Below are 57,671 nucleotides of genomic sequence, written 5' to 3' on the forward strand. Positions count from 1 at the left end.
CCTCGACGAACCGCGGCACACAGAAGTACGGCATCCGGTCCGCGCAGAAATCGAGCAGCTCCGCGCAATCCAGGGCGGCCCCGGGACGCAACGTCACGACCAACAGGATGTCGTCTTCACCCAACTCGCTGGGCACCCCGACGGCCGCGGCTTCGGCCACGGCGGGGTGGCGCATGACGACGGTCTCCACCTCGACCGAGGAGACGTTTTCGCCGCGCCGGCGCAACGAGTCTTTGACGCGGTCCACATAGGTCAGGTTCTGATCGGCATCGAGACGACCCAGATCGCCGGTGCGGAACCACTCCGGGTGCGGATCTACCCGCAGACCCTGACTCACATAGCCTTCGCTCATCACGTGCGGCGACGTGGGCCGGCAGGCGATCTCCCCGACGGTGCCGGCCGGCAGCGGATTGCCACCCTCGTCGAGGATGCGCACGTCGAAATCGGGATTCGGCCGGCCGGAGGTCCCGGGTACGCCCTCGTCGGCCACGGCCTTGAGGGCGATCGGGAATGCCTCGGTCAACCCGTACATCGTGACGATGCGGCAGCCGTAGCGCTTTTCGATGTCGCGGTAGGAGCCCGCGTCGATGGGCGCGGCGGAGATGAACCGCAGCGGCAGCTGCGCGTCACGGGGATCCGCGGGCAGGTTCTGCAACATCGACACCATCGCGCCGGCGCCGGCGAAACCGACGGCCCCGTGGGCGCGGATCTCATCCCACACCTGGCCGGGGTGAAAGGCCTTCGCCAACACGGTGGTTCCACCGACCAGCATCGGCGCCAGCACGCTAGGCGCGGCGCTCAAATGGAAGAGCGGCATCGCCGTCCACAGCACCTCCCCCGGGCCGAAGCCCCACGCCGAAGAGGCGGTGGCGGCCACCGTGAACAGATAATGCCATGTGGTGGCGACCGCTTTCGACGGGCCGGTCGTGCCCGATGTGTAGAACAGCACCCCCACGTCCGCCACCCCGGCGGGGCTATCGCTCACCGGGTGGTCGGGAGTGCTGCACAACACTTCGGCGAGTGAATCATCCTGCACCACAATGTCGGTCACCGTGTCCAGTCGGCCGACGACCTCGTCGACGCGGTGCCGCCGCTCGGCATCGGTGAGGATCACCTTGGCCCGCGACAGCCGAAGCGTGTGCAGCAGGAACTCACCCTTGTTCGCGGCATTGATCGCGGCGCTCACCGCGCCGATGCGCGCCGCGCCCAGCCAGAGGTAGACCCATTCCGGACAGGTGGCGGTGAACAACGCCACGCAATCACCGCGGCCGACGCCCAAGCCGGCCAACATGTTTGCCGCCGCGCGGGACCGTCGCCGCATCTGCTCGAAGGTCACGTCCACACCCGCGATCGACATCATCACCCGGTCGGGATACTGCTCGGCCCGCCGATCCAGCACGGCCGGCACGGTGAAACTGTCGACACCGAATTCGGCGGGCCCGGGCATCAGGCTTTCGCGGCCGCCGGGTCGGGCGCGCCGTCGGCGGTGTAGCCGAAATCGGACGGCGACGGCTGCGTCCCGGGATAGAAGCGGTGCGCCCAGCGGCGAAGGGCCGCGTAATCATGCGCCTCTTCGGGAGCCAGATTCGGCTTCTCCAAATACTTCATGTTCTCCCACGTGAAGAAGTCCTGCTTGATGACTTCTTGCTGAAGCCCGAGGAACCGGGCGGCGCGTCCGGTGGGCACGTCACCGGTGTCGCCCGGTTCACGCACGGAAGCCTGGGTGTAGAAGTAGTCGGTGTAGTCCTCGTCGACCGGTGTCTGGCCGGTGACCTGAACGGTGGCCACCAGTTCGCTGGGGAATCGCACCACGCCCAGCCCCAACGAGTAGTTGTCGTAGATGATCTTGGCGTCGACCGGTCCGTTCGGGGTCAGCCACGTCTGCGCCCGGCCCCCGCCGAAATGGGCGTTGACCGTCGCGTGCAGGTGATAGCCGGCCACCTCGAACGACGCGGTGGTGGCCGGATTGGCGGCCTTGTGCACGTACTGAACGTGGTACGGGTCAGCGGCGTTCTCGATGATCATCTGCGGGTGCACCTTGACCCGGTTGAGCATCTGGGTGTGCGGATGCAGGGGGTAGTACTCGTCGGTCTCCAGTTCGGGCAGCACCGGCGGCTGCCAGTAGGGCGCCCGCCCGTGCCGCTCGTGCCAGGCCAGGACGAACCCGTACCACTCCATGCTGGGATAGGTCCGGATGCGGACGTTGTTTTTGCACCCGATCTTGCTGTAGGGAATCAGCGCGTTGCTGCCGTCGCCGCGCCAGTGCCAACCGTGCCAGGGGCAGACGATGTTCTCGCCCTCCACGGTGCCGCCGACGGCGAGGTTGGCACCGAGGTGCTGGCAGTAGGCGTCCATCACGTGGACCTGGCCGGACTCGGTGCGGAACAGCACCAACTCCTCACCGAAGTAGTGCGCGCGTTTGACCTGCCCGGGAGCCAGGTCGGAGCCGAACGCAACGATGAACCAGCCCGTCGGGAAACGGTAGGTCGACAACGCGATGCCGCCCTGCCCGAACTCTCGTTCCGAGGGATCCTCGGCCGACTCCGGGGCCGAGTCCGAAATTGTATCCGTCACCAGCACTCCCGAGGGTTCGACGACTAGCTCTATTTTTACTATCTTAAGCATAGAACGTCAACGCGGCGCTCGCCGCCTTATGGTGTGTGTCCGACAGAACGGGGTTCGGTGATGACGGCTACGGCAGTCGACTTGTCCGATTTATCCTTGTGGTGCAACGGCTTTCCCGACGACCTGTTCGCCGAGCTGCGACGCAGCAGGCCGCTCTTCCGGCACGACCTGACGCCGGGCGTCGCCAGGCTGTTTTCCGGGGGTGCGCCGCGCGAATTCTGGGTGGCAACCAAACACCGGCACACGGTCCGCCTGCATCGCGATACCGAGTCGTTCACCGCGGCCGACGGCCCACTCATTCAGCCGGTCGCCATGTTCTCGTCATTCCCGACGATCATCACGTTGGACCCGCCGGACCTGAATAAGCGCCGAAAACTGATCTCCAACGCCTTCAATCCGCGCGCGATCGCCAAGCTGGAGAACGGTATCCGGGCGCGTGCGGCGCGGATGATCGACGGCCTGCTCGCGCAGGGTGGCGGGGACTGGATCGATGATGTCGCCGACGCGTTGCCGATGTCGGTCATCGGCGACATCATCGGCATCCCGGAGGAGGACCGGCCACGAATATTCGACATCTTCGACCGCATCCTGAAGGCGCTTGCGCCCGAGGCGGGCCCGAGCGGTCAGGTGGAACTCGAGCTCTTTGGCTCGGTCTTCGAATACGCGATGAAGCTCACCGCCGAAAAGCGGCGCAATCCCACAGAAGACATCTGGAGCACGCTCGCGACGGCGGTGATCACCGGCGACGACGGCGAGCAGTTCAGCCTGCCCGAAAACGAACTCGAGTTCTTCTTCTTCGTGCTGGCGTTTGCCGGCAGCGACACCACCAAGAACGCACTGGCCATCGGGTTACAGGCGTTCGTCGCCAATCCCGAGCAGATCGAGCGGTATCGCGAGCGGGAGGACCTGCGGGCCGGCGCCGTCGAGGAGGTGTTGCGCTGGGCGTCGCCGGTGGCGTATTGGACGCGCACTGCAAAGGTGGACGTCGAGATGGATGGCCTGCACATCGCCAAGGGCGAACGCGTGGTGTCGACCCTTCGCTCGGCCAACCGCGACGAGGAGGTCTTCGAGTCACCGTTTACTTTTGACATCGCCCGACAGCCCAACCCCCACGTGGCGTTCGGGGGCGGCGGACCGCATCATTGCCTCGGCGCGATGCTGGCCCGGGCGGAACTGCGCGCTGTGCTCGACGAACTGCTGCTGCGCTGCGATGACATCGAGGTCGGCCCGGCCAAGGTGGCCCATCCCAATCTGACCACCAACATGTCGATCTACGACGAGCTGGCCATAAAGCTGACCGAGCGGCGCTCGGTCTGATTCGCGACAGCGCCCGTGTCAGTCGACCAGCCGCAGCGCGGCCTTGGGGCACTGGTCCACCGCGGCGCGCACATCGATTTCCAGGCGGGGCGGCACCGGGCCGTCCGCGATCTGCACCACGTCCTCGTCGCCCAACTCGAATACTTCCGGCGCCAGCGATTCGCAGAAGCCGTTGGCCTCACACAGGTTTTCGTCGACCGTCACTCGCATCGGATGCCCTCCACTTCTCTAGAGACCCTTGGGCCGGGTCCCGATCACCCCGCTGGTCGCAAGGCGTGTCAGTTCTTCGTCGGTCAGCCCGCACCGATCGCGCAGGATCTCTTCATTGTGCTCGCCCAGCTTCGGTGGCGGCCGCAGCAGCCAGTGGTCCTGACCGGCGAGGAGGGCGAACGGCGGGCACGGGTAGAGGCCGAGTCCGGTACTCGCATGATGCAGCGCTTCGAAAAACCCGCGCTCGCGCAGTTGCGGATTGTCGGTGACCAGCGACGGTGACACCACCGGCGCCGCGGGAATTCCCGCGCCGGCCAGGAGTTCCACCGTCGATTCACGTGGCTGCGAGACGAACCAGTCCGCCAGCCGGGCATCGATGTCGTCGGCTCGTTTCTGACGCCCGGCGACGGTGGACAGCGCCTCGTCCTCGCCCCACGCGGGCCGGCCCATCAGGTCGAGCAGCGCGCGCCATTGCGCGTCGTCACGAACGGTCACCGCGATCCAGTCGTCGTCCTTGTCGCCGTGGGCGGCGCAGCGGTAGATGTTCTGGATCGCCGACCCGTGACCGCGGTTGCCCCGACGGCTCAGCGTGACGCCGAAGACTTCGGACTCGATCGCCTGGATCGCGGTGGCGTTGAGCACCGTTTCGAGCATCGGCAGTTCGACCAGCTGACCGCGCCCGGTGCGTTCGGCGAAGTTCAGCGCGGCCAGCACGGCGAACGCGGCGTGCACGCCGGCCAGCGGATCGCAGGCTCCGCGTGGGGTCACCGGCGGCGCGTCCGGCAGTCCGGTCACCCAGGCCAGGCCGGCGATCTGCTCCATGGTGGGGGCGAACCCGACCCGATCGCGCCAGGGACCCTCGACGCCGAATGCGGGCATCCTGGCGAACACCAGTTTGGGGTTGACCCCGAGCAGCACATCGGCGGTGAGGCCGAAGTGGTCCATCACCCGCGGCGAGAAGTTTTCGATCACGACGTCGGCGCCGGCGACCAGTTCGGTGAACAGGCGGCGGCCCTGCTCGGAGCCCAAATCCAGAGTGACCGAACGCTTGTTGGTGTTCATCGCGTGGAACACCCAGCCGTACTCCCACCAGTCGTCCACGTCGTTGCGCATGCCGCCCGAATAGCGGATGCCGTCGGGGCGCTGGATCGATTCGATCTTGACGACGTCGGCGCCGAACGCCGCCAGCAGATGGGTTGCGGCGGGCCCGGCCCAGAAGGCGGTCAGGTCGATGATGCGGACACCGGCCAGCGGTAACCCGTCGCGCGCCGGTTCGGCTTCGGATTCCTCACGGCTCCACGGGGATTCGTCATCGGCCTCACCGAGGACCGGCGTTTCGCGCACGCGTGCGGGCGCGCAGGCCGACATCAGCCAGGGCGGACGGGGCTGGTGGAAACCGGCCGGGTTGTGGGCGAAGACCTCGCGCTGGCGCACGTATTCCAGCTCCCGGATGGTGGAGCCGTTGCCCAGCGCGGCGATCGGCAGCCGGAAAAGTTGCCCGAGCTCGACGATTTCGGCGACGGTCCGTTCGGCCAGCCAGGGATGGATCTGTTCGCGGATCAAATCGCGGTATTGCCATCGGCCGATTTGAAACCGCAGCTGTTCGATCTCCTCCAATTGCGGGCATCCGACCATCGCGACGAAGTCGAGCCACTGCTGACCGGTGACCATGGTGATCCCGACGTAGCCGTCCTTGACGGGTTCGATCGATGGCACCTCGGTGGTGCGGCGGATCGGCGGAACGCGCAGCAGCTGCGAATGCAACCATTCGCTGCTCTGCATCGTGGTGAGCGCTTCCAGCATGGACAGGTCAAGGTGCTCGCCGGGTCCGCCATGCTCGACGCGGCGGCGCACGGCCAACGCCCCGAACGCCGCGAACACGCCGCCCATGTACTCGCCCAGATCGCCGCCGATGGAAATCGGCGGGCCGGCGGGATCGCCCCGGAAGCCGGGTGAGCCCGCCCACGCCTGCAGGGTGAACTCGCTGGCCGCCCGGTCCGCGTAGGGTCCGGTCCAGCCGAAATCGGAGATCGTGACGACGACCGCCCGCGGCGAGTGCTCCAGCAGTTGCCGCGGGTCGATGCCCAGCCGCGCGGCCTGCGCCGGGCCGGCGGTGACGACGACGACGTCGGCGGCGGCCAGCGTGGCGTGAAATCGCGCCGAACCTTGGGCGCCGGGGGCGATCGTCATGCTGCGCTTGCCCGCGTTGAGGTAACTGAAAAACGGCGCGCTGTCGCTTTCGGCAACCGGCGAACCACTGGCGGAATATCGCCGCAGCCAATCCCCTTGCGGTGGTTCGATTTTGCACACCTGCGCGCCGGCGTCGAGCAGCAGCTTCCCGCAGTAGCTGCCCGCTATCCGGTCACTGATCTCGACGACACGCAAATCGTGTAGCGGTGTCGGCCGGCTTTCGGACCGCTCGCTCAATTGCACCCGTCCTTCCGATCGACACGCGATCAGAGAAGCTATTTATATCATTACTGCTAAAATAGCTAAGCCAGCGAGTTGCATGTGTTTCGAGGATCGGATGACCGCCTTGGGAATTGGCCCCGACGCCCGGCGCCGGTTGTCGGCGCCGCGGATCGCCGAAATCGTAGCCGACGAGTTGCGCCGTCAGATCATCGACGGCGACCTCGCCGATGGTGATCTCCTGCCGCGCCAAGAGGTGCTCGTCGAACAGTTCAACGTGAGTTTGGTGTCGCTGCGCGAGGCCTTGCGGATCCTGGAAACCGAGGGGCTGGTTTCGGTGCGGCGGGGCAACCGCGGTGGTGCCGTCGTTCACGCCCCGGCGAAGACCAGCGCCGCCTACATGCTCGGCCTGTTGCTGCAGAGCGAGTCCGTTGAGCTTGTCGATCTCGGCATGGCGCTGCAGGAACTCGAGCCCGCCTGCGCCGCCTTGGCCGCCCGCCGCCCGGACCGGGCGAGCACCCTGGTGCCCGAGCTCACGCGGATCAACGAGTCGATGGCCGAACACCTCGAAGACGGCCGCCGGTGCACCGAAATCGGTCGGGAATTCCACGATCTCGTTGTCCGCGGGTGCGGCAATCACACGATCATCGCGGTGGTGGGCAGCTTGGAGACGCTGTGGACCAGTCACGAACGGCAGTGGGCCGACGAGAGCGCGTCGCGTGGCACCTACCCCTCGCTTGCTCAGCGCCGCGCGGTGCTCAACACGCACATCAAGCTGACCGAGACCATCGCGGAGGGCAACGTCGACCGCGCCCGTCGTATCGCCGGCCGTCATCTCGCCGACACGCAGACCTACGTCCTGTCCGGTCAGCACGATCAACGCATCTATGCGCTGTCCCCGCAGGCCTTTTCGCGGCCGCGGGATATTCGGCACTCCTGAAGGGCGGCCTGCAACGGTCATGCGAACCGCATTGGTCACCGGTGGCAGCGGCGGGATCGGAAAAGGGTGCGCCCGCAAGCTGGTTGAGCGTGGTTACGACGTGGTGCTCTCCGCGCGCCGCGAAGACCCGTTGCGCGCCGCCGCCGAGGAGATCGGCGCGCGGCACCTGGTGGCCGACGCCTCCGATCCGGCCGGATTCCCCGCCGCGATAAGCGCATTGGAGACGATCGACCTCGTCGTCCACGCGGCGGGGGCACTCGGCGGAACCTACGCTCGCAAGCAGACGTTCGAGCAGTGGCGGGCCATCATGTCGGCCAACCTGGATTCGTGCTTCGTGGTGACATCCGCTGTGCTGCCCAGGATGAAGGCGGGCTCGCGGCTGGTGTTCATCTCCTCCTCGGCAGCACACGAGCCGATGCCCGCCCGCACCGCCTACTCCGCCTCGAAGGCCGGCATGAACGCGTTCGCGCGGGCCCTGGCGCTCGAAGTCGATCGCGACGGCATCAGCGTGCATATCGTCACGCCGGGCCCGGTGGCCACCGAGATGCTGCAGGACGTTCCCTTTGAGATGTACGCGATCGCGGTATCCGATGTCGCCGAGGCGGTCGTGTGGCTGGATACCGTTGACCCATCGGTCGACTTGCCGGAGATCCGCTTGTCCGCGGTGGAGCGGGGGCCGTTCGCACGACCGCCGGTCGTGCCCACCGAGGCCCGCCGCCGCGCGCAACGGGATTGACGCCTACGGTGCCGGGAACGGCTTGATCACCGATTCGCCGAACTCGCGCAGGGAGTCCGGCGCGGCGAAGTCGGCGAACCAGACGTAGAACCGCTCGACCCCCTGGCCGGCCAGTCCGGTGAAGTGCCCGACCAGCTCGTCGGCATCCCCGCAGATCAGTCCCGATCCCAGGTTGCCGAATCGACGCATGCTCACCTCGCGCACGGTGTCGGGATCGCTGCCCGACCGAACAAAGCCCACCATCTGCTGGATCGACAATCGGGCCGCCCCCGCGGCCCCGGTCAGCGTCGGCAGCTTGTCGAGCTGATGCGCCGGCAGGTTCCACCAATCCGCGTACCTGCGAACGAGTTCCATCATCCGGGGCCCGCTCCCACCCAAAACCAGCGGTATCGGGTGCGAGCGTCGCGGAGCTTGCGGCGCCGACTCGGCGTGCTCGGCCTCCCCCGTCCCATCGCCCCAGTACTGCCTGAGCAGTTTCAGGTGGCGGCCGAGCTGATCGACCCTGGCTTTCGGATCCTGCTGGCCGACATCGAATCTGGCGAATTCCGAGGGCCAGGATCCCGCCCCGAGCCCCAGCTCGAATCTGCCGCCGGACGCCTCCGACAGGGTGACGGCCTGTTTGGCGAGCACCGCGGGATGCCGGAACGCGTCGCAGAGCACCAGGTGCCCGATCCGCAGCCGCTCCGTCTTGGCGGCTACCCAAGTGGCAATCCCCATTGCCTCCCAGATGCTTTCGTCGGGCAGTCCGGGCGCCTCAAGGTGATCGATGAACGCGATGCCGTCGAAACCACTGGCCTCGGCATGGCGCGCCCGCTCCGCGATGTCGGCCGCCGACAGCCGGACCTGCGGCAGGAACAGATACCACTCGACCATGCGCCACCTAAGCGTGTGATTCGGCGCGATTGCACCGGCGGGGCTAGTTTATTATCTTTACTATGTTAGAGGTCTTATGGGTGTAGGGCTGAACTCGGAACAATTGTCGCTGCGCGACGCCGTACGCGACATATTACGTGCGGAGTGCCCGCCTGGGGCCGCCCGTCAAGCGATCACGGATCCGGAGCGCTGGCGTGCCCTGTGGAAGACCGTCGTCGATCTCGGCTGGACCGAGCTCGCCGCCCCCTTGCAGGACGGGGCCGGCGACTACGGGCCGGTCGAGCTTGCCGTGGTCCTCGAGGAATGCGGCGCCGTCATCGCGCCAATCCCGTTGCTGAGCAGCGTCGGTCTGGCCGCGGGGGTGCTGCGCGGCACCGGGCTCGATTCGGTCCTCACCGACATTGCCGGTGGAGCCGTCGCCACCCTGGCCGTCCACGCGCCCGGGTCGCGACTGCCCGGGGCGCCGATGACCCTGCGTGACGGACGCCTGCGCGGCCGGGCCGTCGCGGTCCCCAACCTGTCGCGCGCCGAGCTGGTCGTCACGCTGGCCCGCACCGACGACGGGGACACCGTGGCGGCGGTCGCGCATTGCGGCGACGGGGTGGCGGTGCTGCCGGCGGCGGAATCCACCGACCCGGCGCAGCCGGTGGCCGGCATCGATGTCGATGCCGAGCCGGTGGCCGTCGCCAGCATCGACATCGAATCGGCATTCGCGGCGCCGTGGATAGCGTGCGCCGCTGACCTGGTGGGCGTGGCGCGCGCCGCGTTGCACCGCTCCGTCGAGCACGCGAAGTCGCGGCGCCAGTTCGGTCAACCGATCGGCGCCTTCCAGGGAATCAAGCACGCGCTGGCCGACAACTACGTCAGCCTGGAACGCGCCCGCAGCCTCACCTATGCGGCGGCGGCCGCGCTCGCCGATCCGGCGGCCTCACCTGGCGACGCCTGGAACTCCGCCGCCCTCGCCAAAGCGGCGGCCGGTGACGCGGCCGCCGGTTGTGCGCGCACCGCGGTCCAGGTGCACGGCGCGCTCGGACAGACCTGGGAGCACGACGTGCACCTCTATGTCCGGCGCGCCTGGCAGGGCGCCGCGCTGCTGGGCGACAGTCGCGCGCTCTACCACGAGGTCGCCCGCCGATTCTGCGGGGGCGCAGCGTGAGCCGCACCGGCGACGATGCAGAGCGCAGCGATCAGGAGGTGCGGTGCCGGTGACCGCAGTCGTTGAGGAGTTCGGTGCGTGGTTGGTGCAGTTTTTGCCCGACGACTACTACGAGAAGTATCGGCAGTACCGGTGGGACCTGGGTCTGCGGCGCGATTACCAGCGGGCCGCCTTCGAGGCCGGGTGGATCCAGCCGACGTGGCCCCGCGAGCACGGCGGCCGGTCCCTGGGTTTGCGCGACGCCATGGAGGTCCGGCTCGAGGCCGCGCTGCGCTCGGCGCCCAAGCTGCCCAATATCGCCGGCCCCAACGTCGCCGCGCCGGGCATTCGTCAGTTCGGCACCGCCGCCCAAATCGAGCGCCTGCTCGTTCCACTGCTCCGCGGTGACGAGTGGTGGGCGCTGGGGATGTCCGAACCCGAAGCCGGGTCGGATTTCGCGGGGCTGCGCACGCGCGCCGAACGTGATGGGGACGTGTACCGGGTCAACGGCCACAAGACCTGGACCACCCAGGCCCACGAGTCGCGATGGTGCACCCTGTACGCCCGCACGGATCCCGATGCGCCGAAACACCGCGGCATCTCATGCCTGATTCTGGATCTGCACGCGCCCGGGGTCAGGATCGAGCCCATCCGCATGGCGTCGATCTCCGACGAGACGTTCTGTGAGGTCTTCCTCGACGACGTCGAGGTGCCGGCCGACAACCTGCTGGGGCCGCTCAACGGCGGGTGGCATGTCGCCTTGTCGTCGCTGCAGCATGAACGCCAGATGATCTGGATCATGAACTGGGTCGAGATCAAACGCGGACTCGACGCGGTGCGCGCCGCCGGCGCCGGCGTCTCGGGAGACGACGTCTACACCGAGCTCGGCTCGCTGCTCGCCGACGCCGAAGCGTTGCGGGCCACCGGATACCGCGCGCTGGGCAACGAGCTGGCGGGGCGGCCCAGCCCGGAAGCCGACATCATGAAGCTGCTCGGATCGCTTACGTTGCAGCGTGTTTGGGAACTCGGTGCGGCCGCGGCGGGCCCGGAGTCGGCCGCGGATCCGGATCTGCTGTTCGAACGTCAGGACGCGCTGGCCTCGACCATCTACGGCGGCACGTCGGAAGTGCAGCGCAACATCATCGCCGAGCGGCTGCTCGGACTGCCGAAGGGATGAGCACGATGGATTACGACCTCGGCGACGACGCCGGACAACTGCGAAGCCACCTGCGCGAGCTGGTGGCCAACCACATCCCCGCCGACTTCCTCGGCGCCTGCACCGAAAACCCGCAGGACCTCGCCACCACCGAGACGTTCTGCAAACTGCTGGCCACCGAGGGGCTGCTGGCGCTGGCATGGCCGAAAGAGCATGGCGGCGGCGGGGGTTCGGTCTGGCAGCAGACGGTGCTGCGCGAGGAGATGTGGGCCCAACACGAGCCGCGCGGCCCGCAGTACATGGGGATCAACTGGGTCGGGCCGGCGCTGATGCGCTACGGGACCGAGGAACAGAAGGCCAAGCACCTGGCGGCCATCGCCGCGGGGGATGTGATCTGGTGCCAGGGCTTTTCGGAGCCGGAGGCGGGAACGGACCTGGTGTCGTTGCGTACCCGCGCCGTTGCCGACGGTGACGGATGGCGCATCACCGGGCAGAAGGTGTGGACGTCGTATGCGCTGATGGCGTCCTGGTGCGTCCTGGCGGCGTGCACCGACCCCGACGCCCCAAAACACAAGCGGCTCACCCTGTTTCTGATCCCGATGGACCGCCCCGGCTTCACCGTCCGGCCCATCCCGTCAATGCTGGGACCGCACCACCTCAACGAGATGTTCCTGGACGACGTGCAGGCGATTCCCGGCGATGTGCTCGGCGAGGTCGGCGACGGATGGCGAGTGATGCGCGAAGCGCTGGCTTTCGAGCGGGTGGGCATCGCTCGGTACGCGCGGTGCGAGTCGCTGCTCGAACGCATGCGCAGCCAGCTCGGCGACGAGTGGGATGAGCTGCCCGAAACGATTCGCACCCGGTGGGTGCGGGCGCTCGTCGACCTACGCGTCGCCCGGCTGCTGGCCTATCGCGCCGTGTCACTACAGGACGATGCGGCGGCGGGCGCGGCCGCCAGCGCCGCCCGCATCGTCACGACGACCCTCGATCAACAGGTCGCCGAGCTGCTGTTCGACGTGCTGGGCCCCACGGCGCTGGACAGTGGCAGTTCCGCACCGCTGCACGGGGCGATCGAAGACCATTGGCGTTACGCACAGGCAGCCACCGTGGCATCGGGCACCATCGAAGTGCAGAAGATGCTGGTGGCCCGAGACGTGTTAGGAGCAAGCCGGTGAAAACCGATCTGCCGCAAGACATCAGCGAATTCGCCGCTGTCGCCACCAAGCGGCTGAGCAAATTGGGTGGGCCGCCGGCCGCGCTGCGCGCCGAGTCCGACGACACCGTCCGCGACGCGGCCCGTACCGCGTTGAACGAGGTGGGGGCGTTCGAACTCGACGTGCGCTCGGCGCCCGATGATCTGCTGGCCGCCGCGGTGCTGTGCCAGGCCGCCGGCGCCACCGTGCTGCCCTATCCACTGGTGGAGGAGCTACTGGCGATCGACGGCGCCCGCCTGGCCCTGGTGGATCCGAAAGCCCCGCGCATCGACCACGGCGACTTGGCCGGTGACTGGATCGCCGCGGACCTGGATGGCAATCGGTACCGGCCGCGGCCGGGGGCGCGGACCGGAGCCAAGCTGGGGCCGTTCCTGGTTCCGGCCGCCCTGAGCGCACCCGAGGGCAGCGTCGGAGCCGCCGACGTTAACCTTCATCTTGTGCTGGGATCATGGCGGATTCTGGGAGCGGTGCAGCAGTCGTTGCGCATCGTGACCGACCATGTGCGCGCCCGGATTCAGTTCGGTAAGCCCCTCGCGGACTTCCAGGCCGTCAGGTTCGCCGTCGCGGATGCCGCCGTCGCGGTCCGCGGACTCCATGAACTCGCGAAATACACGATCTGCCGACCGGAATCACTGCCGGCGCAGATCCATTCGGCGGACGCCCTGGTGCTTCGGCTCAAGGCCACCGACACCGCACGGCAGGTGATGCGCACCTCCCACCAGTTACTGGGAGCCCTGGGTTTCTGCGACGAGTCCGACGTCAGCGTGCTCGACCGGCACACCCAACCGCTGATCCGGCTGCCGCTGGGCACCGAGGAACTCGCCCTGCGCCTGATCCCCAGCGTGTCGGACGGGTCGCTGGAAACGCTGTTCAGCGAGCCGGTATCGGTATGAGCCGTCCCGGTGATGAGGAGGAGCGGCGCAGGTGAGTACCGAACCCGTCTCGGCCGACGCGCCCGCGAACCCCTTCGCGGACGGGGTTCCGTTCGGAACCAAGCTGCAAGAGCTCGCCGCGCAACGTGGGGACGATACCGCCGTCACGATCGTGACGCTCGACGGCACCGTCCAGTCGCTGACGTTCGGTGAACTCGACGCCCGCGCCAACCAGTGGGGCCGCGCACTTGCCGCCAACGGCGCCACCACCGGCGCCCCTGTAGCGCTTGCCATTCCAAACTCCCAGCATCTGACGCTGGCGACGCTGGGCTGTTGGAAGATCGGCGCGGTCCCGGTGCCCATGCACTGGGATCTTCCCGAGTGGGAGCGCGACCGGGTGCGCGAGGTGATCGACCCAGCCGTCGTCGTCGACGAAGCGAATCGCTGGGAGCTCGACGCCCGCGCGGCCGGCGAGTCCGACGGCCCGCTGCCGGTCGCGGTCTCCCCCACCGCCCACGGGATTTGCAGCAGCGGTTCCACCGGCGTGCCCAAGGTGATCCTCAACCTGGCGCCGTCGCTGTGGATCCCCCAGCAGGGTGAACCGTTCCTGTCGAACTGGACACCGGTGACGCAGCCGCAGACCATCATGGTCCCGGCACCGATGTATCACACCAACGGCTTCGCCACCCTTCTCATGCTGCTGGCCGGCGACCATCTGGTGATACTCGAGAAGTTCGATGCCGCATTGGTTCTCGACGTGATCGAGCGTTTCCGGATTACCAACTTCACGGCCACGCCCACCATGCTGGCGCGCATCGCGGCCCGGCCCGACGTCCGGCAGCGCGATCTGTCCAGCATCGTCTTCATCCTGCAGGGCGCCGCGGTGATGCCGCCGTCGCTGCTGCACACCTGGTTCGACCTGCTCAGCCCCGAGCAGATCGTGACGGCATACGGCATGACCGAAAACCTGGGGCTCACCGCGCTGCGCGGCGACGAGTGGCTCGCTCACCCGGGCAGCGTGGGCCGCGGATTCCGGGACACCGAGATCCGGATCCTGGACGCCGAGAAACGGCCGCTGGGCCCCGGCGAGGACGGTGACGTGTATCTGCGGGCGCCGATGAGCGCGGGATACCGCTACCTGGGTGGTTCGCCTCCGCTGCCGTCGACCGAGGACGGCTTCCGCTCCGCCGGGGACATAGGCCATCTCGACGAGGACGGCTTTCTCTACATCGTGGACCGCCGCGTCGACATGATCGTCAGTGGCGGCGCCAATGTCTTTCCGGCCGAAGTCGAGTCCGCGCTCGCCGGGCACCCCGGCATCGCCGACGTCGTCGTGATCGGGCTGGCCGACCCGCAATGGGGGCGCCGCGTGCACGCGGTGATCCAGCGCGCCGACACCGACGGCGCCGAACCCCTCACCGAACAGCACGTGATCGAGTACGCGAAGCTTCGCCTCGCCCCGTACAAGGCGCCCAAGACAGTCGAATTCGTCGACGCGATACCGCGCACCGCGGCGACCAAGGTCAACCGCTCGGCGATGATCGAGGCCCGGGGCGGCTGAGCGCCCCTGCCGCGACGGCGAGTGTTTCTCAGCGGTGCGGGCTCGGCTGGCGACCATCGGTGAGCGGCGGCTGCCCATCGGTGACCGGCGGCTGCCCGTTGGTGCTTGGTGCTTGCGCGTTGGTCGGCAACAGCAGGGAGCGAACCAGGGTACGGCTTCCCGCCCGGTCGAACAGCTCACTGGCCGGGCGGGGGCGCACCCGTTGCGGCCACCAGAACCAGCGCCCGAGCAGCACGGCGATCGACGGTGTCAGGAACGAACGCACGACGAGCGTGTCGAACAACAGGCCGATGCCGATGGTGGTCCCCACCTGTCCCAGAATCCGCAAGTCGCTGAACACGAATGACGACATGGTCGCCGCGAACACCAGGCCGGCGGAGGTCACCACCCCTCCCGTCCCGGCCATCGCCCGGATGATTCCCGTCTTCAGGCCGGCCCCGATTTCCTCCCGGAACCGCGAGACCAGCAGCAGGTTGTAGTCCGACCCCACGGCCAACAGCAGGATTATCGACATCGCGAGCACCATCCAGTGCAGTTCGATGCGGAAGATGTGCTGCCAGACAAGCACGGACAGCCCGAACGAGGTGGCCAACGAAAGGAGCACGGTGCCAACGATCACCAGGGCGGCGACCGCACTTCGGGTGATGATCAACATGATGATGAAGATCAGGCTGGTCGCGGCTACTCCGGCGATCAGCAGGTCGTACTTGGAGCCGTCGCGCATATCCTTGTAGAGCGCGGCGAGGCCGCCCACATAGATCTTGGCGCCCTCCAGGGGGGTCCCCTTGATAGCCTCCTTCGCGGCCCCCCGGATGGCGTCGACACGTGAGATGCCTTCCGGCGTAGCGGGATTGCCCTCGTGGGAGATGATGAAGCGGGCCGCCTTGCCGTCCGGAGACACGAACAGCTTGAGAATCCGCTTGAAGTCGGGATTTCCGAAAGCCTCGGGCGGCAGGTAGAACGAGTCGTCGTTTTTCGCGGCGTCGAACGCCTGCCCCATAGCGGTGGAGTTCTCGCCCATGATTTCGGTCTGGTCGTAGAAGGACGACATGGTGCTGTGCATGCTCAACATCATGTTCTTCATGTTCTTCATCACCGCGATCTGCGGCGGTAGCTGCGTGAGCATCTGGCGCACCAGCGAAGCCGTGATGTCCATGTCCGCGGTGATCTGCCCCAGCTTGTCCGCCTCCTGGTCCACACCGTCGAATGATTCGAACATGGATCTCAGCGACCAGCAGATGGGGACATCGAAACAGTGCCGCTCCCAATAGAAATAGCTGCGGATCGGCCGCAGGAAGTCATCGATGTTCACGATATGATCCCGCAGTTCATCGATGATCGCCAGCATGTCATGCATGTCGCTGTCGGTGCGGTCGGTGGTGGCGGACATCTTCTGCATGATCTGGTACATGCGTTCCAGCGTGTCGATCGATTCTTGCATCGTGTCCGCCTGCGTCAGCATGTCAGCCGCACGGTCTTTGAGATACTTCAAGTTCTCCATTCGGACGGCGCTTTGCACACTGATCAGAAACGGTATCGATGTATGTTCGATGGGGGTGCCCAGCGGTCGCGTAATCGCTTGCACCCGTGCAACACCCGGCACGTGAAAGACCGCCCTGGCCACCCGGTTCAGCACCAGCATGCCGCTCGGATTGCGCAGATCGTGGTCGGTCTCGACCAGCAGCAGTTCGGGGTTCATCCGCGACTGGGAAAAGTGTCGGTCGGCGGCCTGATATCCGACATTGGCGGGCATATCGGCGGGCATGTAACGCCGGTTGTCGTAATTGGTGTTGTAGCCGGGCAGGGCGAGCAGGCCGATCAGGGAGACGGCGATGGTCACCGCCAGGATCGGGCCCGGCCACCGCACGATGGCGGTCCCCAGCCGGCGCCATCCCCGGGTGCGCATGAGTCGCTTGGGTTCGAAGAGCCCAAAGGAGCTGCCGGCGACCAAGATGGCCGGACCCAGCGTCAGCGCGCCGAACACCGTGACGAGCATTCCGATCGCGCAGGGCGGGCCCAGGGTCTGGAAATACGGCAGCCGGGTCAAGCTGAGGCAATACATCGCACCGGCAACGGTCAGGCCCGAGCCCAGAACGACGTGGGCCGTCCCGCGGAACATGGTGTAGAACGCGGCCGTCCGATGCTCGCCGGCGTGGCGCGCTTCCTGATAACGCCCGACGACAAAGATGGCGTAGTCGGTTCCCGCCGCCATGGCCATCACCACGAGCAGGTTGACCGCATACGTCGAGAGCCCGAAAGCGTTGTGGGAGGCCAGTATTGCGACGGTCCCCCGAGCCACGACCAGTTCGATCCCCACCGTGACGACGATCAGGATCATCGTGGCGACCGAGCGGTAGATGAACAGCAGCATCACCAGGATCACCGCGCCGGTGATCGCGGTGATCTTGGCGATGCCCCTGTCGCCGACATCGACGCCATCGGCGGTCACCGCCGCCCCGCCGGCCACGTAGGCGCGCACGCCGGACGGCGGCGCCGTGGTGGCCACGATGTGCCGCACCGCGGCGACCGACTGGTTGGCCAGATTTTCGCCCTGGTTACCGACGAGGTGCGCCTGCACGTAGGCGGCCTTGCCGTCCAAGCTTTGCGAGCCGGCCGCCGTCAGGGGATCTCCCCACAAGTCCTGCACGTGCTCGACGTGCTTGTCCTGGGAGAGCCTGCGGACCAGCTCGGCGTAGTACCGGTGGGCGTCGTCGCCGAGCGGGTGATCGCCCTCGATCACGATCATGACGGCGGTGTCGGTGTCGAATTCGCCGAACACCTGGCCGATGCGGCTCATCGCCTGGATCGACGGCGCGGCGGCGGGAACCATCGACACCATGTGCGTCCTGCCGACCTTTTCCAATTGCGGCACCACGGTATTCACGAGGACCGCGAGCCCGAGCCAAAAGAAAATGATCAGCACCGGCGACCCGTGGATCATTCGCGCCAGCAAAGAGGGAACCGAATGCGATCCAGGTTCGTCCTTCGTCATGCCGCCGAAAAGACACACAGCTATATCGCTCCAATTGAATGCAGGTGACACGATGAGGTAGCGAGGCGGCGCCAAAGTCGCGCGGATCCGGCGACGGCCACACGAGTACCCATCACGGTGAGGTTCGGGCCCACCTCCGCACATGGTCGGCATATTCGATTGCGCTCAAAATTTTATTGACCGAAAATAAAATTCTAGTCAGCAACACACCGTGAAAATGCCGGTATGGCTCTTCGATTTCGGCATGATGCGACGGGGCCCGCGGCGCCCGCGGGAGACACCGCGCCGGTTCGGACTTCGCGCATATGTCACCGAGCGCGGTAACCTCATTCTCGGAGCGCACGGAAGCGCGACGGAAGGGACACAGCGCCGATGACCGCCCCCAGTGACGAAGCCGAAGTGACGCGCGGCGACCGCTTCATCAAGACCGCCGTCGCGATTCTGGGCGAAACGGGACGCACCGACTTCACCGTGCAGGAGGTCGTCGCCCGCTCCAAGACCTCACTGCGTGCCTTCTACCAACACTTCACCAGCAAGGACGAACTGCTGCTGGCGCTGTTCGACAGAACCATCGCCCAATCGGTGCAGACCTGGCGCGCCGAAACCAGGGGGCTGGACGGCACCTCGGCACTGAAGTTGCTGATCGACCGGCTCAGCCAGCAACCGGCATCGAGCACCCAGGACAGCCTCAATCGGGCGCTGACCCTCTACAACCAGCACTTGGCCGAGACCCGTCCCCGCGAATACGCCCGGGTGCTCTCTCCCCTGCATCGGCTGATTCGCGACATCGTCGGTCAGGGCATCAGCGAGGGAATCTTCAACCCCGGATTGGACGTCGGTGCGGCCGCCGCCATCGTCATGCAGACGGTGATGGGTGCGCAGCGATTGCATTGGCTGGGTTCGGAATTGAATGGCGCACCGGTCGACAACGGCCAGCTCTACGACTTCTGCAGCCGCGCCCTCGGTATCCGCGAGACCGACGGAGAGTCGACGGCCCCGTCGCTGGCCGAGCTGTTCGCCCAGATCGGCATGCGCCCGGGCAGCCGCAACGGCGAGTTCGCCATGACCATGCCGGTCAGCCCGCAGGTGGTCAACACCTCCGGCGCGCTTCAGGGCGGCCTGATCGCCACGCTGGTGGACGTGGCGGGCGGGCAATTCGGGCTGGATTACCTGGAGCAGGGCACCACGATGACGACCTCGGATTTGTTTGTCCGCTACCTGCGACCGGTCCGGCAGGGTTCGGCTTTCGCGGTGCCCAAGGTGTTGCGATCCGGACGACGGGCGATGGTGATGCAGGTGGATATCTTCGGCGACGGCGACGAACTCCTCGCCACGGCCACCGTGAATTTCGCCATCATCAACGGCACGACGCCGACGAACGGCCTACGGGCTGACGGGTAGGGCCGTGTTACACGCTGTTGCGCAGAAGTGGTAACGTCATTACCAGGCAGTGAGAATTTCAGACTTTGCAAGGAGATCGCCATGCCATCTCGCGAGCTTCCCTTCCCCGTTTTCGACGCGGACAACCACATGTACGAGCCGCAGGAAGCGCTGACCAAGTTCCTGCCGGAGAAGCGCAAGAACGTCATCGACTACGTCCAGGTCCGCGGCCGCACCAAGATCGTGGTGCGCGGCCACATCAGCGAGTACATCCCGAACCCCACCTTCGAGAAGGTGGCCAGGCCGGGCGCGCAGGAGGACTACTTCCGCAACGGCGCACAGGGCAAGACCTACCGCGAGATCCTCGGCGAGCCGATGGCGGCGATCCCCGCCTTCCGCGAACCGGGTGCGCGCCTCGAGGTCATGGACGAGCTCGGCATCGACTACGCGCTGATGTTCCCGACGTTGGCCAGCCTGGTCGAAGAGCGCATGAAGGACGACCCGGAGATGACCCACGACGTCATCCACGCGCTCAACGAGTGGATGCACGAACAGTGGACGTTCAATTACCAGGACCGCATCTTCGCCACTCCGGTGATCACCCTGCCGATCGTCGATCGCGCACTCGAAGAACTCGAGTGGTGCCTGGAGCGCGGCGCCCGCACCGTGCTGGTCCGCCCGGCGCCGGTGCCCGGATACAAGGGCAGCCGGTCGTTCGGCCTGGAGGAATTCGACCCGTTCTGGCAGGCCTGCATCAAGGCCGGCATCCCGGTCTCGATGCACGCGTCGGACAGCGGTTACTCCGAGTTCGCCAATGTGTGGGAACCCGGCGACGAATTCCTGCCGTTCAAGCCGACGGCCTTCCGGAGCTTTGCGATGGGTCACCGCCCGATCCTGGACGCGATGGGTGCGCTGGTCTGCCACGGCGCCTTGTCCCGCAACCCCGAGCTGCGGATCCTGTCCATCGAAAACGGGGCCGACTGGGTGCCCGACCTGTTCAAAGGCCTCAAAGGTGTCTACAAGAAGATGCCGCAGGCTTTCACCGAGGACCCGGTCGAGGCGTTCAAGCGTTGCGTCTACATCACCCCGTTCTGGGAGGACCGGTTCACCGAGATCGTCAACATGGTCGGGACTGACCGGGTGATGTTCGGCTCCGACTGGCCGCACCCCGAGGGCCTCAAGGACCCGATCAGCTTCGTCGACGAGCTCACCGATTTCAGCGACGAAGACAAGGCAAAGATCATGGGCGGCAACCTGATGAAGCTCATGAAGGTTTCCGCGCCGGCGTCGAAGAAGCCCGTCTCGGCCTGATCGCTTGCCGGACGCAGTCCGGGGGTGGCCGAAATAAACCGTGCGCCACACCTTTTCGATCCACGTCGCAACGGTGCCCGGTTGCCGCAAACAAGCCGTCGCGGCCCCGCGACGGCTATCGATTTGCGGGAGCGTCAACTTCGCCTGCCGGCGAATTGATCGACGAAACACGCCGGTATCAGACCATTGCGATATGCAACCAATACCATTGCTAATCTGAACATCTACACGTGCACAATAGGTCAACACATTTGACCCGGTTTTACGACTCTGCATTACTGGCAGGCCCGTCGAAAACTGCTAGGAGGAACGGCCAGATGGTGGCCGAAAAGGATTGGGACGGAATCGTCGGTGCGGCCGACGACGTACGGCGGGTATTCAACAATGTCCCCGCGCTGTTGGTCGGGCTCGAGGGACCCGACCACCGGTTTATCGCGGTCAACGCGGCTTACCGCTCACTCAGTCCGCCCATTGATCCCATTGGGATGCTGGCGCGGGAGGTCTATCCCGAGTTGGAAAGCCAGCAGATCTTCCAGATGTTCGACGAGGTCTACCAAACGGGCGAACCACAGTCGGGAACAGAGTGGCGGGTGCAGGCCGACTTCGAGGCCTCGGGGCGAGCCCAGGAACACTTCTTCGACTTCGTCGTCAGCCCGCGGCGCGGTGCGGACGGCTCGATCGAGGGTGTGCAGCTCGCCTTCACCGACGTGACAGACCGGGTGCAGACGCGGATGGCCGCCGAAGTGCGCCTTGAGGAGCTGTCCAAGCGGTACCGCAACGCCCGCGATTCCGCCACCGTCATGCAGCAGGCGTTACTGGCACCGTCGGTGCCCGTCATTTCCGGCGCGGACGTGACCGCGCAGTATCTCGTCGCCGCAGAGGACACCGGGGCCGGTGGCGACTGGTTCGATGCGATACCCCTGGGCGACGGGCTGGTTCTCGTCGTCGGTGACGTCGTCGGCCATGGCGTCGAAGCGGCTGCGGTGATGTCGCAACTGCGTACCGCGCTGCGGATGCAGGTCGTGGCGGGATATCCGATCGCCGAAGCGCTCGAGGCCGTTGACCGGTTCCGCAAGCACGTGCCCGGGTCGAACTCGGCCACGATTTGCGTCGGCGCGCTCGACTTCGCCACAGGCGAATTCCGGTACTGCACCGCAGGACACCCGCCGCCGCTGCTGGTGACATCGGATGGGACGTCACGCTATGTCGAGCCTTCCGGAGCGGGTCCGCTCGGCAGCGGCACGGGCTTTCCGGTACGCACCGAATTCCTTGGCGTGGGTGACTCGATCCTGCTCTACACCGACGGCCTGATCGAACGGCCCGGCCGGCCGTTAGGCGCCAGCACCGCCGAATTCGCCGAGCTGGCTGCGAATATCGCGGGAGGCCAACGCGGCTTCGTCATCGAATCATCGGTGCGACCGATCGACCGTATCTGTTCGGAGACACTGGAATTACTGCTTCGCCCGACCGGTTACAGCGACGACGTGACACTCCTTGCGGTGCAACGCCGGACACCGCCCGCACCGCTGAACATGACTCTGGATGCGACGATTCACGCCGCCCGCACGGTGCGCACCCGGCTGCGGCAATGGCTGTCGGAGATCGGCGCAGACGCAGACGACATCTCCGATGTCGTGCACGCGATCTCAGAATTCGTCGAGAACGCGGTCGAGCACGGGTACGGCACCGAGGTCTCCGACGGTGTCGTCATCGAAGCGACACTGTCCGGCGATGGCGATCTGCACGCCTCGGTGATCGACCGCGGACGGTGGAAGGATCACCGCGAAGGCGAGACGGGCCGCGGCCGCGGCCTGGCCATGGCCGAGGCCTTGGTGTCGGAGGCGCACATCAGTCACGGCGCCGACGGGACGACCGCCAGTGTGACGCACCGATTGTCGCGGGAGGCGAACTTCGTCACCGACTCTCTGGTGAGCCGCACGACCGGTCGGCGGACGGTCAACTCCGAATTCGTCTCCGCGGTCACCGAACCGGGCCGCATCGCGGTCAGCGGCGACGTCGACTCCAACACCGCGTCCACCCTGGACCGCCAGATCGCAGTCGAAAGCCGCTCCGGTGTCGCGCCGTTGACGATCGATCTCAGCGCCGTCACCCACCTCGGATCGGCGGGTGTCAGCGCTCTTGCCGCCGCCCGGGGGCGGGCGAACCGCCAGGGCGGTGAGTTTGTGCTGGTGGCCCCGCCGGGAAGCCCGGCCCACCACGTCTTGTCACTGGTGCAGATTCCAGTTGTCAGTGGCCTCGCCGAGAACGTCGTCGCCGAAGGCTAAGACCGTTCCGACCGTTCGCCGTGCCGCACCTGGTTGAACGGCACCCCGCGGTCGGCGGCATATTCCCGGGGGAAGCCCAGCACCCGTTCGCCTATGACGTTGCGGGCCATTTCCGTTGTGCCGCCGCCGATGGCGACGTTCTGCCGGGACAAGTAACGCAATCCTGCCTCCAGCCCGGCGCCCTGCTCGCCGACCACACCGGCACTTCCCGCGATCTCCAACGCGGTGTCGACATCCGTGGTCACGGTCTCGGAGTGAAACAGCCTGATGAGCGTTCCGGCCGCCGGCGGCAGGATGCCGTCTCTGACACTGCGGTACACATGGCCGATCAACTGCTCGGCCACCGCGCGGTGCACCAGGACACGGCCGGCCTTCTCCTGCACGCGCCGGTTGTCGGCTTGTCCGGTCTTCTCCGCGAGGCTCACGTAATCGACCGGGATCGTGTTGCCTCCCTCGCTGCCGCTGCCGCTGGCGAACTCGGAGCCCTGCCCCACCGCCCGGCGTTCGTGGTACAGCTGGCGTGAGGCCACCGCCCAGCCGCCGTTGATTTCCCCGACGACCGCGTCGTCTCCGATGTCGACTCCGTCGAAGAATTCCTCGCAGAACTCGGTGGACCCGCTCAGCATGGTGATGTGCCGCAACGTGATTCCCGGGTGAGCGATGGGCACCAGGAACATGGTCAGGCCTTCGTGCTTGGGTACATCCCAATTCGTGCGGGCCAGACACAGGCCGTAGTCGGCCGCGAACGCGCTCGTGCTCCAGGTCTTGGCGCCGTTGATTATCCAACGGTCGCCGTGGCGTTCGGCTCGGGTGAGGACACCGGCCAGGTCCGATCCGCCGCTGGGTTCGCTCAACAACTGCACCAGCACCTCCTCGCCGCGCAGCGCCGCGGCGATGTGCTGCTTCTTCTGGTGTTCGCTGCCGGTGTCGAGCAGCGTGGCGCAGCAGATGGTGAACGTGGGGGTGTTGAGGATCAACGGCATTTCGTAGTCGAGGCTTTCGGCGTCGAACGCCTGCTGGTATTCGTAGTCCAGCCCCAGGCCGCCGTACTCGCGGGGAAAACAGATGCCGGCAAATCCGCCGTCGTACAAACGTTTTTGCAGTTCTCGGGCCCTCAGCCACGCCTGTTCATCGTCACGCGGGGCCGGTGGTGGGGACTCGCGGTCGATGGCGGGCATGTTGTCCGCCAGCCATGCCCTGGCCCGCTCAGCGAACTCTGCGACAGATTCGTCTTGTGTCATCTGTCCGAACGACCCGTTTTTTCGAACTCGTACACCCGCAGATTGTGTTCCTCGGGCGTCCCAAACATGCCGCGGTACAACGTAACCCGGCGAAGGTACAGGTGCAGGTCGTGTTCCCAGGTGACACCGATGCCGCCGTGCATCTGTACACAAGCCTGGACGATCTGGCCGGCCATCTCCCCCACGTAGGATTTCGCGATGCTGGCCGACAGGCCCGCTTGCGGCGCGCGGGTGGCCACGTCGGTGACCGCCGCCCAGGTGGTGGCCCGGCAGGCTTCCAGCCAGAGCTTCATGTCGGCGAACTTGTGTTTGAGGGCTTGGTATGACGCCAATGGACGACCGAACGTGTGCCGGTCCAGCGCCCATTGGGTGGTGAAGTCGAAGACCGTCTGCAGGACGCCGATTACCTCCGCGCATTGCAGCACCTGAGCGATCTGGCTTTGTCGATCGACCAGGGCGGGGGTCTCGCCGGCGGTGCCGACGGCCGCCGCCCGGGGTACGACGACACCGTCGAAACCCACTCGGGCGTATTGCTTGACCAGGTCCACCGACTGCTGGGGCTCAATGCTGACGCCCGGCGCGTCCGTCGGGACCAGAAACTGGCGAATCTCAGTGGCATTCGGGCCGCAGCGGGCCACCACCAGCAGCGCCGCGCTCTGGGCGCCCGCCTCCACGCGGTCCTTGACGCCGTCGATGCGGTAACCGGCCTCGGTTTCGGTGGCCGTCAGCGAGGGATCCAATGGCGCCCAGCCCTGGCCGGGCTCACAAACCGCCCACGACGCCACGGTCTCACCCGATATCAGCGCCTCGATGGCGTCGGTGTGCGCTTCGGAGTTCGTGCACTCGGCCAGCGCCGACAGCACGGTGCTGACCGGATACAGCGGTCCGGGCGCCACCGTCTTTCCGAGTTGTTCGGCGACCATCGCCAGATCGGCAAAGCCGCTCTCCGAAACGCTTCCGCCGCCCAGCTCCTCCGGAACGAGCAGACCGGTCCAGCCGAGATCCGCGGCCCGCCGCCACCACGCGGGGTCGAACGATGCGCCTTCGGCATGTAACTCCCGCACCCGGCGCAGCGGCACTTCCTTTTCGAGAAAGGCTTGGGTGGTCGAGGTGAAAAGGATCTTTTCGGGAGAGTCGAGGGTGGTCATGGTGCCGAGGGGGTCCTTCTTGACATTCGATCGCTGCGGGTGCAACGGAAACGGTTTGAGTGTTTGATCATCCGCCCGATCGGTCCTCGGTTGGTTGCGTTTCCGATGTTAGCAACGTGCAATACGGTAAGAGATACCGGAGTTCAGTCGGTAAACGTGGTGACGAGTGTCCGCCTCACGGAAATCGCCGAAGCCGCCACGGTCACCCGGTTCGCGCCTCTCCTACATGGCGAACACACGGCGCACCGCCTGCGCGTGCAACGCCCGGTTCTCCTGGGAAACAATCCAATCCGGCACCATCGAGTCGAAGCCATTGAAGGTCGCTGCAATCACATGCAATTCGGTGTGGACGTAGGCGTGCAGGAGTCGGTTGGCATAGTCGATGGCCTCGTCGCGGCAGGGATCGATCTCGGAGCAGCTGACGAACGTGGGTGGCAGGCCCTCGAGGTTCGCCCGGTGCGCGGGGACGTGTTGCCCATCGGCGCTGGCGTGGCCGAGGTAGTGGTTCCATGCCCGGCTCACGGCCGGGCCGTTGAGGCCGGGAGTGCGCTGGAACTCACGACGCGACGGCGTGGCGTCGGAGTCGAGCATCGGCTGGTGCAGGATCTGCATCAGGATGGGTGGACCTTCCTGGTCGAACATGCGCTGCGTCAGACCGGCGACCAGCGCCGCGCCGGCGTCGCGGCCCATCACCGCGATGCGGCTCGCGTCGGCGTCCCACTCCGCACCGTTCTCGACCGCGTAACGGAAGGCCGCTTCGACATCGTCCAGCGCGGAGGGGCACGGATTCTCGGGCGCCAGCCGGTAGTCGACCGAAACCACCAGACAGGCGCCGTCGCGGGCCAACTCCACGCAGTGCGCGTGGTCTGTCTCCAGGTTCCCGGTGACGAACCCACCGCCGTGGGCGTACACCACCACGGGCGCGGCCGATTCGGTGCGACCGCGGTACAAACGAAGGCCCAGCTGCTGGCCGTCCGGCCCGGCGATGGATCGGGAATCGATCCGGACGCCGCTGGTGTCGGCCGCCGCGGCGCGCTGGCCGGCCAGCAGGTTGGCATGCTCCCGCTCGGCGGCGAGTGTCTCGGTGCGGAACTCGAAGGCGCCTAACTCGACGGCGGCCTCACGCAGCACCGGATCGATGCGGGCGAGGCCGTGGGGCCGGGCCAGGTTCGTCTGTGTCATACCTACTCATTCTCCGGCTGGTCATGCGGGATCATCGACGGTCCCGGCTGGGAGACGCGCCGGACACCACCTTCAAGGTAGACCTGCGCTTTTAGGTGGCGATAGACGAGGTATGTATCGCCGGGGACGAGCCCCGCCGCCATCGCGGTCGCGGCTACCGAATGGAATACGTTGCGCGCACGTCAAAATCGGCCACGGCCCGCGCGTGACGACAGTACGCAAGCCGTTGGGCTTCGTTGCTATTTATACTATGATAGCTAAATTCGGCACGGTACAAACCCGCCGTGGACTCGTGGGCGGTCGTTGATCGGTTCCCGCGAACGGCCCTACTCGGTTGTTTCCAGGAGGAAGCGCTGATGACGCTCAGCACTGACCCGCACGGTCAGCCCGTGGTCCCCCCGCTCGACTTCACCGGCGAAACCAGCCCGTATCCGTTTTTTGAATACATGCGGCACACCGACCCGGTCTGGCATGGCTCCCTGAGCGATAACAGCCAGTTGCCGGAGGAATTGCGGCCTGACGACGAGTGGGTCCTGTTCGATTACGACGGCCTGTCTCAGGCCTTCCGTGACGACCGGATCTTCACGTCGGCCGGCTATGACAAGACGATCGGGTTGGTGATGGGGCATACCATTTTGGCGATGGGCGGCAAGGAGCACCATGACCATCGCAATCTGGTGGCCAAGGCCTTCCGCGCGACCGCGCTGGCGCGTTGGGAGCCGTCGGTGATCGGGCCGGTGTGCGATCAGCTCGTCGAAGAAATCAAAAACGAAGGCCAGGCGGACCTGGTGAAGGCAGTGACGTTCGAGTTCCCGACGCGGATCATCTCCACACTGCTCGGTCTCCCCGCCGAAGATCTCGACCTGTTCCGTCGCCTGTCGCTCGACCTCATCTCGATCCCGACCGACATCGTGGCGGGATTGAACGCCGCCACGGAGCTCTACGACTACTTCCTCAAGCAGGTCGAGCAGCGCAGGCGCAAGCTCACCGATGACATCATCGGCGACCTGGTTGCCGCAGAGATCGACGGCGAGAAGCTCACCGACGAGGCGATCATCGCCTTCTTGCGACTGCTGCTTCCCGCCGGACTGGAGACCACCTACCGTTCGTCGGGCAATCTGCTGTACCTGCTGTTGACCCACCCCGACCAGCTGGCGATGGTCCGCCAGGACCGGTCGTTGCTGCCGATGGCGATCGAGGAGGGCCTACGCTTCGAAACGCCACTGACCATGGTCATGCGGACCACGACCGAAGAGGTCGAAATCGGCGGTAAGACAATCCCGGCCGACGCCCAGATCGACATGTGTATGGGTTCGGCCAATCGCGACGAGAGCCGCTGGACCGACCCCAACACGTTCGACATCCGCCGCCCGCGCCAGGCCCACATCGCCTTCGCGGGCGGCATTCACATGTGTCTTGGCATGCACCTGGCACGGCTGGAAACGCGGGTCATGCTGAACAGCCTGTTCGACCGGGTCGAGGATTTGGCGTTCGCGCCCGACGACGGAACCGGCGAGGAGTCCAAGATCGTCGGGCTCACGTTCCGATCGCCCAACAAACTTCCCGTCACGTTCGTCCCCGCCGCATGAAAAGCCGGGCAGCGATTCTGCACGACGTCGGCGGCCCGTGGTCGGTCGAGGAATTCGAGCTGGACCCGCCCCGCGCCGGGGAAGTGCTGGTGCAGATGGCCGCCGCCGGCTTGTGCCACTCCGACGACCACATCCTCAAGGGCGACATGTCGGCGCCCAACGAGGTGATGCGATCGCTCGGGCTGCCCACCATGTTCCCGACGATCGGTGGCCATGAAGGCTCCGGCATCGTGCGCGAGGTCGGCCCCGGGGTCACCGATTTCACACCGGGTGACCACGTGGTGATGTCGTTCGTCGCGGTCTGCGGCCAATGCCGCTGGTGCGCAAGCGGAATCGAGTACCTGTGTGACGTCGGGATCGGCACCATGGTTCCGGGAATGCCCACCGACGGCACCTTCCGCCACCACACCGCCGACGGCAGAAATCTGGGCCACATCGCCAAGGTCGGTGCGTTCGCCGAACACACTGTGGTATCGACGAATTCGCTCGTGAAGATCGAGCAACACCTGCCGCTGGTGCCGAGCGCGCTGCTGTCCTGTGCCATTCCGACCGGCTACGGCTCGGCCGCGAACCGATCCAACATGAAGGCCGGCGATACCGTCGTGGTGATCGGCGCGGGTGGGATCGGCACGGGCGCCATCCAGGGCGCCCGGATCAACGGTGCCGCACAGATCGTGGCCGTTGACCCGGTGGAGTTCAAACAGAAATCGGCGCTGCAGTTCGGCGCGACGCACAGTACGGCGACGATCGCCGAGGCGCTGGACCTGGTACGGGATTTGACCTACGGCGTGATGGCCGACGCCGTGGTGGTCTCACCGTCGTTGATCACCGCCGACGACGTCCGTGACGCATTGAAGCTCACCCGCAAGGGCGGCACCTGTGTGCTCACCGGGATGACCTCACAGTTGACCCGATCGGTCAACATCGAGCTGCAGGATTTCATCCTGATGAACAAGACGTTGGCGGGCACCATATTCGGCTCGTGCAACCCGAAGGCGGACATCTCCCGGCTGGCCAGGCTGTATCAGACCGGTCAGCTCCAGCTCGACGAGATGATCACCAAGCGTTATCGCCTCGACGAGGTCAACGACGCGTACGACGACCTGCTCAACGGCAAAATCGTCCGGGGCATCATCGATTTCGGGATCGGCTGACCCGGCAGGCCCCGGGGGCCACCCCTAAACGATCTTGGCCAGGGTGTGTTCCCATAATTCGCGCGCAAGAACGGGGTCGCCGGCCGCGCGATTGGCTTTCGCGACTTTGCCTTTCACGTAGTATTCGCCGGCGGTCCAGTCGACACCGGGCGAGCTGGTCGCCAGCCAGACCAGCTGGTCGGCGCCCTCGTCGGCGCTGGCGATGATCCGGCTGACCGGCGTGCGTTGCATGGTCGTCAGAAAGCGCGAGCCGGACGAACGACCGATGTTGGTGTTCACAAAGCCGGGGTGAACCACCGCAACCGAAAGGCCATCGGCGGAAAAGCGCCGATGTAATTCCCTGGTGAACAAGATGTTTGCCAGCTTCGCCAGCGCATAGGCGGTGCTGGGCCGGCGCCGCTCCGTCGTCTCGAAATCGGCCAGCGTGACGTTGCGCAACAGCCGCTGTGACGAGCTGGACGTATTGACGATCGTGGCATGCGAGCCGATGAGCACGTCCAGCAGCAGGGTGGTGAGCAAGAACGGCGCCAGGTAGTTGACCTGAAGGGTGATCTCATGGCCGTCGCCCGTCCGCTGCAGCTTCGAGAACACTCCCCCGGCGTTGTTGCCCAGGACGTCGATGCGCGGGCACGCCGACCGGATTTTGCCCGCCAAGGCCCGAACCTGGGACAGGTCAGCGAAGTCGGCCAGGAAATAGTCGGCGCTCAGCTCCGCGGCCACGGCCGCGGTCTTGCTGTCCGACCGTCCCACCAACACGACGTTGTCCCCGCCACGGCTGATCCGGCGGGCCGCCGCCGCGCCGATGCCGTCGCTGGCGCCCGTGATGACGACCGTCTTTGACGTCACGCCAGAAGTGTATCGATCACCGCCGCATCGTCAGCGCCGGTGGCCGCCCTCAGGCCAGTGAGTAACGAACCGGCAGGTGCTTGAGTCCACCGACGAAGGTGGTGGCGACCAGTTCCGGGTCACCGGTCAGCTCAATGGATTCCAGGCGTGGCAGCAACTCTGAGAAGAAGCTGCTGACCTCCATGCGGGCCAGCGCCGCGCCCATACAGAAGTGGACGCCATAGCCGAAGGCCAAATGCTTGTTGGGGTCGCGGCCGACGTCGAAGCGGAACGGTTCGTCGAAGACGTCCTCGTCGCGGTTTGCCGATACGTACGACAGCAGCACGGATTCGCCTGCGGCGATGGGTACTCCGTGCACGACGGTGTCCTCGGCGGCGGTGCGCATGAACTCCTTGACCGGGGTGACCCAGCGGATCATCTCGTCGGTGGCCAGTGGCATCAGGTCGAGGTTGTCGCGCAGGCGGTGGCGCTGGTCGGGATTCTCGATGAGGGCCTGCAGGCCACCGGAGATGGTGGCGCTGGTGGTGTCGTGGCCCGCGGTGGCGACGATCAGATAGTAGGACACAGTGTCGATGTCCGACAGCGGTTCGCCATCGACGCGGGCGTTGGCGATCGCCGAGGCGAGATCCTCGGTGGGATGCTCGCGACGTGACGCCGTCACACCGTTGAAGTATTGGAACATGTCGAACAACGCCGGCAGCTGATCCTCGTTGGAGGCACCGCGCTTGAACTCGGAATCATCGCTGCCGAACAATTCCTGGGTCAGCTTGAGCATGCGGGGAAAGTCGGCCTCGGGCAGGCCCAGCAGCGACATGATCACGTAAAGCGGGTAATTGACGGCGACTTCCTGAACGAAGTCGCATTCGGGACCCGCGGCCATCATCTTGTCTACATAGATCTTGGCCAGTTCGTCGACGCGAACCTTCAGGGCCCGCATCGCCTTTGGGCGAAACCAGTCGGAGCCGATCGCGCGCACCACCCGGTGCTGTGGGTCGTCCATGTGGATCAGGGTGCGCACACCGGCGACGGCCTGCATCTCGTCGCCTTCCTCGGTCGTCAACACCGGTCGCGGCCAGTTGGTGAAGAGCATGTTTTCGCGCTCGATGTCCATGATGTCGGCGTGTTTGGTGATCGCCCAGAACGGCCGGTAGTTCGGGACCTCCACCCACGACACCGGAGCGTTGGCGCGCAGGTAAGTCAGTGCCGCATGCAGCCCCTGCTCGTCGGTGTACGCCAACGGGTCCGCCAGCAAGTTGGCGGCCCCGTCCATCGTGGTTGTGCTCACTGGTGAAACTCCTCGATTCGGGGTGCCCCGCCGACGAAAGACGGACCTTGAGGCGGGGGATGTCAGGTATGCGGGTAACTTTACAGTAAGCGATCCAGTATGTGACCCTGCAAATACGTGGCGATCGCCGGCGCGGCGTAGCCGGGCGCAGCGGGTCGCCACCATAGGACTGGTCGCGCGACGAATCCTCCATGAGGTAGGACATAGGCATGCCGAAAGCCCAGGATTGGGGAGAAACGCTCGAGGATCTCGAGCGTCGTCGTCAGCACGCGTTCGAAATGGGCGGGCCGGAGCGGCTCGACAAGCACCACAACAAGGGCAAGCTCGACGCCCGCGCGCGGATCGAGCACCTCCTCGACCCGGGCACGTTCCGCGAGCTCGGCACCCTGGTCGGTGGTGAGATCGCGGCCGACGGCCTCGTCGTCGGCTCCGGCTCGATCCACGGCTCACCGGTGATGTTGGGCGCCGAGGACTTCACCACCATGGCCGGCAGCATCGGGCCCGGCGGCAACTCCAAGCGGTACCGCATCGCCGAACTGGCGCTGCGCGACAAGATTCCACTGGTGATGCTCCTCGAAGGCGCCGGCTTCCGCCCCACCGGCGGGCACTACGGGCGCACCCCAACGGACCTGCTCGCCCAGGCGCAATGCTCGGGCCGCGTGCCGACCGTCGCCGCCGTGCTCGGCCCCTCGGCCGGACACGGTGCGCTGGTGGCCCCGGTCTGCGACTTCCGGATCATGAGCGCAGACGGCGCCATCTTCACCGCCGGCCCGCCCGTCGTCAAAGAGTCCACCGGAGAAGATATTTCGAAAGAAGACCTCGGCGGGCCGGACGTCGCTTTGCCCAGCGGCGTGATCCACAATGTCGCCGAAAATGACGAAGCGGTGCTCGACGACGTCCGCCGCTACCTGTCGTACTTCCCGCCGAGCGCATGGTCGTACCCGTCGCCGCTACCCGCGGGTGAGGCCTGCGGGCCGCGACCGACACCGGAGCTGCTCGACATCGTCTCCCGGGACAACCGCCGCGTTTATGACATGCGCGCCGTGCTCGATGTGGTCTTCGACAGCCCCGACTGGTTCGAGGTCCAGCCCCAGTTCGGCAAGGCGATCATCTGCGCGCTCGCCCACCTCGGCGGCCACCCGGTCGCGGTGGTGGCCAACCAGCCCCAGGTGCTCGCCGGTTCCATCGACGCCGACGCCGCCGACAAGGCGGCCCACTTCATCTTGGTGGCCGACTCCTTCCACCTGCCGATCGTCTTCCTCGCCGATAACCCCGGCATGCTGCCCGGCAGCCGATCCGAGCGCACCGGCGTGCTGCGGGCCGGCGCGCGGATGTTCGCCGCGCAGACGGCTGCCACCACGTTGAAGCTGCACCTCACCCTGCGCAAGGCGTACGGGTTCGGGTCGATGGTCATGTCGCTGTTGGGCTTCGACCATCAGGTCGCGACGTTCGCCTATCCCGGTGCGACGATGGGCGCCATGAGCGCCGCGGCGCTCAGCCGCGCCTCGCACGCCGGTGAGGACCTGTCGGAAAAGCTGCGCAATGCCGAGTTGCAAGCGTCGTACAGGTCGGCCGAAGGCATGGGCTTCGACGAACTCATCGATCCCCGTGAGACGCGTGACGCCCTGCTCGCTTCGCTCAAGCGCGGCCTGTCCAGCAGACAGGCCGCCGCCGAACCGGTGACCCGCACCGTCATCCTGCCTTAGGACCGCTCCTGCCTCAGGACCGCCGCGAAACTGTAATTGGCGACGCGTTTACCGACTCAAAGTCAAGTGGTGGATGCAACATTTAGGCGGCTTGGCTGATCAGGGCGGTGAGGCGTTGTGCGGGTGTGTCGAGGTCGAGGGTGGGTCGGGGTCGGCTGTTGAGCTTGTCCTGAACTCGTTTGAGGTCGGCCTTGGAGTAACCCGATAGGTCGGTGCCCTTTTCGAACCAGAACCGCAGTAGCCGGTTGGTGTTCTCGTTACTGCCACGCTGCCAGGGTGAATGGGGATCGCAGAAATAGACGGGGGCCTGCAGCTGCAGGCTGATGTCGTGCCAGGTGGCCATTTCACTGCCGCGGTCCCAGGTGACGGTACGACGCAGATGAGCCGGCAGCTCATTCATCGCCTCGATCATCGCGGTGGCCACCGAATCGGCGGTGTGGTCGTTGGGTAGGTGCAACAAGATGGTGAATCGGGTGCTGCGTTCAACCAGGGTGCCGATCGCACTGGTGCACCCGGCGCCCAGGATCAGATCACCTTCCCAATGTCCCGGCACCGCACGGTCATCCACCTCGGCGGGACGCTGGCTGATGGTGATCACATCACTGAACTTTCCGCGGTGCTCGGTGTGGTCACGGGGCTTGCGGGCCCCTCGTTTGGTCGACAAGCATTTGTTGAGATCGGCGCGCAGTTGGCCGCGGCTTTGGACGTAGAGGCACTTGTAGATGGTCTCGTGGCTCACCCGTGCCAGCCTGTCATTGGGATGATCACGGGCCAACATCTCGGCGATCAGCTTCGGGCTCCACCCGTCGTCCATCCACCTTTCGATGGCAGCGCACAACCGGGTGTCGTTGAGCTTGAATTCCTTGGGCCGCTGGGCGTTCTGAGATGCCCGGGCATGCGCCAGCAAGGCGTGGTAATCGCCGTCGGGGTTGCAGTTACGCCGAATTTCGCGGTAGATCGTCGTGCGGTCGCGGCCGAGTCGCTCAGCGATCTCAGTGTTGCTCAGGCCGGCGTCACGGCCACGCATGATCTCGACGCGTTCCTTGACGCTGATCCGATGACCCGCGCCGCCAGGCAAGGACATGTTGCCCGGTTCGAGCAAACCCAGTCGGCCCCGTCGGCCCATCTGCAACTTCATTGCCCCAGCTTTGCCCCACCACGCTTGACCGACGTTGCGCGACACACCCAGCCGCCGCTCGGCCTCAGACATCGACGTGCCCGAGCACACCAGATCAAACAACCGCCAGCGCAGCGCCCGCGCAGCCGGATACCCAGTCGGCATTGCAACCTCCAAAATCAGGAAATGTTGCACTGACCGTATGAATCCGCCCGAGTGACGCCGTCGCTAGTTACAGTCTCGCGGCGCGGCAAAGACATCATCGCCAGCTGGGCAGCCAGATCTCCATATTCCACGTCTGCTGCGAAATCGGCATACCGGTGAGCACCGGGAACAGCCAGGCGAAGTTGGTCACCACCAACGCCACGTAGGCGCAGACGGCGATCAGGCCCAGCGTGCGTCGTTCCGAGTTCACCCCGAGCCCGCGGGCGGGGGCGCCAGGGGTGTAAAGGACGTCGCCGCAAATCAGCGCGATGGCCATCACCAGGAACGGCGCCATCGTCGCCGCGTAGAAGAAGTACATCTGCCGATCGATGTCGGCGAACCACGGCAGCCATCCGGCGCAATAGCCAACCAGCACAGCGGCGTAACGCCAGTCGCGGCGCACCAGCATGCGCCACAACGCGAAGACCAAGACCGGCACCGCCAGCCACCACATCGCCGGCGTGCCCACCAGCATCTGGGCCTTGACGCAGGATTGCGCGCCGCACCCGGGCACGTTCTGCTGGTCGATGGCGTAGAGCACCGGCCGCAGCGACATCGGCCAGCTCCACGGCTTCGATTCCCACGGGTGGTAATTGCCGGCCGAATTCGTCAAGCTGGCGTGGAATTGGAAAGCCTTGGCGGAGTAGTGCCACAGCGATCGGATGGCGTCGGGCAGCGGGATCACCGAATGCGGGCCGATCGTCTGGCCCACCTCGTGCCGATCGATCGCGGTCTCGGAGGCGAACCACGGCGCGTAACTGGCCAGGTACACCAACACCGGGATCAGGCCCAGCGCATAACCGGTGGGGACGAAATCGCGCCGCAGGGTGCCCAGCCAGGGCCGGTCGACCTGGTACTGGCGGCGCGCGGCCACGTCGAACGCCAGCGACATCGCGCCGAAAAAGATCACGAAGTACAGGCCGGACCATTTTGTGCCGCAAGCCAATCCGAGCAGGACCCCGGCGCCGAGGCGCCACCACCGCACGCCCAGCCGTGGGCCCCATACCGTATCCGCGTTGCGGCCCTGCAGTAGCGCGACGTGCATTCGTTGCCGAACCTGGTCGCGGTCGACGATCAGCGCGCCGAACGCGGCGACCACGAAGAACGTGAGGATGCCGTCGAGCAGCGCGGTCCGCGACGCGACGAAGCTGACGCCGTCGCAGATGACCAGCACCCCGGCGACCGCGCCGACCAGCGTCGACCGGCTGATCCGGCGGACGATCCGCATCACCAGCGCCACCATGACCACGCCGAGCAACGCGCCGGTGAACCGCCAGCCGATACCGCTGTAGCCGAAGATCGCCTCGCCGACCGCGATGAGCTGCTTGCCCACCGGCGGGTGCACCACAAGGCCGAACCCCGGATTGTCTTCCACCCCGTGGTTGTGCAGCGCCTGCCAGGCCTGCGGCGCGTAATGCTTTTCGTCGAAGACCGGGGTGCCCACATCGGTGGGTGAGCCCAGATTCAGGAATCGGGTCACCGCGGCCACCAGGGTGATCACGCCGGTCACCACCCAGCCGCGGACGTGATCGGTCGGCCCGAAATCGGCCACCGGAACCCGCGGACCGGGACTCACGACGGGGACCACGCGCTCCTTTTCGGCGCCCTCGATGGTCAAGGGGGATTCGCGGGGCGGGGCAGTCATCGGTGTCGATCGTAGGCTGTCGCTCATGACCACCGGCCGCCTGTTGCTGGGCGCGACCCCCTTGGGCCAGCCGTCGGATGCCTCGCCTCGTCTCCTGGACGCGCTGGCCCGAGCCGACGTGGTGGCCGCCGAGGACACCCGTCGGGTGCGGACGCTGGCCAACGCCCTGGAGGTGAAAATCACCGGCCGGGTGATCAGCATGTTCGACCGCGTCGAGGCCATCCGCGTGGATTCGGTGATCGAGGCGATCCGGGCGGGCGCGACCGTGCTGGTGGTCAGCGACGCCGGGATGCCGGTGATCAGCGACCCCGGCTTCCGGCTGGTAACGGCGTGTGTGGAGGCCGGCCTGCCGGTGCACTGCCTGCCGGGGCCCTCGGCGGTGACCACCGCGCTGGCCCTGTCCGGCCTGCCGGCGGAGAAGTTCTGCTTCGAGGGGTTCGCGCCCCGCAAAAAGGCGGCGCGACGGACCTGGCTGGACTCGCTGGCCGACGAGCGACGCACCTGCGTCTTCTTCGAATCACCGCGCCGGTTGTCCGCGTGTTTGCATGACGCGGTCGAGCGGCTCGGCGGCGCACGCCGCGCCGCGATCTGCCGGGAATTGACCAAGGTGCACGAGGAAGTGGTGCGCGGATCGCTCGACGAGCTGGCGGCGTGGGCGGCCGACGGTGTGCTCGGGGAGATCACCGTGGTGCTGGCCGGCGCCACCCCGCGCGCCGACCTGCCGTCGCTGGTGGCCGAGGTCGAGGCGCTGGTCGCGGGCGGTGCCCGCGTCAAGGACGCGTGCGGGGAGGTGGCGGGCGCCCACCCCGGGGTGCGGTCGCGCCAGCTTTACGACGCGGTCCTGCAGTCCCGCCGCTCCGGATAGCTCAGCCGGCCTGGCTGGCCATCGCGATGGACGCCAGGCCGACGACGGGCGACGCCTTGTGCAGGCATTCGGCCCACTCGGCGTCCGGGTCGGAATCGGCGGTGATCCCGCCGCCGACGCCCAGCACCGCACCACCCGCGGCGTCGAATTCGACGGTGCGGATCGCGACATTGAGTTCGCATCCGGCCACCGGAGAGGCCAAGCCGATGGTGCCGCAATATATTCCGCGACGACGCGGTTCCCACTGCGAGAGCAGTTGGCGGGCACGGTGTTTGGGTGTCCCGGTGACCGAGGCCGGCGGGAAGGTGGCGTCCAGCAGCGCCGACGTCGGCAGCTCGACGGGGACCTGGGCCGCCACCGTGGACACCAGGTGCCACACGCCTGGTGCGCGCCGCACCACCAACAGTTCCGGGACGGTCACCGAGCCGACGATCGCCACCCGGCCGAGATCGTTGCGGACCAGGTCGACGATCATGATGTTTTCGGCCACCTCTTTGGCCGAGGCGCGTAGCGCTGACGGCCAGGCGTCCAGTGGCAAGGTGCCCTTGATCGGGCTGGAAATGACGTCCGTCCCGCGACGCCGCAGGAAAAGTTCCGGGGACAGGGACGCCACCGCGCCCCACGGGCCCGCGACGTAGGCGGCCCGGGCCGGAGAGGTGCGCGCGACGCCGTCGATGAAGAAGTCCAGCGAGGAACCGCCGGCCGTGCCGGTGAATTGGGTGCACACGCACGCCTGGTAGACCTCGCCGGCGCGGATGGCTTCCAGGCAGGCAAGCACCCCGTCGCGGTGCGCCGCCCGGTCGGCGATGCCCCAGTCGATCCGGCAGTCGCGCGCGGGTGTGGTCGGCGCGGCCAGCGCGGTGGTGAGCCAACCGGGCATCGGGGCGCCGGAGAGGCTCTCGTACCACCAGTGCCCGTCGCGGTCGCGGCGCAGCACGCAGTCCGTCCAGCCGCCGGCGGCCTCGGGAATCCGATTCGGCCGGGCGTCGGCACCCCGATCGGGATAAGACAGGTAGCCGATCCACCCGCCGCCCACCGCGTGCGGCTCGAGCTTCCGCGATCCCAGCTGGACAGCGAACACGTCGTCGGCATCCACCGGCCGCACCGACAGGCTCGGCGCGATCAGCGCCAGGGCGCCGAACCACTCGCCGGTCAGCGCGGCCGGCGGCGGAAGACCGAGCCGGGTCGTGGCGTCACCCACGGCGCGCAGCACCTGGGGTGCGGCGCCAAGATCGCCGAGCCGGTCGATGCGCACTGCCTTAGCTTGACAGAGCGGCGGATTTCCGCACCCCCGGTATCGGCCACTGGTCGGATGGTGGCGATCCGCTGCACCCGGCTACGCCGCGTTTGCGATCGCCACGCTCAGCCGCGGCTGATGTCGCGGGCGCTGGCCAGCGCGGCCAGTTTCCGCGGGTTGCGCATGACGTAGAAGTTGGTGATCTTCCCGTCGGCGATCTCCAGCGTGATCACGCCTTCGAGTTGTTCGCCGAGGTACAGCAACACCGCCGGGGCGCTGTTGCAGGTCACCATGTCCACCCGCAGCGTGGCCATCTCCGCGGCCCTGCGCATCAGCCCGGCGATCGCCCGGGCCACCCGCTCCGCGCCGACCACCGGCCGGCGGGCGGCGCTCACCACGCCGCCGCTGTCGGCCGTCCAGGTGGCGTCCGGGGCGAGCATCGTCATCAGCGTCTCCACGTCGCCGCTGGCCGCCGAGGCCAGGAACTGCGCCGTGATCTCGGCGTTGCGCTCCGGGTCCGCCGCATCGAACCGCTTCCGCCGGGCCCGCACATGTTCGCGGGCCCGGTGCGCGACCTGTCGCACGGTGGGGGCCGGTTTGCCCACCGCCTGGGCGATCTCGCCGTAATCGAAGCCGAACACCTCGCGCAGCACGAACACGGCTCGCTCGTCGGGGCTCAGCGTCTCCAACAAGACCAGCATCGCCATCGAAATCGACTCTGCGAGAACGACATCAGCGGAAGGGTCCTGCTCGTCGAGGAGCAACGGCTCGGGCAGCCAGGGGCCCACGTACTCCTCGCGGCGCCGGGCGTCGGCCCGCAGTGCGTTGAGCGCCTGGCGGGTGACCAGCTGGGCCAGATACGACTTGGTGTCGCGCACCGTCGCCAAGTCGACGGCCGACCACCGCAGATAGCTGTCCTGCAGCACGTCGTCGGCCTCGGTTGCCGAGCCCAGCATCTCGTAGGCGATGGTGAACAGCAGTGGCCGCAGAACGGTGAACCGTTCGGCGTGCTCACTGCCGCTCGGCGAGCGGGTCATCGCGCGGCGACCTCGTCGGCCGGTGACGGCGCGGGCCGCTTGCCGCCCTTGAGCCAGAGATACGAACCTGGCTTGGCGGCCTCGCGCCGGATCGCCCACAGCGTGCCCTTGCAAATCGCTTCCTTGAGCGACGCGGCCGCCCGGCCAGCCAGGAACATGTTCACCGGGGTGTCATCGGTGCGCGCCAGCTGGAAGGTGGCGTCCGAGCGGCCCAGGCTGATGCACTGCCCGACGAACGCCTGGCTCAGCGCCGCCGGCGCGTCTCCGGCGATGCGGCTGAGCACGGTGTTGGCGGCCTGGGCGCCCATCGGCCCGGCGGCCTGGCAGCTCATCCGCAACGGCTGGCCGGATGGCGCGGCGGCGTCACCGGCGGCGACGATGCGGTGGTCGTCGATGCTGGTGAGCGTTTCGTCGGTGAGCAGCCGGCCCATCGGGTCGGTGCGCAGCCCGCTGCGCGCGGCGAGATCCGGCACGGCGAATCCGGCCGTCCAGACGGTGGCCGCGCTGGGCAGCGCGACGCCGTCGGTGAGCACCACGTGATCCCAGCGCACCTCGGCCACCGCGACGGATTCCAGCACGTTGACACCGAGGCGTCGCAGCCGCTTGGCCACCGAGTGCCGGCCCCGCTTGCTCAGCGACGGTCCGAGTACGGGGCCGCAGACCAGCGTCACCGGGCGTCCCTGCTCGGCCAGCTCGGAGGCGGTCTCGATGCCGGTCAGCCCGCCGCCGACCACGGTGACGGGTGCGGGCAGCGGCAGATCGGTAAGCGCAAAGTGCAGCCGCTGCGCGCTTTCCAGGTCGGCGACCGAATGCGCGAATTCGGCGAAGCCCGGCACAATCGATGGCGTCACGCCGGTGCTTCCCACGGCATAGATCAGGTAGTCGTAATTCAGCTCGGCGCCCGAGCTCAGCAGAACGCGCCGGGCGACGGGCTCGATGGCCTCGACCGCGTCGACGACCAGCCGTATCCCGTCGCCGAGCAGCGTCGCGTAATCGGCGGTCGCCGTGCCGGTGTCGGCGACCAATTGGTGCAACCGGATCCGTTCCACGAAGACCGGCCGGGGGTTCACCAGCGTGATGTTGATGTCCGACCGCTGGCGCAGGTGGTTAGCGGCCAGCGTTCCGGCGTATCCGCCGCCGATTACGACGACATGGTTCTTTTGGGGGGCCACCTCGGTCATGGCTGTCTCCTATTCGTGAGGACCTGTGCCCTTGAGACACCGCAGGCCGGCCGAGCGTGACAGGCTTGCCCGCAATTGTGACCCGTCTCACGGCGCCCTGCGGGGCGACAGGCGCCGCAAGGGGTCACGGGGGGCCAAGCCGGAGCACACCCCCGTTGAGCTGCAGCGGAGCAACGGCCGAACCCGCGTGATACGCTGCGCTACGCCAATTCGTGGCCCGCCCCCAGGGCCGGATACACGCACCAGACAACCCGCGAAGATGGGGCCACTTCAGTGCGCATCGGTGTGTATTGGGAGAAGCAACCTTGACGTCGTGTTCATTGCGAACGAGCGCGCTCGTCGCTGTCGTGTGCGCGGCGCTGGCGTTGAGCGGATGCGGCGGTCAGAGCGATCCCGGGCCGCTGTCCGCGATGGTCAGTCCGGCCATCCCGCCGACGGCGCAGGAGATCTCGAACCCGCTGCGCGGCCAATATGAGGAAATGCTGAATCCGCTTTTCCCGCAGGGAAATTCGGCACAGCAGCGATACTCACCCTGGCCCGCGTCCTACGATGCCAGCCTGCGTGTCTCGTGGCGGCAGTTGCAGCCCGTCGATCCGCGCACGCTGCCCCCCGATGCGCCCGACGACCGCAGGTTCGATTTCAGCGTGATCGACGACGCGCTGGCCAAGGTCGGGACCCGGAACATGCGCCTGACCCTCGGCGTGTACGTCTACAAGTCCTGTTGCAACGACTCCTATCCGGACGACACCAACATCGCGATTCCGGACTGGATGCGCCCGTCCGCCGCCAGCTATCCCGCGTCGCCGAAGAGTTCCGCGCCGGGCGTCACCCACGTGGTGCCGAATTTCAACGACCCCGACTACCTCAACGGAGTCGGTCAACTACTGGCCGCGCTCGGCCGGCGATATGACGGCGACGAGCGACTCAGTGTGTTCGAGTTCTCCGGGTACGGTGACTTCGGCCAGAACCAAGTCGGGTATCTGCGCGATTCGCTGAGCGCGCCGGGCCCCATACCCGACGACAGCATGGCAAAGCTGGGCTATTACAGCCAGTTCCGCGACCAGAGCATCACCAAAGCCTCCATTGCGCAGTTGGTCGCGGCGAACGCGAATGCGTTCCCGCACACGCAATTGGTGGTGGCTCCGCAGAATCCGGAGGTCGTCCGCGAATTGTTCGCCGACGACGTCAGCAAGAAATTGGCCGCGCCCGTGGGCATCCGCGCGGATTGCCTCGGCGTGCAGGCGCCGCTGCCGGAGTGGGCCGAGGCCAGCGACTCTCATTACGTGCGTTCCAACGATGCCGTCGTCAACGCGATCAAGCAGCGGCTCACCTCGGCGTTGGTGGTCAGCCAGTGGTGCCGGTTGCCCAACGGTGCCGACCCCCGGTCCTACTACGAGAAGGGGCTGCACGACGTCATCAGGTACCACGTGTCGATGACCTCGAGCGCCGACTTCCCCGACCGGGATGCGACGTCGGCCATGGATCCCAAGCTGTTTCTGTTGTGGGGCAAGGCCAATACCTCCGCCGGCTACCGGTACTCGGTCGAGGCGAAGCCGGGATCGCAGGCGATCCAGGGCAAGGTGGCGACGATCTCGGTGGCCTGGACCAACTACGGCTCGGCGGCGGCCATCGAGCAGTGGGAGCCCGGTTACAAGCTGGTGGACTTCTCCGGAGCGGTGGTTCGCAGCCTGCCGGCGACCGTGAATCTGCGCAAGCTCGTCCACGACGAGACCAGCCAATCGCGTGAGGAGCCCGTTCCGGAGTCGTCGAGCGAGTCAGTGCACGTCGACGTCACCGGCCTGGCGCCGGGTCACTACACGCTGCGGGCCTCCGTCGAATGGCGGCAGCACAAACCGGGCGCCTCGCACGTCGTCAACTACGCACCCATGGCCCTGGCCCGGGACGGCCGTGACGGCTCCGGCCTGTACCCGATTGCCACACTTGACATCCCGAGCGACTCGGCCTCAGCAAACGATCAGTGACGTATTTGGGCCGTAGCGATTTCTCGTTCGGTGCGAGCTTTTCGTAACCCCGGATGGATGGGGCCGTGCGTGATACCGTTCTCAAACGGATTTCCGCCTCCTGACCTGGTGGGTCGAAATTCAACCAGCAAACGATCGAGCGAACCGTCGAGAAATGCGTGGGCACGCTCAGCGGGGATCCAGACGGGATGTGTGCCCCGTATCGGAGGACTCCGTGCCACGCAGCCTGAACCTGGTGGTCACCTCCGTCGCCACTCAGCTGATGGAGGCCACGGCCGCCACCGCGACCTCGGTCAGCGAAAAGGTACTCGCGCAGCTCGTCGAGCAGTTCGACGTGGACGCCAGCTTCCTGCGCCACCACGACGACGACGCTGCGGCTTCGGTGTTGGTTGCCGAATGGCCACGCCGGACCGACGGCCCGGATCCGGATTCGATGGCCGCTCTGCAATTGGACGGCCTCGAGCCGGTGTTCACCCAATGTGAGCGCGACCGGAAGCCGGTGGTGACCCAGCCGGATCAGCCCGACGGGTGGGTCCGCCGCTCGCTGCGCCGGGGCAAAGCACCCGCGTCGCCCTCGGTGGCCGCCGCGCCGCTGGTGTCCAGCGACGCGTGCACCGGTGTGCTCGGCTTCGTCAAGTTCGGTGCCCGCAAGTGGAGACAAGAGGAGGTCTACACGCTCGAGGCGGTGGCCGCCCTATTTGCGCAGCTCCAGGCGCGCATCGCTGCCGAAGAGCGGCTCCGCTATCTCGCCGAGCACGACGACCTGACCGGTGTGTACAACCGCCGGGCGCTGGTGGCGCACCTGTCGCAGCGCCTCGTGGCGGGAGGCCCCGGCCCCGTCGCGGTCTTCTACCTCGACCTCGACCGGCTCAAGCCGATCAACGACTACCTCGGCCACGCCGCGGGTGACTGGTTCATCAGGGTCTTCGCGCAGCGCATCGAGGAGTGCGCGGGAACGCCGAGCATGATCGCCCGGCTCGGTGGTGATGAGTTCGTCGTCATTCCCGACCAGCCGATGTCGCAGGAGACCGCGGAGGCGTTCGCGCGCCGCCTGTCGTCGATGCTGTGCGATCGCCTGACCATCGGCGGCCACGTGATCAGCCGGACCGTCAGCATCGGGCTGGCGGTGGGCACGCCCGGGGCGGACAACTGCGCCGATCTGCTTCGTCGGGCGGACGAGGCCGTGTTGACGGCCAAGCGTGCCGGCGGCAACCAGACGGCGGTGTCCACCGATGACATGTCGCTCAAGCGGGCCTTCCGCAACGACATCGAGCTACACCTGCAAGGCGACATCGAAAGCGAAGGTCTGCTCCTGGATTACCTGCCCGAGGTCGACCTGTGGACCGGTGCCATCGTGGGTGCGGAGGCGCTGGTGCGCTGGCGGCACCCGATTTGGGGGCTGCTGCTGCCCGACTCGTTCATCGGTGTGGCCGAATCGACCAACCTGGCCGCGCCGCTGGGCGGGTGGGTGATGCGCAGCGCCTGCGCCGACTTCAGCCGGTGGCGCGCCGACGGTATCGGGCACGGCGCCATGCTGCGCATCAATGTGTCGCCCATACAGCTGATCAGTCGTGGTTTTGCGGAAAGCGTCGCCGACACGATCGGCGAGTTCGGGATCGATGCCGGATCGGTGTGCCTGGAGATCACCGAACGCGCCGTGGTGCACGACATCGAAACCACCCGAAACACCTTGTCGGAGCTCAAGGAAGTTGGTGTGCAGATCGCCATCGACGATTTTGGCACCGGTTACGCCGTGCTGTCCCACCTGAAGTCCCTGCCGGTCGACATGCTCAAGATCGATGCCGGGTTCGTACGCGACGTGGACACCGACGCCGGTGACCTGGCCATCGTCCGCGCCATCATCGGGCTCGCCGAGGCGTTCGGCCTGGAAGTCGTCGCCGAGGGAGTCGAGACACCCGCTGCCGCATTGACTTTGATGCAACATGGGTGCCACCGCGCGCAAGGCTTCCTGTTGTCGCGTCCCCTCCCCGGCGATGCGATGGAAGCGCTGCTGTCCGCGCGCTGGATGCCGATGCCGTTTCTCGCCGACCCCGAGTCATCGTCACTGGGCTCGATCTAGCATCACAACGCTGGTCGCTTAGACTTCGTTGGGCAAGAAGACGAAGTTGTTGACGTAGATGCCGTGGCCGACCCAGCCGTCCTCGCGGCTGCCGACGTTGGCCGGATCCTGATGTTTTGCCGCGTCGAAGTCCGTTATGGTCCGCCGAGCGCCATCGAGATCGAAGTAACCGGCGTAGCCGAGTCCGGTCAGCAGCCCGGTGATCTCGGCGATGGCGTTGGGGTGATGGCGTTCCTCGGCTTCCACGACAATCGACGGTCGGTTGCGTGCGAGCGTCTGTGTGGCGCCGTGCAATACTGCGATTTCATGGCCTTCGACGTCGATCTTGATCAGGCCGACGTCGTCCAGGGAGAGATCGTCGAGGCGTTTGACCGGCACGTCGATGCTGCGAATGTTGCCCCCGCTCACGTCGCCCAGTTTGTTGCCGGCGTCGATGGTGCTTCGGCCCGGCTCGCCCTCGACCACCCGCATGGCCGTCGTGCCGGGTTTGTCCGACAACGCCACCGCCTCCACCCGGACGGCGGCCCCGACCGCGTCGAACATCGCCGCCAGATCGTGGGCCTGGGCCGGCCGGGGTTCGAACGCGATCACCGATCGCGACGACGCCAACATCGCGATCGTGAACTCGCCGAGATCGGCTCCGATGTCCAGTGAGATCCGGCTTGGTTCGCACAACGACGCCACCAGCCGTATGTCCGGGCGCGATTGACCCAGACGTTCCAAGATGCGGAATCTGCGCCGCCAGAACAGGCGCGGTGCGAGTCTTTTTGCCGCAGGCTCGAGCCGACGTTTGGCCGAGCGTGCGACAGACATCTGCGACGATCTCCTGCCCGATATGCGAAGTCACCAGCTTAGTCGATGCCGGCCGCGCACAATGCGCCACGCGGGGCGGATGGAAAGCTGCACGGCGACGACGTTTTGGATGGGAGCCCGGATTTACCGATGCGTTCCGGGGTCGGACGCTACCCTGTTGTCACCCTTGATATCCCGCGTGGCGACGTGATGTCAGGCAACGGCCCATGGCCGTCGCGAAACACGAGTCGCCAGAGAGGTAACAGTCGATGCATGTGATGGACACGGTGCGTTCTGGCGGCGCATGCCGACGCGGTTCATCACCCGCCGCGCGTCGGTGCGGCCGGACGCGGTTTAGCACGAGCACTATGGTCCGGACAATGAGGAAGAACGTAGTTGTCGTTGGCGTGTGCGTGGCGTTGGTGCTGAGCGGATGCGGTCATCGCGGTGGCTTTGAGCCACTGACCGCGATCGCCAGCCCCGCCATAGGGTTGTCCGTGCAGGACGTACCGAATCCGCTACGCGGCCAGTACGAAGATCTCTTGCAACCGCTTTTCCCGCAAGGCAATCCCGCGCAGCATCGGTATCCGGCGTGGCCTGCGTCGTCTGACGCCAGTCTGCGCATCCCCTGGCGACAGTTGCAGCCGACCGATCCGAGCACACTGCCGCCCGACGCTCCCGACGATCGAAAATTCGATTTCAGCGCGATCGACGATGCGCTGACGAAACTGGCTAGTCGCAATATGCGCCTGACGCTGCGCGTGGTCGCCTACAACTCCTGTTGCGACACCGTCTATCCGAACAACACCAATATCGCGATGCCCGACTGGGTGCGCCCGGCGGCCACCAACTACACCGGTCCACAACGATATTGGTGGACACCCGGTGTGACGCAGGTCGTTCCGAACTGGAACGACCCGAATTACCTGAACGCTTTCAGCCAGCTGTTGGCCGCGCTGGGCCACCGTTACGACGGCGACGAGCGACTGAGCATTTTTGAGTTCTCCGGTTACGGGGATTTCAGCGAGAACCACATCTCGTATCTGCGTGACACGCTGGGCGCACCGGGGCCCGCTCCCGAGGAGAGCGTCGCGAAGCTGGGCTATTACAGCCAATTTCGTGACCAGAACATCACCGTCGGATCCATTCGGCAGTTGGTTGCGGCGACGGTAAGCGCCTTTCCCCACACGCAATTGGTGACGACGGCGCTGAACCCGGAGATTGTCCGTCAGTTGATCGCCGACGACGTCACGAAGAAGCTGTCCGCGCCGGTGGGTATCCGCGCGGATTGCCTGGGTGTTCAGGATCCGCTGCCCGCCTGGGCCGAAAGGGATGGTTCGCATTATCTGCAGTCGAAGGATCCGCTAGTCAGCGCACTGAGAAACCGCATGGCCTCGGCGCCGATGATCACCGAATGGTGCCAGCTCCCCCAGGGAACCGATCCGCGGTCCTATTACCAAAAGGGCCTCAACGACGTCATCAGATACCACGTGTCGATGACATCGAGTTACAACTTCCCGGCCGTGGATGCGACCGCGCCGATGGACCCGGCTTTGTATCTGCTGTGGGCGCAGGCCAACGTGGCCGCCGGGTACCGGTATTCGGTCGAGGCGCGGCAGGGCTCGCCATCGGTGAGTGACGGGAAGGCGACGCTGACCGTCAACTGGACCAACTACGGCGCCGCCGCCACCACCGAGAACTGGGTCCCGAGCTACCGGCTGGTCGACTTCCTGGGGACGGTGATCCGCACGCTTCCCTCGACTGTGGCGCTGAAATCCCTGGTGCACGGCCAATCCGCGGACGGCTCCCGTAAGGAGCCGGACCCGGCGACGTCCACCGAGTCCGTTCACATCGACCTGGCGGACCTCACGCCCGGGCACTACACGCTGTGCGCATCGGTGGATTGGCAACAGCACAAGCCCGACGCGTCGCACGTCGTGAATTACCCGCCCATGCGGTTGGCGCGCGACGGGCGCGATGGCGCCGGATGCTATCCGATCGCGACCCTCGACATGCCCCGCGATGCGCCCAATCGCACCCCCTGACCCCGCCCAACAGACATAACCGGCGCGCCGGGTAGGCCCCCGAAAACCTGCCCGTACGCACGACGCCGATTCCGGCAAACCCTGCATGAGGATGCTGCATAATCTGCATTGGGGTATGCGCGTCCGGTGCGAGGAAATCTGAATGACGCTATTCGCGCCATAAGCTCTGAGAAAGGTTACCAGCCGATGGATTTCCGTACCTTTGTCCGGATTCTCGGAGCCCACTGGAAACTCGCAGTCACCGCGCTGCTGGCCTGTACCATCGGCGCCGCGTTCGTGACGGCTCTGCAGACGAAGCACTACCAGTCGTCGGCCACGGTCCTCATCTCATTTTCCGGCGCGACCGACCTGAACGAGTTGTACAACGGCACGCAGGCCGCGCAGGAACGGCTGTCGTCGTACGCCCAGATCGCCGGCGGACGTGTCGTGGCCGAGCACGCAATCCGCCAGCTTCAACTTTCGATGAGGCCCGACGATCTGCTGAGTCAAACCCAGGTGAAGTACACCCCGAAATCGGTGCTCTTCACGATCAGTGTCAGAGACACCGATCCGGCGCGTGCCGCCGCACTGGCGGGCGCCATGGCCAATCAGTTCAGCGCGATCCTGCCGACGCTCAGCCCGGCTCAGGGCCCGATCGCTATGCCGGCACCGGCAACGCCGGGCGTACGACCCGATACCGGTGAGACGCCCCCGGCGCAGCCTCCGCCGCAGAGCTCGCCGGCGGGAGCGCCGGGGGCGTTGCAGCCAAATGGCAAGCCGGTGCCGGGCGCCCATGCGACGGTGGTCGAGCCGCCGCGTGTACCGACGTTTCCGGTTTCCCCAGTACCGATGCGCAACATGTTGATCGGGTTCATCGCCGGTGTGCTTCTTGCCATCGCGGTCGCGCTGACCCGCGAGGGCGGCGACCGCACCGTCCGCACCCGCGCGAAGCTCGAACAACTCTCGAATCTGCCCGTTCTGGCCGAGCTGCCCGGAAAGCGCGGTGGGACTCCACGGTTCGGCACCGACACCGCGTTCGACGATGCCGTGCGAGGCATGCGTGCCCGGTTGCTGCGGGCGATGGGACCGGATGGCCGCCGGGTGCTGGTGACGGGGCCGTTCGGTGGCGAAGGCACGACGACGACGGCGATGAACCTCGCGCTCGCGCTTGCCGAGATGGGCGAAGACGCACTGCTTGTCGAAGGCGACAGTCGCCGACATGTGATCGCCGGCCTGCTGCGGGTCGAATCGGGGGAGGGGCTGGCCAGCGCGCTCGCCAACCCCGACAGCGCCGCCCAGGTGGTGAAGCCGACGCCGATCTCGAAGCTGTTCGTTCTCGCGTCGCGGTCGACTCGGCGCGAGAGTTTGCCGCCCAGCGCGTATCTGCCGGAAGTGATCGACCGGGTGCTGCAGGGATTGTCGTCACGTTTTGATCGGATCGTGGTCGACGGACCGCCGGTGCTCGCGACGGCAGACGCCGGCCTGCTGGCCGGCGCCGTCCAAGCCACGGTGTTGGTGGTCCGGGCCAAACGCACGACCGCCGACGAACTCAAGGACGCGTTGACCGCCCTGCATGGTGCTGGCGCACACGTCGTCGGCACTGTGCTGACCGATGCCCGCCCGTCGCTGCACATCAGGGCCGCCGACCGCGCCTATCGGTCGAAGGTCAGCAGGCCGGCGTGATCCCCTACCTTCGGGCACGTCATCGCTTGGCGGTGGACGGGGTCCTGTTGGCGGCGTTCGCGTTCGGGTGCTTCGTGTTCGGCATCCTCTCGGTGCGTCGAACCACCGAGGGAGTGCTGCTCACCGCCGCGTTGTTCTGCGTGGTCGTGTACTGGGTGAAGCCCGAAGGGATGGTGGGCGTCACGTTGTTCGGGGCGTTCGCGGCGTTGCCGGAAGGTTTGCACGTCGGCAAAGTCTTTGGCCCGCTGACGATTTATGCGTACCACGTGGCCGCGGTCCTGGCGATCTGCTATCTGATCCCATCCGTCAAAACGCGGTTCTCCGATTATCTGCTGCCCGGGATCGTGGTAATGACGGTGCTATGGTCCGCGGCCACCGGGTTCATGGTCGGACACGCCGCTCTGGTGGTGTTTCGTGAATCGACCACCATGCTCGAAATGGCCCTCGGGTTCGTGTTGGCGATGTTCGTCGTGTACGGCGGTCACGTCAAATGGTCGATTCGCGTGATGATCGTGATTCTGTGGTTTTCGGCGGGCATGGCAATCCTGAGTTCGCTGTTTGCCATTCGGCTGGCCGGCCGGGCCGAGAGCCTGGAAGGAACGACGGGCCGCCAAGCCCTCCGCATCATCCTGACCACCCAGACGCCGGCTACCGCCGTGTTGAGCGCGCTGGTCGCCGCCGTGATCGTCGGCCGGTTCAGGCCCGCTATGTATCTCGCGTTGGGTCCGCCCGCGGCGGTCATCTCGTTGCTGTCCTTCTCGCGCAACACACTGATCTCCATGGGGGTCGCCGCCGCAGTCGCGTTACTTGGCAGCTTGAGCTGGGTGGCCCTGCGGCGGATGGTCAACGCCGCCGCAGTCGCCGCGGCCACCATCGCGGTGATGGTTCCAGGTTCGCTGTTCTTGCTGCGCGGCACGGGAACCGGGGCATGGCTCGCGGACCAGTTCATCGCCTTCAACCAGCGGGTGCTCGGCGGGGTGTCGTCAAGCGCGCTCGCCGTGGACGATTCGGCGCAGGAACGACTGCGGGAAATCAACCTACTCAAGGAGACCATCGCCCAAGCCCCGGTGTTCGGCCATGGCCTGGGGTATGTCTATCAGCCGCCGACCGGGGATGACGAGTTCCATCTGTACTTGTATCCCGCCTACTCCCACAACTTCTACCTGTGGTGGCTGGCCAAGGCCGGGGTGGTGGGCATGGCGGCGTTCGCACTGTTCGCGCTCACGCCGGTGCTCCTGGCGCTGCGCTGCGCGTCCTCGTCGGCGAAAATCAGTGCGGCGGTCGCCGCGGGCCTGCTGGCGATATCCGCCGTGTGGCCATTGCCGGAGATGCCGGTGGACGCCCTGGGGTTGGGTATCGCGCTGGGGACGGCGATGGGGTACGCCGGTTTGCGCCGCCGGGGCGCGGAGGGCAGCCAGCCCGAGGACGACGGCGCGCCGGTGCCGACCGCTACGCCCGGCCCGACTCTCGCCGATGCCGGTGTGGCCGCTTCCAGCTAGGCGAGTGTGGCTGAAATGATCGCGGTGACACATGTGGGACCCGACATGTACAGCGTCGGCGGCACGCAGTCCGTGATTCGGGTGATACACGACAACAACATTGGCGCCGACGATATCCGAGTCCTCTCGACGTGGAACGGGTACCGACACCTCAAGAACCTCCTTCTCACGGTGCGCGCGGGGCTTGCGCTGGGGCGGACCTCTCGCCCGAGGATCGCGCACTTCCACATCTCAAACGGTGGAGCGTGGTTGCGCGAAGGGACGCTGCTCCGAGTGGCCAGCGCCCGGGGCTTGCGGGTGATCGTCACGCTCCACGGTCCCGACTTTCCCGAGTTCGCCAGGTCGCGACCCCGCTTCGTGGCTGCCACGTTGAAGCGCGCCGACCATGTCATCGTGTTGTCGGAGGAGGCGCGCGCCGCGCTCGCCGCAGTGGCGCCCACGGCGCGTACCGCCGTCGTGGCGAATCCGGTCGCGATCGATAGCGACGCGCCCGGGGCGGGTTCGACACCGCCGGTGGTGCTTTTCGCGGGCGCCGTCGGTCGCCGCAAAGGTGTCGACCGGCTGGTCGCGGCGTGGCGACTGCTCCTTGCCGAGGGGATCGAGGGATGTTGCCGAATCGTCGGTCCGATCGACGACTATGTTCCGCCGCCAACGGAGCGGCTAAGTGTCGAAGGTCCGGTGCACCCGGATGAGATCCGAGAATTACTCCGGTCGGTTCGAATGGTTGCACTGCCGTCGTCCGCCGAGGGAATGCCGATGATCCTGACCGAGGCCCTCGCCGGCGCGCGGCCGTTTGTGGCAACTCCCGTCGGCGGTACGGCGGCGATCGCGCCGGACCCGAGCATGCTTGTTCCCGTTGATGACGTGCCCGCACTGGCGGCGGCCATCGGCAGATACCTGCGCGACCCGGACCTGGCCGAGCGTGACGGGTGGCGGGGTCAGGAACACATCGCGACCACCCGAAGTCCCCGAGTCATCGATGCGCAGCTGCGGCAGATCTACGAAGGGTCCGGCATTGCGGCGCGTTGAACTCAAGGGCCCGCAATTGTCGGTGAGCGCAATGGGTTTCGGATGCGGCAGTCTGATGCAGTCGCCGTTCCGGAGGGAACGCATGGCTGTGCTCGCCGGCGCGCTGGACAGTGGCATCACCCACTTCGACACGGCCCGGATGTACGGCCTGGGCAGGGGGGAGGCGGAGCTGGGCGCGTTCTTACGCACCATCGAGCGCGACACCGTGACCATTGCCACCAAGTTCGGTATCGACGTCGGCGACACGGCCCGGCGCCTCGGCCGGTTTCAGGGTCCGGCACGCGCATTGCTGAAAAGAGCGCCCGCGCTGCGCCGCATCGTCAAGCGGCAGCAGGCGCCGTCGGCGATCGGCCGAGTGTACGACGCGGGGATCGCGGCGCGTAGCCTCGATGCGAGTCTCGCGGCGCTCGGCGTCGACTACGTTGACATCCTGTTCGTCCACGCCCCAAGGCCTCAGGACACGGTGGCGGCCGATGAACTCCGCGAATTCTTCGAAAGCGCCCGCCGGCAGGGCAAAATTCGCGCCTGGGGTGTCTCGCAGGATGAGGGGCTCGAGTCGGATTTTGCCGGGGCTTTCGCGCCCGAGGGCATAAGCCAGCTTCGCAGCGACGTGCTCAATCCTTCGCCGCGCCCTGCCGATCTCGCGTTCGGCGTACTCGATCGGCCGTATCGCAAGCTCGCAAGCGCGCTGCATGCGGACCCTGCGATGGCGAGGCGGTGGCGCGAAACCATGCAGACCGATCCGCTTGCCCCAGGGGCGCTCTCCAAGCTGATCCTCGCGTCGTCTGCGGCTGTAATGGGTTGTAGCGCAATACTTTACAGTTCGACCAGGCCGCATCGGGTCGCCGAGGCCGCGTCCGCCATCTCGTCCCCCCCGGACGCGGAGACCGTGACGCGGTTCCTTGCGCTCGTCGCGGAGTTTCGACACGGTGGCGTCGCGTGATCAGGGGCGTGAAAGACTTTGCCCCCGGCATGACGATCGAGACGGATGTAGCGATCGTCGGAGCCGGCCCGATCGGCATCGCGACGGCGCTGGAACTCGCAGGATCGGGTGTGCACGTGGTCCTCATCGAAAGCGGGCTTGAGCGCAACGACCGTTCAGCCCAACAGCTTTCGATGTTCGATTCGCGGCAGGACGACTACTTCCATTCGCGTAGCGAGCTAACGGTCCGCCGACAGGTCGGAGGAACCTCCGCGCTCTGGGGGGGACGCTGTGTCAGCTTCGACCACATCGATTTCGAGGACCGACCCATTACCGCGCAGGCACCGTGGCCGATCGGGTACGACGACGTCGAGCCGTATCTCCAGCGGGCCTGCGACTGGGCGGTGTGCGGCCAGGCGGCGTTCAATGCCCGCGCTATCCCCGAAATTGCGCATCGCGACATGATCGCGGGGCTCCCGGACGGCGACGTCCGCACGACAGATCTCGAGCGCTGGGCCCTGCCCACGCGTTTCGGGCACGAGTACCGGACGGCGTTGCGGAACGCTTCCCGTCTCACGGTGTGGACCGGCCTCACCTGCACCGAAATCGTGACGACAGCGGCCGGTGACTCCGTCGAACACTTGGTGGTCAAGACGCTGAATGGTCGGCAGGGGAGAGTAGTCGCGACGGACTACCTCATCGCGACGGGTGGTTTGGAGGCCACCCGCCTGCTGCTGGCCTCCGACCGTCATCACCCCGGGGGCCTGGGGAATGCGGGCGGGCACCTGGGGCGCTGGTACATGGCTCATGTCGAGGGCCGGGTCGCGCGCGTGCAATTCACCACCGACCAGATCATGTACGGCTACGAACGGGACAACGACGGCGTGTATGTTCGCCGTCGCTTCACCTTCGATCCCCGCCTGCTACGTGAAGCCGGAATGCCTAATGCCGCAGTCTGGTTGGTGAATCCGCCGATCAGCGACCCGAATCACGGGAGTGGGATCCTGTCCGGGGTTTACCTGACTCTGATTTCACCGATCGGCCGTTTCCTGCTGGCGGGGGCGATCCGGGAGGCGCATACGAAGACAGGCGGCTCGGCGCAGGTCTTGGCGCACCTGCGCAATATTGTGCGCGACGCGTTCGGTTCGATCCGGTTCGCGATCGCGTTCAGCTACGCACGCTTCCTCCGCAGGGGCCGCAAGGCGCCAGGGTTTTTCGTGCAGAGCGCTGACCATCGATACCTGCTCCAGTACCACGGCGAGCATCTTCCGCACTGGGAAAGTCGGATCGAGCTGACCGACGAACGGGATGCCTTGGGCATGAGGCGGATTCGCACCCATATGCACTTCTCCGACGCCGACTACCGAAGCGTGCGCACGGCTATCGTCGCGATCGACGTGCATCTTCGTCGTCACGGTGTGGGGCGCGTGGAGTGGCTGACCGATGATGTCGAGGGCTCGGTCCGTGCATACATGGCGAAGCGGACCGGTTTCCACCAGGCGGGCACCACCCGGATGTCGAGCTCACCCGAAGGCGGCGTCGTGGATCCGCACCTGCAGGTCCACGGGGTGCGACGGCTGTACGTCGTGAGCACATCCGTATTGCCGACTTCGAGCCAGGCCAACCCGACGCTTCTCGGCATGGCGTTGGGCGTCCGGCTGGCCGAGCGCCTGATACGCGCTCGAACAGCGTGCCCGCCAACGGATTAGCGATAGGCCGGGACTGGGAATCACGTCGGCGCTCGCCAGAGTTCGTCGATCAGGGACTTGGTCTCCCGAATGTTGGCCCGGCTGGACGCACCGAAGACGATCGAATGGATCTGCGGTTGCCTGCAGACGTAATCGATCGCCTCGCGCGGCGGGATCGCACCCGAGGCGAGGACCGACATCGCAATCAACCGGCAGCGGCGCTCGCGGATTGTCTTCTCGTAAAGCTCGATGCCCCCGCACATCCGGAAGCCAATCTTGTTGAAATTCGCGCACACGATGGGATTTTCGATACCCTGTCGGTCGAGCGCGTCGAGCAGGCGTGGGAGGTTCATCGTGATGAAGCCCGGTTCGGCACCGTACTTGAGCTTCACGTGGTCGGAGAAATACCGGAAGCCCTCGCCCATCCCGAGCCCGAGGAGCAGGTCGGTGACGACGTTCTGAATGAAGATGACGGGCGTGGACAGCCCGGCGAACATCTTCATCTCGGCGTCGACCAACAGCTGCATGATCGGCTCGATGTCCTTGCCGGCGAGGGCGACCCCGCCCTTGAACATCGACCTGACGGCGCCGTCGTCGGGCAGGAACTTTCGGAGCGCCTCGACCATCCCGAACTCGGTCACAGCATTCGCATACTTGTGCGCGTACGGCATGCACGGATAAAAGACGTAGTCGGGGTAGTGAGCCTCGTTGGCGCGGAAATGATCGCAGATTTCGCCGACCCGATCGTGCGTCGTGCAGACGAACGTGCGGATGCCTTCCTGGTACGCGACGTCGAGCGTCGCCAGCACGGGCGGCAGGTGCTGAAACCGTATCGCCTGTGCGCGCGCCTTCTCCTCGGACATGTGGTTGACGCCGAAGAATTGGTTGTCGCCGAAAAGCACACGGTCCATGGTCACGACGCCCTCGAGGATGCGAGTTTCTTGATGCGCGCGACGATCTCGCGCCGGAGCGAGCCGCGCGGGGAGCCGTTCGCGGCCGGCGGCGGTGCGGGGCGTGCGGCGAACGTGGCACCGGTAATCATGTCGACCACACGATCGACGTCGAGTGCCGAGCGGAATGTGTTCTCGCCGTCGACGCGGTTGTCTTTGACGCTCTGGGCGAAATAGTCGATCTGCGCCGAATATTCCTCGCCGCGAAGGTAATACCAGACCTCGTCGGTGAGATCGGTCGTGTAGCGGATCGTCCAGCCGGCCCCTAACTCGGGGAGCCCGGGGTGTGTCTCCCGGAGATAGATTTGGCATTCCTGCCGATCGGCGACGACACGGCCGTTGGTTCCCCACACCGAGACCTTGGTCGACATCTTGCGGAAGCTCTCGTCGCTCCAGTTCACGCACAACTGGCCGCTCGCGCCGCCGGCATAGTGCATCGTGCAGTAGACCTCGTCGTCGACGTCGCGCGAGAAGACGCTATGGCGGACGATGCCGTCAACCGACTGGGGCATGCCGGCGACGAAGTTCATCAAATCGATGGCGTGGCAGGCGTAGTCGTAGAGGGCGCCGCCGCCTTCGGCCTTCACGCCGCGCCAGGTGCTTCCCTTCTGGCGGAGGACGACGGGGCCGTATGCCTCGGCGCGCACGTGGTGTACCCGCCCGAGCGCGCCCGTCGCGGCGATCCTTGCCGCCTCCTGGAAGGCGCCGATGAAGCGGCAGTGGTAGCCGACCTGCGTGACGAGCCGATTGCTCTCAGCCAAGGCCACCAGGCGCTCGCCATCCCGGACATCGAGGACGAACGGCTTCTCGCAGAAGACATGTGTCCCTCGCGCAAGGGCCTTTTCGACCATCGACGCGTGCAGCCTCGACGGGACGGCGACGACGACCGCTTCGGCGCGGGTTTCCGCCAGCATCCGATCGAAGTCGTCGTAGCACGGAAGGCCGGTGTACTTGGCGAGGATGTCGCGCACATAACCGGCCGAATCGCAGATACCGACCACGTCGAGATCCGGGTGCGTACGAAGGATCGCAAGGTGCGACAACCCCATCTTGCCCAGGCCCACGATCGCCGTTCGAATCATCGGCGACGCCCCTCACTTTCGACTCCCGCGGCCGCGACGTGTACAGCTTTGTGGTCCAGCCAGATGGCAGGAAGAATTCCCGACATACGGGCGCCCCTGCTTTTGTCCGCAGTATTCAGATCGCCTGCTTTCGAGGCGCTCCACTCGACGATGAGGACGTTAGCATCGGTCGGTTGATGATTCCGGCAATCTCGTCAATCGGTTCGTGGGAGTCTAGAACTCTCTTTGCGCGGCCGGCCTTGGCCGCGAGCGCCTTTGGGGTGAGGAGAGAAATGGGTCGCTTGCTCCTGATCGCGTCCTCCGGCGGGCACATCTACGAGATGTTTTGTCTGCGGGAGTTTTGGCAGGACAAGGATCGGTTTTGGGTGAGTTTCGGGACCGCTGACGCCCGTTACCTGCTGCGTGACGAGCAAGAGGTGTACTGGGCGGCTCACCCAACCGTTCGCAATGTCCCCAATCTAATGCGCAACCTCGTGCTGGCGCTGCGGCTGTTGATACGGCACCGGCCCGCGATGATTTTGACCACCGGTTCGGGCGTGGCCGCCCCGTTTCTCTGGCTGGCGTGGCTGCTGCGGATTCCCACCGTCTTCGTGGAGTCCATCACCCGCATCACCGAGCTTTCGCTCACCGCTCGGATGGTGAAGCCGTTTGCGTCCTCCTTTCTGGTGCAATGGCCGGAGTTGGCCGACCGGATATCCCGCAGCGAATATCACGGGAGGATCGTGTGATCTTCGTGATCATGGGCATGGAGGTGCACCCGTTCGACCGGTTGGCGCGCGCCGTCGACGAGCTGGCCGCGACGGGCGCGGTCGAGGACGATTTTTTCGTGCAGCTCGGAACATGCCGGTACGAGCCGCGCCATACCCGGTTCGAGCGCTTCGGGTCCTTCGGGGACGTCGCCGAGCGGATCCGCTGCGCCTCCGTGGTCGTCACCCATGCCGGCGCCGGATCGACGCTGCTGTGCATCGAGCAGGGCAAGCATCCAGTGCTGGTCCCCCGCCGCTCGTCGCGAGGAGAGCACGTCGACGAGCACCAGCTGCCGTTCGCCGAGAAGATGGAGGCGGGCGGGCTGGCGACCGTGGTCCGCGAAATGGAGGAGCTACCGGCGGCCATCGTGGCCACGCGGTCTCGGGCGGCTCCGGCCGACGCGCTGGGCCGGGCCCGCGAGCTGACCGGTTGGCTGGAGGCCTACTGGCGCGGGCTGGCGTGAGCGGCCGGTCTCAACGCCGACGCGCCGTCACCTCCGCGATGACTTCCAGGAAGCGAGCCGCCACCAGGTCGACAGCACAGCGCTGCGCGTAGTGGCGCGCCGCCTCGGCTCCGTGCTGGGCGGCGCTGACCGGGTCGGCCAGGAGGTCGAACGCGGCCGCCAATCCGGCGACGTCGTCGACCCCGACCGGGGCGCACCCGGGCGGCTGGTATTCGGGCAACGCCCCGGCCGTGGACACGATCGGCATGACGCCCAGCTGCATGGAAAGCACTTGCAC

Annotated in this window: 45 protein-coding genes (1 of these 45 running past the window's edge); 25 read left to right on the forward strand and 20 right to left on the reverse strand. The window is 66.4% G+C overall.

Features of this window, described 5'->3' with window-relative positions; all coding sequences use genetic code 11:
* Together Q0W90_RS02150 and Q0W90_RS02155 are read right to left on the reverse strand one after the other, a co-directional pair.
* On the reverse strand, positions 1-1,447 hold a 1,447-nt coding region (locus tag Q0W90_RS02150), incomplete at its 3' end, for an AMP-binding protein (RefSeq protein ID WP_297772927.1).
* Complete coding sequence (locus tag Q0W90_RS02155; protein ID WP_297698666.1) at positions 1,447-2,574, reverse strand: Rieske 2Fe-2S domain-containing protein; 1,128 nt, start codon at positions 2,572-2,574, stop codon at positions 1,447-1,449. The genes Q0W90_RS02150 and Q0W90_RS02155, both read right to left, overlap by 1 nt.
* A 111-nt stretch (positions 2,575-2,685) precedes the next feature.
* Here Q0W90_RS02155 and Q0W90_RS02160 point away from each other — a divergent pair, with 111 nt between their 5' ends.
* Positions 2,686-3,942, forward strand: a complete 1,257-nt coding sequence (locus tag Q0W90_RS02160) for a cytochrome P450 (RefSeq protein ID WP_297772931.1) — start codon at positions 2,686-2,688, stop codon at positions 3,940-3,942.
* Between the two features lie 18 nt (positions 3,943-3,960).
* Here Q0W90_RS02160 and Q0W90_RS02165 read toward each other — a convergent pair whose 3' ends face one another.
* Positions 3,961-4,152, reverse strand: a complete 192-nt coding sequence (locus Q0W90_RS02165; RefSeq protein ID WP_066866641.1) for a ferredoxin — start codon at positions 4,150-4,152, stop codon at positions 3,961-3,963.
* An 18-nt stretch (positions 4,153-4,170) separates the two neighbouring features.
* Positions 4,171-6,585 (reverse strand): CoA transferase, encoded by a 2,415-nt coding sequence (locus Q0W90_RS02170; protein WP_297698662.1) that lies wholly within the window; start codon positions 6,583-6,585, stop codon positions 4,171-4,173.
* Positions 6,586-6,679: 94 nt separating this feature from the next.
* Here Q0W90_RS02170 and Q0W90_RS02175 point away from each other — a divergent pair, with 94 nt between their 5' ends.
* Positions 6,680-7,501 (forward strand): FCD domain-containing protein, encoded by an 822-nt coding sequence (locus Q0W90_RS02175; protein ID WP_297595867.1) that lies wholly within the window; start codon positions 6,680-6,682, stop codon positions 7,499-7,501.
* Positions 7,502-7,520: 19 nt separating this feature from the next.
* Positions 7,521-8,237 (forward strand): SDR family oxidoreductase, encoded by a 717-nt coding sequence (locus Q0W90_RS02180; protein WP_297595865.1) that lies wholly within the window; start codon positions 7,521-7,523, stop codon positions 8,235-8,237.
* A gap of 3 nt (positions 8,238-8,240) precedes the next feature.
* Here the strand turns inward: Q0W90_RS02180 and Q0W90_RS02185 are convergent, their stop codons facing one another.
* Positions 8,241-9,110, reverse strand: a complete 870-nt coding sequence (locus Q0W90_RS02185) for an LLM class flavin-dependent oxidoreductase (protein WP_297772934.1) — start codon at positions 9,108-9,110, stop codon at positions 8,241-8,243.
* Between the two features lie 76 nt (positions 9,111-9,186).
* On the opposite strand from Q0W90_RS02185, the gene Q0W90_RS02190 reads away from it, so the two are divergent.
* From Q0W90_RS02190 to Q0W90_RS02210, 5 genes are read left to right on the forward strand one after another with little or no spacing between them, the layout of a single operon-like run.
* Positions 9,187-10,266, forward strand: a complete 1,080-nt coding sequence (locus tag Q0W90_RS02190; RefSeq protein ID WP_297772936.1) for an acyl-CoA dehydrogenase family protein — start codon at positions 9,187-9,189, stop codon at positions 10,264-10,266.
* 49 nt (positions 10,267-10,315) lie between these two features.
* Entirely contained in the window at positions 10,316-11,422 is a 1,107-nt protein-coding gene (locus tag Q0W90_RS02195; protein ID WP_297595859.1) for an acyl-CoA dehydrogenase family protein, read from the forward strand.
* Positions 11,419-12,576, forward strand: a complete 1,158-nt coding sequence (locus Q0W90_RS02200) for an acyl-CoA dehydrogenase family protein (protein ID WP_297595857.1) — start codon at positions 11,419-11,421, stop codon at positions 12,574-12,576. The genes Q0W90_RS02195 and Q0W90_RS02200 overlap by 4 nt, the downstream gene beginning before the upstream one ends.
* Positions 12,573-13,508, forward strand: coding sequence for an acyl-CoA dehydrogenase family protein (locus Q0W90_RS02205; protein WP_297595854.1), 936 nt, complete (start codon positions 12,573-12,575; stop codon positions 13,506-13,508). The genes Q0W90_RS02200 and Q0W90_RS02205 overlap by 4 nt, the downstream gene beginning before the upstream one ends.
* 31 nt (positions 13,509-13,539) lie before the next feature.
* The gene (locus Q0W90_RS02210) at positions 13,540-15,048 is read left to right on the forward strand and encodes a class I adenylate-forming enzyme family protein (protein ID WP_297772939.1); all 1,509 of its coding nucleotides are present in this window, start codon (positions 13,540-13,542) and stop codon (positions 15,046-15,048) included.
* 28 nt (positions 15,049-15,076) lie between these two features.
* Here the strand turns inward: Q0W90_RS02210 and Q0W90_RS02215 are convergent, their stop codons facing one another.
* Entirely contained in the window at positions 15,077-17,989 is a 2,913-nt protein-coding gene (locus tag Q0W90_RS02215) for an MMPL family transporter (protein WP_297772973.1), read from the reverse strand.
* Between the two features lie 423 nt (positions 17,990-18,412).
* Between Q0W90_RS02215 and Q0W90_RS02220 the strand changes: the two genes are divergently transcribed.
* The 3 genes from Q0W90_RS02220 to Q0W90_RS02230 all read left to right on the forward strand — a co-directional run bounded on the left by Q0W90_RS02220 (position 18,413) and on the right by Q0W90_RS02230 (position 23,016).
* Positions 18,413-19,441, forward strand: coding sequence for a hotdog fold thioesterase (locus Q0W90_RS02220; RefSeq protein ID WP_297595850.1), 1,029 nt, complete (start codon positions 18,413-18,415; stop codon positions 19,439-19,441).
* Between the two features lie 81 nt (positions 19,442-19,522).
* Entirely contained in the window at positions 19,523-20,731 is a 1,209-nt protein-coding gene (locus Q0W90_RS02225) for an amidohydrolase family protein (protein ID WP_297595848.1), read from the forward strand.
* A gap of 317 nt (positions 20,732-21,048) precedes the next feature.
* Complete coding sequence (locus tag Q0W90_RS02230) at positions 21,049-23,016, forward strand: SpoIIE family protein phosphatase (RefSeq protein WP_297772941.1); 1,968 nt, start codon at positions 21,049-21,051, stop codon at positions 23,014-23,016.
* On the opposite strand, the gene Q0W90_RS02235 is transcribed toward Q0W90_RS02230, so the two are convergent.
* The 3 genes from Q0W90_RS02235 to Q0W90_RS02245 all read right to left on the reverse strand — a co-directional run bounded on the left by Q0W90_RS02235 (position 23,013) and on the right by Q0W90_RS02245 (position 26,587).
* Complete coding sequence (locus Q0W90_RS02235; RefSeq protein ID WP_297595845.1) at positions 23,013-24,257, reverse strand: acyl-CoA dehydrogenase family protein; 1,245 nt, start codon at positions 24,255-24,257, stop codon at positions 23,013-23,015. The genes Q0W90_RS02230 and Q0W90_RS02235 overlap by 4 nt on opposite strands.
* Positions 24,254-25,405, reverse strand: coding sequence for an acyl-CoA dehydrogenase family protein (locus Q0W90_RS02240; RefSeq protein ID WP_297595843.1), 1,152 nt, complete (start codon positions 25,403-25,405; stop codon positions 24,254-24,256). The genes Q0W90_RS02235 and Q0W90_RS02240 overlap by 4 nt, the downstream gene beginning before the upstream one ends.
* A gap of 222 nt (positions 25,406-25,627) precedes the next feature.
* Positions 25,628-26,587 (reverse strand): alpha/beta hydrolase, encoded by a 960-nt coding sequence (locus tag Q0W90_RS02245; RefSeq protein ID WP_297595841.1) that lies wholly within the window; start codon positions 26,585-26,587, stop codon positions 25,628-25,630.
* A gap of 356 nt (positions 26,588-26,943) precedes the next feature.
* On the opposite strand from Q0W90_RS02245, the gene Q0W90_RS02250 reads away from it, so the two are divergent.
* Complete coding sequence (locus Q0W90_RS02250; RefSeq protein ID WP_297595839.1) at positions 26,944-28,176, forward strand: cytochrome P450; 1,233 nt, start codon at positions 26,944-26,946, stop codon at positions 28,174-28,176.
* A complete protein-coding gene (locus Q0W90_RS02255; RefSeq protein WP_297595837.1) occupies positions 28,173-29,330 on the forward strand; it encodes a Zn-dependent alcohol dehydrogenase in 1,158 nt (385 codons plus the stop codon). The genes Q0W90_RS02250 and Q0W90_RS02255 overlap by 4 nt, the downstream gene beginning before the upstream one ends.
* A gap of 24 nt (positions 29,331-29,354) precedes the next feature.
* Here the strand turns inward: Q0W90_RS02255 and Q0W90_RS02260 are convergent, their stop codons facing one another.
* Together Q0W90_RS02260 and Q0W90_RS02265 are read right to left on the reverse strand one after the other, a co-directional pair.
* Positions 29,355-30,176, reverse strand: coding sequence for an SDR family NAD(P)-dependent oxidoreductase (locus tag Q0W90_RS02260; RefSeq protein ID WP_297595835.1), 822 nt, complete (start codon positions 30,174-30,176; stop codon positions 29,355-29,357).
* Positions 30,177-30,225: 49 nt separating this feature from the next.
* A complete protein-coding gene (locus tag Q0W90_RS02265; RefSeq protein WP_297595876.1) occupies positions 30,226-31,446 on the reverse strand; it encodes a cytochrome P450 in 1,221 nt (406 codons plus the stop codon).
* A 224-nt stretch (positions 31,447-31,670) separates the two neighbouring features.
* Between Q0W90_RS02265 and Q0W90_RS02270 the strand changes: the two genes are divergently transcribed.
* Entirely contained in the window at positions 31,671-33,167 is a 1,497-nt protein-coding gene (locus Q0W90_RS02270) for a carboxyl transferase domain-containing protein (RefSeq protein ID WP_297698648.1), read from the forward strand.
* Between the two features lie 82 nt (positions 33,168-33,249).
* Here the strand turns inward: Q0W90_RS02270 and Q0W90_RS02275 are convergent, their stop codons facing one another.
* Together Q0W90_RS02275 and Q0W90_RS02280 are read right to left on the reverse strand one after the other, a co-directional pair.
* The gene (locus Q0W90_RS02275; RefSeq protein WP_297698646.1) at positions 33,250-34,449 is read right to left on the reverse strand and encodes an IS30 family transposase; all 1,200 of its coding nucleotides are present in this window, start codon (positions 34,447-34,449) and stop codon (positions 33,250-33,252) included.
* A 94-nt stretch (positions 34,450-34,543) separates the two neighbouring features.
* On the reverse strand, positions 34,544-36,076 hold the full coding sequence (locus tag Q0W90_RS02280) for a dolichyl-phosphate-mannose--protein mannosyltransferase (RefSeq protein ID WP_297772977.1): 1,533 nt from the start codon (positions 36,074-36,076) through the stop codon (positions 34,544-34,546).
* 82 nt (positions 36,077-36,158) lie between these two features.
* On the opposite strand from Q0W90_RS02280, the gene rsmI reads away from it, so the two are divergent.
* Entirely contained in the window at positions 36,159-36,998 is an 840-nt protein-coding gene (gene rsmI, locus Q0W90_RS02285; RefSeq protein WP_297772945.1) for a 16S rRNA (cytidine(1402)-2'-O)-methyltransferase, read from the forward strand.
* A 1-nt stretch (position 36,999) separates the two neighbouring features.
* Here the strand turns inward: rsmI and Q0W90_RS02290 are convergent, their stop codons facing one another.
* The 3 genes from Q0W90_RS02290 to Q0W90_RS02300 all read right to left on the reverse strand — a co-directional run bounded on the left by Q0W90_RS02290 (position 37,000) and on the right by Q0W90_RS02300 (position 40,453).
* Complete coding sequence (locus tag Q0W90_RS02290) at positions 37,000-38,253, reverse strand: aminodeoxychorismate synthase component I (RefSeq protein ID WP_297699806.1); 1,254 nt, start codon at positions 38,251-38,253, stop codon at positions 37,000-37,002.
* A 107-nt stretch (positions 38,254-38,360) separates the two neighbouring features.
* On the reverse strand, positions 38,361-39,272 hold the full coding sequence (locus tag Q0W90_RS02295; RefSeq protein ID WP_297594320.1) for an RNA polymerase sigma-70 factor: 912 nt from the start codon (positions 39,270-39,272) through the stop codon (positions 38,361-38,363).
* Positions 39,269-40,453 (reverse strand): FAD-dependent oxidoreductase, encoded by a 1,185-nt coding sequence (locus tag Q0W90_RS02300; protein WP_297594318.1) that lies wholly within the window; start codon positions 40,451-40,453, stop codon positions 39,269-39,271. The genes Q0W90_RS02295 and Q0W90_RS02300 overlap by 4 nt, the downstream gene beginning before the upstream one ends.
* Before the next feature lie 347 nt (positions 40,454-40,800).
* Between Q0W90_RS02300 and Q0W90_RS02305 the strand changes: the two genes are divergently transcribed.
* The gene (locus Q0W90_RS02305) at positions 40,801-42,435 is read left to right on the forward strand and encodes a hypothetical protein (RefSeq protein ID WP_297699818.1); all 1,635 of its coding nucleotides are present in this window, start codon (positions 40,801-40,803) and stop codon (positions 42,433-42,435) included.
* Positions 42,436-42,649: 214 nt separating this feature from the next.
* Positions 42,650-44,515, forward strand: a complete 1,866-nt coding sequence (locus tag Q0W90_RS02310) for a bifunctional diguanylate cyclase/phosphodiesterase (protein ID WP_297594316.1) — start codon at positions 42,650-42,652, stop codon at positions 44,513-44,515.
* 18 nt (positions 44,516-44,533) lie between these two features.
* Here the strand turns inward: Q0W90_RS02310 and Q0W90_RS02315 are convergent, their stop codons facing one another.
* On the reverse strand, positions 44,534-45,328 hold the full coding sequence (locus Q0W90_RS02315) for an FkbM family methyltransferase (RefSeq protein ID WP_297594314.1): 795 nt from the start codon (positions 45,326-45,328) through the stop codon (positions 44,534-44,536).
* A gap of 347 nt (positions 45,329-45,675) precedes the next feature.
* On the opposite strand from Q0W90_RS02315, the gene Q0W90_RS02320 reads away from it, so the two are divergent.
* The 6 genes from Q0W90_RS02320 to Q0W90_RS02345 all read left to right on the forward strand — a co-directional run bounded on the left by Q0W90_RS02320 (position 45,676) and on the right by Q0W90_RS02345 (position 54,173).
* Positions 45,676-47,352 carry a hypothetical protein gene (locus Q0W90_RS02320; RefSeq protein WP_297772948.1) on the forward strand — a complete coding sequence of 559 codons (1,677 nt, stop codon included), beginning with the start codon at positions 45,676-45,678 and terminating at the stop codon, positions 47,350-47,352.
* Positions 47,353-47,538: 186 nt separating this feature from the next.
* Entirely contained in the window at positions 47,539-49,014 is a 1,476-nt protein-coding gene (locus Q0W90_RS02325) for a polysaccharide biosynthesis tyrosine autokinase (RefSeq protein WP_297594310.1), read from the forward strand.
* The gene (locus Q0W90_RS02330; RefSeq protein ID WP_297594308.1) at positions 49,011-50,513 is read left to right on the forward strand and encodes an O-antigen ligase family protein; all 1,503 of its coding nucleotides are present in this window, start codon (positions 49,011-49,013) and stop codon (positions 50,511-50,513) included. Before Q0W90_RS02325 ends, Q0W90_RS02330 begins: the two co-directional genes overlap by 4 nt.
* Before the next feature lie 15 nt (positions 50,514-50,528).
* Positions 50,529-51,542 (forward strand): glycosyltransferase family 4 protein, encoded by a 1,014-nt coding sequence (locus Q0W90_RS02335; RefSeq protein ID WP_297772950.1) that lies wholly within the window; start codon positions 50,529-50,531, stop codon positions 51,540-51,542.
* Positions 51,543-51,558: 16 nt separating this feature from the next.
* Entirely contained in the window at positions 51,559-52,485 is a 927-nt protein-coding gene (locus Q0W90_RS02340; RefSeq protein ID WP_297772980.1) for an aldo/keto reductase, read from the forward strand.
* Positions 52,482-54,173: a GMC oxidoreductase gene (locus Q0W90_RS02345; protein ID WP_297772965.1), complete on the forward strand. Its 1,692-nt coding sequence runs from the start codon at positions 52,482-52,484 to the stop codon at positions 54,171-54,173. The genes Q0W90_RS02340 and Q0W90_RS02345 overlap by 4 nt, the downstream gene beginning before the upstream one ends.
* A 20-nt stretch (positions 54,174-54,193) precedes the next feature.
* Here the strand turns inward: Q0W90_RS02345 and Q0W90_RS02350 are convergent, their stop codons facing one another.
* Positions 54,194-55,069, reverse strand: coding sequence for a hypothetical protein (locus Q0W90_RS02350; protein ID WP_297594302.1), 876 nt, complete (start codon positions 55,067-55,069; stop codon positions 54,194-54,196).
* Positions 55,066-56,184: a Gfo/Idh/MocA family oxidoreductase gene (locus tag Q0W90_RS02355; protein ID WP_297594300.1), complete on the reverse strand. Its 1,119-nt coding sequence runs from the start codon at positions 56,182-56,184 to the stop codon at positions 55,066-55,068. Before Q0W90_RS02355 ends, Q0W90_RS02350 begins: the two co-directional genes overlap by 4 nt.
* 272 nt (positions 56,185-56,456) lie before the next feature.
* On the opposite strand from Q0W90_RS02355, the gene Q0W90_RS02360 reads away from it, so the two are divergent.
* Positions 56,457-56,912, forward strand: a complete 456-nt coding sequence (locus Q0W90_RS02360) for a UDP-N-acetylglucosamine--LPS N-acetylglucosamine transferase (RefSeq protein WP_297594298.1) — start codon at positions 56,457-56,459, stop codon at positions 56,910-56,912.
* Positions 56,909-57,394 (forward strand): glycosyltransferase, encoded by a 486-nt coding sequence (locus Q0W90_RS02365; protein WP_297594296.1) that lies wholly within the window; start codon positions 56,909-56,911, stop codon positions 57,392-57,394. The genes Q0W90_RS02360 and Q0W90_RS02365 overlap by 4 nt, the downstream gene beginning before the upstream one ends.
* A 10-nt stretch (positions 57,395-57,404) precedes the next feature.
* Here the strand turns inward: Q0W90_RS02365 and Q0W90_RS02370 are convergent, their stop codons facing one another.
* A protein-coding gene (locus Q0W90_RS02370; protein ID WP_297772968.1) for a glycosyltransferase family 4 protein crosses the window boundary here: on the reverse strand, positions 57,405-57,671 show its end. 777 nt of this gene lie beyond the right edge of the window; the window shows 267 of its 1,044 coding nt (coding positions 778-1,044); its start codon lies off the right edge, out of view; its stop codon occupies positions 57,405-57,407.

The sequence above is a fragment of the Mycobacterium sp. genome, assembly GCF_025933915.1.
Lineage (GTDB): Bacteria > Actinomycetota > Actinomycetes > Mycobacteriales > Mycobacteriaceae > Mycobacterium.

Bases quoted from the DNA above. Each gene is read 5' to 3' on its own strand.
- Q0W90_RS02160 (WP_297772931.1), top strand. From the start codon at position 2,686: ATGACGGCTACGGCAGTCGACTTGTCCGATTTATCCTTGTGGTGCAAC.
- Q0W90_RS02165 (WP_066866641.1), bottom strand. From the start codon at position 4,152: ATGCGAGTGACGGTCGACGAAAACCTGTGTGAGGCCAACGGCTTCTGC.
- Q0W90_RS02175 (WP_297595867.1), top strand. From the start codon at position 6,680: ATGACCGCCTTGGGAATTGGCCCCGACGCCCGGCGCCGGTTGTCGGCG.
- Q0W90_RS02180 (WP_297595865.1), top strand. From the start codon at position 7,521: ATGCGAACCGCATTGGTCACCGGTGGCAGCGGCGGGATCGGAAAAGGG.
- Q0W90_RS02185 (WP_297772934.1), bottom strand. From the start codon at position 9,110: ATGGTCGAGTGGTATCTGTTCCTGCCGCAGGTCCGGCTGTCGGCGGCC.
- Q0W90_RS02190 (WP_297772936.1), top strand. From the start codon at position 9,187: ATGGGTGTAGGGCTGAACTCGGAACAATTGTCGCTGCGCGACGCCGTA.
- Q0W90_RS02200 (WP_297595857.1), top strand. From the start codon at position 11,419: ATGAGCACGATGGATTACGACCTCGGCGACGACGCCGGACAACTGCGA.
- Q0W90_RS02215 (WP_297772973.1), bottom strand. From the start codon at position 17,989: ATGATCCACGGGTCGCCGGTGCTGATCATTTTCTTTTGGCTCGGGCTC.
- Q0W90_RS02220 (WP_297595850.1), top strand. From the start codon at position 18,413: ATGACCGCCCCCAGTGACGAAGCCGAAGTGACGCGCGGCGACCGCTTC.
- Q0W90_RS02225 (WP_297595848.1), top strand. From the start codon at position 19,523: ATGCCATCTCGCGAGCTTCCCTTCCCCGTTTTCGACGCGGACAACCAC.
- Q0W90_RS02230 (WP_297772941.1), top strand. From the start codon at position 21,049: ATGGTGGCCGAAAAGGATTGGGACGGAATCGTCGGTGCGGCCGACGAC.
- Q0W90_RS02235 (WP_297595845.1), bottom strand. From the start codon at position 24,257: ATGACACAAGACGAATCTGTCGCAGAGTTCGCTGAGCGGGCCAGGGCA.
- Q0W90_RS02240 (WP_297595843.1), bottom strand. From the start codon at position 25,405: ATGACCACCCTCGACTCTCCCGAAAAGATCCTTTTCACCTCGACCACC.
- Q0W90_RS02245 (WP_297595841.1), bottom strand. From the start codon at position 26,587: ATGACACAGACGAACCTGGCCCGGCCCCACGGCCTCGCCCGCATCGAT.
- Q0W90_RS02250 (WP_297595839.1), top strand. From the start codon at position 26,944: ATGACGCTCAGCACTGACCCGCACGGTCAGCCCGTGGTCCCCCCGCTC.
- Q0W90_RS02255 (WP_297595837.1), top strand. From the start codon at position 28,173: ATGAAAAGCCGGGCAGCGATTCTGCACGACGTCGGCGGCCCGTGGTCG.
- Q0W90_RS02265 (WP_297595876.1), bottom strand. From the start codon at position 31,446: ATGGACGGGGCCGCCAACTTGCTGGCGGACCCGTTGGCGTACACCGAC.
- Q0W90_RS02270 (WP_297698648.1), top strand. From the start codon at position 31,671: ATGCCGAAAGCCCAGGATTGGGGAGAAACGCTCGAGGATCTCGAGCGT.
- Q0W90_RS02275 (WP_297698646.1), bottom strand. From the start codon at position 34,449: ATGCCGACTGGGTATCCGGCTGCGCGGGCGCTGCGCTGGCGGTTGTTT.
- rsmI (WP_297772945.1), top strand. From the start codon at position 36,159: ATGACCACCGGCCGCCTGTTGCTGGGCGCGACCCCCTTGGGCCAGCCG.
- Q0W90_RS02295 (WP_297594320.1), bottom strand. From the start codon at position 39,272: ATGACCCGCTCGCCGAGCGGCAGTGAGCACGCCGAACGGTTCACCGTT.
- Q0W90_RS02300 (WP_297594318.1), bottom strand. From the start codon at position 40,453: ATGACCGAGGTGGCCCCCCAAAAGAACCATGTCGTCGTAATCGGCGGC.
- Q0W90_RS02315 (WP_297594314.1), bottom strand. From the start codon at position 45,328: ATGTCTGTCGCACGCTCGGCCAAACGTCGGCTCGAGCCTGCGGCAAAA.
- Q0W90_RS02320 (WP_297772948.1), top strand. From the start codon at position 45,676: ATGGTCCGGACAATGAGGAAGAACGTAGTTGTCGTTGGCGTGTGCGTG.
- Q0W90_RS02325 (WP_297594310.1), top strand. From the start codon at position 47,539: ATGGATTTCCGTACCTTTGTCCGGATTCTCGGAGCCCACTGGAAACTC.
- Q0W90_RS02335 (WP_297772950.1), top strand. From the start codon at position 50,529: ATGATCGCGGTGACACATGTGGGACCCGACATGTACAGCGTCGGCGGC.
- Q0W90_RS02355 (WP_297594300.1), bottom strand. From the start codon at position 56,184: ATGATTCGAACGGCGATCGTGGGCCTGGGCAAGATGGGGTTGTCGCAC.
- Q0W90_RS02360 (WP_297594298.1), top strand. From the start codon at position 56,457: ATGGGTCGCTTGCTCCTGATCGCGTCCTCCGGCGGGCACATCTACGAG.